Source organism: Fibrella musci (genome assembly GCF_041321105.1).
Classification (GTDB): domain Bacteria; phylum Bacteroidota; class Bacteroidia; order Cytophagales; family Spirosomataceae; genus Fibrella; species Fibrella musci.
Genome location: NZ_JBGGWD010000005.1, coordinates 1 through 57,671, shown reverse-complemented (window position 1 = coordinate 57,671; position 57,671 = coordinate 1). Strand labels below are relative to the sequence as shown.

At 52.5% G+C, this 57,671-nt stretch carries 51 protein-coding genes, 2 tRNA genes and 1 CRISPR repeat array (1 of these 54 running past the window's edge); of the genes, 35 read left to right on the top strand and 18 right to left on the bottom strand.

Annotated elements, in window-relative coordinates; genetic code table 11:
• A protein-coding gene (gene ispG, locus ACAW74_RS16625) for a (E)-4-hydroxy-3-methylbut-2-enyl-diphosphate synthase (RefSeq protein ID WP_370699339.1) crosses the window boundary here: on the top strand, nucleotides 1-290 show its 3' portion. Its footprint begins 1,747 nt before the window's first position; the window shows 290 of its 2,037 coding nt (coding positions 1,748-2,037); the start codon falls outside the window, past its left edge; the stop codon is at nucleotides 288-290.
• Between the two features lie 76 nt (nucleotides 291-366).
• Nucleotides 367-801 carry a response regulator gene (locus ACAW74_RS16620; RefSeq protein WP_370699338.1) on the top strand — a complete coding sequence of 145 codons (435 nt, stop codon included), beginning with the start codon at nucleotides 367-369 and terminating at the stop codon, nucleotides 799-801.
• Between the two features lie 50 nt (nucleotides 802-851).
• Here the strand turns inward: ACAW74_RS16620 and ACAW74_RS16615 are convergent, their stop codons facing one another.
• On the bottom strand, nucleotides 852-1,790 hold the full coding sequence (locus ACAW74_RS16615; protein ID WP_370699337.1) for a hypothetical protein: 939 nt from the start codon (nucleotides 1,788-1,790) through the stop codon (nucleotides 852-854).
• 423 nt (nucleotides 1,791-2,213) lie between these two features.
• Here ACAW74_RS16615 and ACAW74_RS16610 point away from each other — a divergent pair, with 423 nt between their 5' ends.
• From ACAW74_RS16610 to ACAW74_RS16535, 16 genes are all read left to right on the top strand, one after another.
• The gene (locus ACAW74_RS16610) at nucleotides 2,214-2,402 is read left to right on the top strand and encodes a DUF6728 family protein (RefSeq protein ID WP_015332508.1); all 189 of its coding nucleotides are present in this window, start codon (nucleotides 2,214-2,216) and stop codon (nucleotides 2,400-2,402) included.
• Nucleotides 2,399-2,749, top strand: a complete 351-nt coding sequence (locus tag ACAW74_RS16605) for an MmcQ/YjbR family DNA-binding protein (protein WP_370699336.1) — start codon at nucleotides 2,399-2,401, stop codon at nucleotides 2,747-2,749. The genes ACAW74_RS16610 and ACAW74_RS16605 overlap by 4 nt, the downstream gene beginning before the upstream one ends.
• A gap of 98 nt (nucleotides 2,750-2,847) precedes the next feature.
• Nucleotides 2,848-3,411 (top strand): tetratricopeptide repeat protein, encoded by a 564-nt coding sequence (locus ACAW74_RS16600; RefSeq protein WP_370699335.1) that lies wholly within the window; start codon nucleotides 2,848-2,850, stop codon nucleotides 3,409-3,411.
• A gap of 412 nt (nucleotides 3,412-3,823) precedes the next feature.
• Nucleotides 3,824-4,147, top strand: a complete 324-nt coding sequence (locus ACAW74_RS16595) for an ACT domain-containing protein (RefSeq protein WP_370699334.1) — start codon at nucleotides 3,824-3,826, stop codon at nucleotides 4,145-4,147.
• Between the two features lie 3 nt (nucleotides 4,148-4,150).
• On the top strand, nucleotides 4,151-5,083 hold the full coding sequence (locus tag ACAW74_RS16590; RefSeq protein WP_370699333.1) for a DUF1684 domain-containing protein: 933 nt from the start codon (nucleotides 4,151-4,153) through the stop codon (nucleotides 5,081-5,083).
• A 13-nt stretch (nucleotides 5,084-5,096) separates the two neighbouring features.
• On the top strand, nucleotides 5,097-5,555 hold the full coding sequence (locus ACAW74_RS16585; RefSeq protein WP_370699332.1) for a DUF4395 domain-containing protein: 459 nt from the start codon (nucleotides 5,097-5,099) through the stop codon (nucleotides 5,553-5,555).
• 9 nt (nucleotides 5,556-5,564) lie between these two features.
• Nucleotides 5,565-6,380 (top strand): phytanoyl-CoA dioxygenase family protein, encoded by an 816-nt coding sequence (locus tag ACAW74_RS16580; protein WP_370699331.1) that lies wholly within the window; start codon nucleotides 5,565-5,567, stop codon nucleotides 6,378-6,380.
• Nucleotides 6,381-6,474: 94 nt separating this feature from the next.
• Nucleotides 6,475-7,944: a phytoene desaturase family protein gene (locus tag ACAW74_RS16575; RefSeq protein WP_370699330.1), complete on the top strand. Its 1,470-nt coding sequence runs from the start codon at nucleotides 6,475-6,477 to the stop codon at nucleotides 7,942-7,944.
• An 88-nt stretch (nucleotides 7,945-8,032) separates the two neighbouring features.
• Nucleotides 8,033-8,587 (top strand): carboxymuconolactone decarboxylase family protein, encoded by a 555-nt coding sequence (locus ACAW74_RS16570; protein WP_370699329.1) that lies wholly within the window; start codon nucleotides 8,033-8,035, stop codon nucleotides 8,585-8,587.
• Nucleotides 8,580-9,398, top strand: a complete 819-nt coding sequence (locus ACAW74_RS16565) for a mycofactocin-coupled SDR family oxidoreductase (RefSeq protein ID WP_370699328.1) — start codon at nucleotides 8,580-8,582, stop codon at nucleotides 9,396-9,398. Before ACAW74_RS16570 ends, ACAW74_RS16565 begins: the two co-directional genes overlap by 8 nt.
• Nucleotides 9,399-9,419: 21 nt before the next feature.
• Nucleotides 9,420-10,898 carry an amino acid permease gene (locus tag ACAW74_RS16560; RefSeq protein WP_370699327.1) on the top strand — a complete coding sequence of 493 codons (1,479 nt, stop codon included), beginning with the start codon at nucleotides 9,420-9,422 and terminating at the stop codon, nucleotides 10,896-10,898.
• Entirely contained in the window at nucleotides 10,864-11,730 is an 867-nt protein-coding gene (locus ACAW74_RS16555) for a chromate resistance protein ChrB domain-containing protein (protein ID WP_370699326.1), read from the top strand. Before ACAW74_RS16560 ends, ACAW74_RS16555 begins: the two co-directional genes overlap by 35 nt.
• 79 nt (nucleotides 11,731-11,809) lie before the next feature.
• Nucleotides 11,810-12,886 (top strand): Fic family protein, encoded by a 1,077-nt coding sequence (locus tag ACAW74_RS16550; protein WP_370699325.1) that lies wholly within the window; start codon nucleotides 11,810-11,812, stop codon nucleotides 12,884-12,886.
• An 8-nt stretch (nucleotides 12,887-12,894) separates the two neighbouring features.
• A complete protein-coding gene (locus ACAW74_RS16545; protein WP_370699897.1) occupies nucleotides 12,895-13,008 on the top strand; it encodes a helix-turn-helix domain-containing protein in 114 nt (37 codons plus the stop codon).
• Between the two features lie 92 nt (nucleotides 13,009-13,100).
• Nucleotides 13,101-13,670, top strand: a complete 570-nt coding sequence (locus tag ACAW74_RS16540; RefSeq protein WP_370699324.1) for a hypothetical protein — start codon at nucleotides 13,101-13,103, stop codon at nucleotides 13,668-13,670.
• Nucleotides 13,671-13,673: 3 nt separating this feature from the next.
• On the top strand, nucleotides 13,674-14,822 hold the full coding sequence (locus tag ACAW74_RS16535; RefSeq protein ID WP_370699323.1) for a chromate transporter: 1,149 nt from the start codon (nucleotides 13,674-13,676) through the stop codon (nucleotides 14,820-14,822).
• A gap of 76 nt (nucleotides 14,823-14,898) precedes the next feature.
• On the opposite strand, the gene ACAW74_RS16530 is transcribed toward ACAW74_RS16535, so the two are convergent.
• From ACAW74_RS16530 to ACAW74_RS16515, 4 genes are all read right to left on the bottom strand, one after another.
• Complete coding sequence (locus ACAW74_RS16530; RefSeq protein WP_370699322.1) at nucleotides 14,899-16,434, bottom strand: RtcB family protein; 1,536 nt, start codon at nucleotides 16,432-16,434, stop codon at nucleotides 14,899-14,901.
• Between the two features lie 136 nt (nucleotides 16,435-16,570).
• Nucleotides 16,571-17,686, bottom strand: a complete 1,116-nt coding sequence (locus ACAW74_RS16525) for a slipin family protein (protein ID WP_370699321.1) — start codon at nucleotides 17,684-17,686, stop codon at nucleotides 16,571-16,573.
• A 12-nt stretch (nucleotides 17,687-17,698) separates the two neighbouring features.
• Nucleotides 17,699-18,019, bottom strand: coding sequence for a hypothetical protein (locus tag ACAW74_RS16520; RefSeq protein WP_370699320.1), 321 nt, complete (start codon nucleotides 18,017-18,019; stop codon nucleotides 17,699-17,701).
• A 10-nt stretch (nucleotides 18,020-18,029) separates the two neighbouring features.
• Nucleotides 18,030-18,092, bottom strand: a tRNA-Ser gene (locus tag ACAW74_RS16515).
• A 330-nt stretch (nucleotides 18,093-18,422) separates the two neighbouring features.
• Between ACAW74_RS16515 and ACAW74_RS16510 the strand changes: the two genes are divergently transcribed.
• The 5 genes from ACAW74_RS16510 to ACAW74_RS16490 all read left to right on the top strand — a co-directional run bounded on the left by ACAW74_RS16510 (nucleotide 18,423) and on the right by ACAW74_RS16490 (nucleotide 23,742).
• Nucleotides 18,423-19,472 carry a helix-turn-helix transcriptional regulator gene (locus ACAW74_RS16510; protein WP_370699319.1) on the top strand — a complete coding sequence of 350 codons (1,050 nt, stop codon included), beginning with the start codon at nucleotides 18,423-18,425 and terminating at the stop codon, nucleotides 19,470-19,472.
• A gap of 95 nt (nucleotides 19,473-19,567) precedes the next feature.
• Nucleotides 19,568-21,232 carry a M28 family metallopeptidase gene (locus ACAW74_RS16505; protein WP_370699318.1) on the top strand — a complete coding sequence of 555 codons (1,665 nt, stop codon included), beginning with the start codon at nucleotides 19,568-19,570 and terminating at the stop codon, nucleotides 21,230-21,232.
• Nucleotides 21,233-21,306: 74 nt separating this feature from the next.
• Nucleotides 21,307-21,549, top strand: a complete 243-nt coding sequence (locus ACAW74_RS16500; protein ID WP_370699317.1) for a hypothetical protein — start codon at nucleotides 21,307-21,309, stop codon at nucleotides 21,547-21,549.
• Between the two features lie 195 nt (nucleotides 21,550-21,744).
• Nucleotides 21,745-22,749: an aldo/keto reductase gene (locus ACAW74_RS16495; protein ID WP_370699316.1), complete on the top strand. Its 1,005-nt coding sequence runs from the start codon at nucleotides 21,745-21,747 to the stop codon at nucleotides 22,747-22,749.
• A 75-nt stretch (nucleotides 22,750-22,824) separates the two neighbouring features.
• On the top strand, nucleotides 22,825-23,742 hold the full coding sequence (locus ACAW74_RS16490) for a helix-turn-helix domain-containing protein (RefSeq protein WP_370699315.1): 918 nt from the start codon (nucleotides 22,825-22,827) through the stop codon (nucleotides 23,740-23,742).
• Nucleotides 23,743-23,851: 109 nt separating this feature from the next.
• Here the strand turns inward: ACAW74_RS16490 and ACAW74_RS16485 are convergent, their stop codons facing one another.
• Nucleotides 23,852-24,988, bottom strand: a complete 1,137-nt coding sequence (locus tag ACAW74_RS16485; protein WP_370699314.1) for a sensor histidine kinase — start codon at nucleotides 24,986-24,988, stop codon at nucleotides 23,852-23,854.
• 359 nt (nucleotides 24,989-25,347) lie between these two features.
• Between ACAW74_RS16485 and ACAW74_RS16480 the strand changes: the two genes are divergently transcribed.
• Nucleotides 25,348-26,682, top strand: coding sequence for a S41 family peptidase (locus ACAW74_RS16480; RefSeq protein ID WP_370699313.1), 1,335 nt, complete (start codon nucleotides 25,348-25,350; stop codon nucleotides 26,680-26,682).
• A gap of 547 nt (nucleotides 26,683-27,229) precedes the next feature.
• Here ACAW74_RS16480 and ACAW74_RS16475 read toward each other — a convergent pair.
• From ACAW74_RS16475 to ACAW74_RS16460, 4 genes are all read right to left on the bottom strand, one after another.
• Nucleotides 27,230-28,603 (bottom strand): hypothetical protein, encoded by a 1,374-nt coding sequence (locus ACAW74_RS16475; protein ID WP_370699312.1) that lies wholly within the window; start codon nucleotides 28,601-28,603, stop codon nucleotides 27,230-27,232.
• Between the two features lie 43 nt (nucleotides 28,604-28,646).
• Nucleotides 28,647-29,297: an FISUMP domain-containing protein gene (locus ACAW74_RS16470; protein WP_370699311.1), complete on the bottom strand. Its 651-nt coding sequence runs from the start codon at nucleotides 29,295-29,297 to the stop codon at nucleotides 28,647-28,649.
• Between the two features lie 125 nt (nucleotides 29,298-29,422).
• Nucleotides 29,423-29,977, bottom strand: coding sequence for a hypothetical protein (locus ACAW74_RS16465; protein WP_370699310.1), 555 nt, complete (start codon nucleotides 29,975-29,977; stop codon nucleotides 29,423-29,425).
• A 177-nt stretch (nucleotides 29,978-30,154) separates the two neighbouring features.
• Nucleotides 30,155-31,333 (bottom strand): FISUMP domain-containing protein, encoded by a 1,179-nt coding sequence (locus tag ACAW74_RS16460; RefSeq protein ID WP_370699309.1) that lies wholly within the window; start codon nucleotides 31,331-31,333, stop codon nucleotides 30,155-30,157.
• A 549-nt stretch (nucleotides 31,334-31,882) separates the two neighbouring features.
• On the opposite strand from ACAW74_RS16460, the gene ACAW74_RS16455 reads away from it, so the two are divergent.
• The 3 genes from ACAW74_RS16455 (at nucleotide 31,883) to ACAW74_RS16445 (ending at nucleotide 34,671) form a co-directional block, all read left to right on the top strand.
• A tRNA-Arg gene (locus ACAW74_RS16455) sits at nucleotides 31,883-31,943 on the top strand.
• A 260-nt stretch (nucleotides 31,944-32,203) separates the two neighbouring features.
• Complete coding sequence (locus ACAW74_RS16450) at nucleotides 32,204-33,559, top strand: site-specific integrase (protein WP_370699308.1); 1,356 nt, start codon at nucleotides 32,204-32,206, stop codon at nucleotides 33,557-33,559.
• 32 nt (nucleotides 33,560-33,591) lie between these two features.
• Complete coding sequence (locus ACAW74_RS16445) at nucleotides 33,592-34,671, top strand: AlbA family DNA-binding domain-containing protein (RefSeq protein WP_370699307.1); 1,080 nt, start codon at nucleotides 33,592-33,594, stop codon at nucleotides 34,669-34,671.
• 187 nt (nucleotides 34,672-34,858) lie between these two features.
• On the opposite strand, the gene ACAW74_RS16440 is transcribed toward ACAW74_RS16445, so the two are convergent.
• Nucleotides 34,859-36,112 carry a hypothetical protein gene (locus tag ACAW74_RS16440; RefSeq protein WP_370699306.1) on the bottom strand — a complete coding sequence of 418 codons (1,254 nt, stop codon included), beginning with the start codon at nucleotides 36,110-36,112 and terminating at the stop codon, nucleotides 34,859-34,861.
• A 150-nt stretch (nucleotides 36,113-36,262) separates the two neighbouring features.
• On the opposite strand from ACAW74_RS16440, the gene ACAW74_RS16435 reads away from it, so the two are divergent.
• Nucleotides 36,263-41,824 (top strand): tape measure protein, encoded by a 5,562-nt coding sequence (locus tag ACAW74_RS16435; protein ID WP_370699305.1) that lies wholly within the window; start codon nucleotides 36,263-36,265, stop codon nucleotides 41,822-41,824.
• Nucleotides 41,825-41,892: 68 nt separating this feature from the next.
• Here ACAW74_RS16435 and ACAW74_RS16430 read toward each other — a convergent pair whose 3' ends face one another.
• The 3 genes from ACAW74_RS16430 to ACAW74_RS16420 form a co-directional block, all read right to left on the bottom strand.
• Nucleotides 41,893-42,282, bottom strand: a complete 390-nt coding sequence (locus ACAW74_RS16430; protein WP_370699304.1) for a hypothetical protein — start codon at nucleotides 42,280-42,282, stop codon at nucleotides 41,893-41,895.
• A gap of 141 nt (nucleotides 42,283-42,423) precedes the next feature.
• Nucleotides 42,424-43,986 (bottom strand): hypothetical protein, encoded by a 1,563-nt coding sequence (locus tag ACAW74_RS16425; protein WP_370699303.1) that lies wholly within the window; start codon nucleotides 43,984-43,986, stop codon nucleotides 42,424-42,426.
• A 17-nt stretch (nucleotides 43,987-44,003) separates the two neighbouring features.
• A complete protein-coding gene (locus ACAW74_RS16420; RefSeq protein WP_370699302.1) occupies nucleotides 44,004-44,765 on the bottom strand; it encodes a M12 family metallopeptidase in 762 nt (253 codons plus the stop codon).
• 656 nt (nucleotides 44,766-45,421) lie between these two features.
• Here ACAW74_RS16420 and ACAW74_RS16415 point away from each other — a divergent pair.
• The 6 genes from ACAW74_RS16415 to ACAW74_RS16390 all read left to right on the top strand — a co-directional run bounded on the left by ACAW74_RS16415 (nucleotide 45,422) and on the right by ACAW74_RS16390 (nucleotide 51,822).
• Nucleotides 45,422-45,826 (top strand): LvrA C-terminal domain-related protein, encoded by a 405-nt coding sequence (locus ACAW74_RS16415; RefSeq protein WP_370699301.1) that lies wholly within the window; start codon nucleotides 45,422-45,424, stop codon nucleotides 45,824-45,826.
• A gap of 6 nt (nucleotides 45,827-45,832) precedes the next feature.
• Entirely contained in the window at nucleotides 45,833-47,686 is a 1,854-nt protein-coding gene (locus ACAW74_RS16410; RefSeq protein ID WP_370699300.1) for a toprim domain-containing protein, read from the top strand.
• A 192-nt stretch (nucleotides 47,687-47,878) separates the two neighbouring features.
• Nucleotides 47,879-48,451: a hypothetical protein gene (locus ACAW74_RS16405; RefSeq protein ID WP_370699299.1), complete on the top strand. Its 573-nt coding sequence runs from the start codon at nucleotides 47,879-47,881 to the stop codon at nucleotides 48,449-48,451.
• A 36-nt stretch (nucleotides 48,452-48,487) separates the two neighbouring features.
• Nucleotides 48,488-48,754, top strand: a complete 267-nt coding sequence (locus tag ACAW74_RS16400) for a P-loop NTPase family protein (RefSeq protein WP_370699298.1) — start codon at nucleotides 48,488-48,490, stop codon at nucleotides 48,752-48,754.
• Nucleotides 48,755-48,988: 234 nt separating this feature from the next.
• Nucleotides 48,989-49,543 (top strand): hypothetical protein, encoded by a 555-nt coding sequence (locus tag ACAW74_RS16395; RefSeq protein ID WP_370699297.1) that lies wholly within the window; start codon nucleotides 48,989-48,991, stop codon nucleotides 49,541-49,543.
• A gap of 38 nt (nucleotides 49,544-49,581) precedes the next feature.
• Nucleotides 49,582-51,822 (top strand): PKD-like domain-containing protein, encoded by a 2,241-nt coding sequence (locus ACAW74_RS16390; RefSeq protein ID WP_370699296.1) that lies wholly within the window; start codon nucleotides 49,582-49,584, stop codon nucleotides 51,820-51,822.
• Between the two features lie 546 nt (nucleotides 51,823-52,368).
• Here ACAW74_RS16390 and ACAW74_RS16385 read toward each other — a convergent pair.
• The 4 genes from ACAW74_RS16385 to ACAW74_RS16370 all read right to left on the bottom strand — a co-directional run bounded on the left by ACAW74_RS16385 (nucleotide 52,369) and on the right by ACAW74_RS16370 (nucleotide 56,092).
• Nucleotides 52,369-54,165: a tetratricopeptide repeat protein gene (locus ACAW74_RS16385; RefSeq protein ID WP_370699295.1), complete on the bottom strand. Its 1,797-nt coding sequence runs from the start codon at nucleotides 54,163-54,165 to the stop codon at nucleotides 52,369-52,371.
• A gap of 200 nt (nucleotides 54,166-54,365) precedes the next feature.
• A complete protein-coding gene (locus ACAW74_RS16380) occupies nucleotides 54,366-54,815 on the bottom strand; it encodes a Het-E N-terminal domain-containing protein (protein ID WP_370699294.1) in 450 nt (149 codons plus the stop codon).
• Between the two features lie 218 nt (nucleotides 54,816-55,033).
• Nucleotides 55,034-55,594, bottom strand: coding sequence for a hypothetical protein (locus ACAW74_RS16375; RefSeq protein ID WP_370699293.1), 561 nt, complete (start codon nucleotides 55,592-55,594; stop codon nucleotides 55,034-55,036).
• Between the two features lie 231 nt (nucleotides 55,595-55,825).
• On the bottom strand, nucleotides 55,826-56,092 hold the full coding sequence (locus tag ACAW74_RS16370) for a hypothetical protein (protein WP_370699292.1): 267 nt from the start codon (nucleotides 56,090-56,092) through the stop codon (nucleotides 55,826-55,828).
• 82 nt (nucleotides 56,093-56,174) lie between these two features.
• Here ACAW74_RS16370 and ACAW74_RS16365 point away from each other — a divergent pair, with 82 nt between their 5' ends.
• A complete protein-coding gene (locus tag ACAW74_RS16365) occupies nucleotides 56,175-56,495 on the top strand; it encodes a beta barrel domain-containing protein (RefSeq protein WP_370699291.1) in 321 nt (106 codons plus the stop codon).
• 48 nt (nucleotides 56,496-56,543) lie between these two features.
• Nucleotides 56,544-57,552: direct repeats of the CRISPR family, unit length 29 nt; unit sequence ATTTCAATACCCACAGGTGCGATTGAGAG.
• Between the last annotated feature and the right edge of the window lie 119 nt (nucleotides 57,553-57,671).

The window sequence follows — 57,671 nt, the reverse complement described above, 5'->3', positions numbered from 1 at the left end:
CGTGCGGCCGTACGCTGTTCGATTTGCAGGAAACCACGGCCACGATCCGGCAGCGGACCGACCACCTGAAAGGCGTCAAGATCGGGATCATGGGCTGTATCGTGAACGGACCCGGCGAGATGGCTGATGCCGATTATGGGTACGTGGGCATCGGTCGCGACAAGATCGCGCTGTACCGGGGGCAGCAGGTGGTGAAGAAATCAGTATCGGCCGCCCGGGCTGTCGACGAGCTCATTGAATTGATTCGGGAAGACGGCCGCTGGCTCGAACCGACCGCCGTGGCAAGCTAATTCTGACCATAGGCTCAGTTGATGGGCGAAATTGGGGCGAATTGGGTTGTACTTTTTCAACCTGAGTTTCGCCTTAATGAACGCCAGCCAACCCATTCTCTTTATCGACAGTGATCAGGACGATCAGGACCTCCTGAAGCCTATCCTTCAAGAGTTAGCCCCCGACCACCCTGTTTTGCTGTTCAACGATGGCGAGACCGCTTTTGATTACCTGCAGAAAACCGAGCAAAAACCCTTCCTGATTATCTCGGAGGTGGCCATGCCCCGTATGAACGGGCTGGAACTTCGTCGCCAGATCGAGCAGGACCCGCGTCTGAAAAAGAAAGCCATCCCGTTTATCTTCTTCACGTACCCCGCCTACGAGCCGCTGGTCGACGAGGCCTATGAACTCACGATTCAGGGGTTCTTCGAGAAGCAAAGCGATATTCAACAGATTCGCCACCAGTTGAAGGTAATCGTCGACTACTGGCAGGATTGCCTACACCCCAACCGCGTTCGGGTAACCAACTGATGCCGGGTTTGTGGCTACAGGATTAGCAATAACCTGTAGCCACAAGCCAATCAGCCTAAGTCGGCCAGCCACGACTGGGCGAAGGCCCGCGCGGCCATGACCGGCTCCTTGCCCATGCGAAACAGCAATTTCCAGTTGGCCGATTTGGCCCGGTAAGCCGGGTTGGCAAACTCCTGACCCGTTTCGTTGGCGACCAGTTTAGCGTTAAAATCTACGTCGTTGCAAAGAGCCACGAAAGCCGCCAATTGCTTCTTCAATAAAGGCTGAACAGCCCGTTGGGAGGCCGGTAGCGCTTTCGCGTTGCGGGGCCGGGCGGTGTGGGGTGTCGCTTTCGCCAGCCCACCGTCAGCCGGTTTCCGGGCGCTCTGCCGCAGTTGCTGAAGCTGATAAGCCAGGTATTGCTTTTTAAACTCGGCCGGTTGGCCCGCGCAGGCAGCCAGCATCCGGTTGGTTTCGGTGATATGCTGTTGCATCAGTCGCCGGTCGTCGCCCTGAAGCGTGGCAAGCTCGGCTTCCATCTGAGGCAGTTGCGCCGTAATGGCACTGTAGAGCGTAGCGGGGTTCAGGTGCAGATAAGCCTGTTGCATGGCGGTCGCCTGAGCGTTGATAGCCGCCTCGGAGTCGGTTGGTTGGATTGGCTGGTTACCAACATCAGGCGTGCTGTGGATTTCATCGTCGGGTGACTGATCCCGGAGCGCCTGCTGGTAATCGTGCCGGAACGCGTCTGACTCGACATAGCTACGCACCACGTTCCCCAGCATCTGTACGGTAGCCGCGCGGGAGCCTATGGGAATCCGTGCGGCGGCTGCCCGTATCGCCGAATTTGGCGAGAACATAAACACGCCTTCTCGGCGCAGACTCTGTAACGTACCTGTACGCACGTCGGTCATTGTCACGCCAATGTCGTTCAGCACATCCGAGGCGCGCAGGGCAACCAGAAAGGGCAGGGCTATTAGGGCAAAGGCAACAGGTACGTAGCGATTCATCATAAAGGTGTTGTTTACCGTATATCAAGGTGAGGCTAGTCATCGAAACCGCCAACAGGCAGGTGCGTAAAGTCGCAAAGGCTACGTAGGAGGCAACGAAGGCGGCACATGAACCGCTCTGTTGCTGCCGTTACGTACCTGAAAAGCGCCGCAATAGCCTCAGAGGAACGCGCACAGGCCCATCAGACATAACTAACTGGCGGGTGGTTTGGCTGGCTCGATTGATTATCTGGCCCATTTGGGGCGCCGGGTAGGGGGGCGCTCATCAGATCGACCGATGGCCACGAAGGCACAGAGGGCTTGATGCCCTATTTTTGTGGGGCGGGTAAACCTTTTCGCTCGCTAAAACGCTATAGGAATGGGTGAGGCCGCGCTCAACGGAACACGGTTGCTCATCCGGCAGTCGAACTTTAAAACACACTTTCTGTGAGCCGTTTAACTGATTATCTCAAGATTGGGCCGGTGTTTAATTACTTCCTGCGGGTGTTTCGCAAACCCGATCCCAATCAGCCCACGAGCGTAAACCTCCGCATGATGCACGGCATCAACCGGATCTCCATCATCATGTTCCTATTCTGTTTGCTGGTGATGCTGTACCGCGCCTTTTTCCGATGAGCTTCGACGAACTCCGCACCTATTGCCTGAGCAAACCCGCCACCACCGAGTCGCTTCCATTTGACGAAACAACACTTGTGTTCAAGGTAGCGGGGAAAATGTTTGCCCTCAGCGACATGGATAGCCGCCCGATGCGCGTAAGCCTGAAGTGCGATCCGGAGCGGGCCGTGCTGCTGCGCGACGAACATGCGGCTATCGAAGGGGCGTTTCACATGAATAAACGGCACTGGAACACGGTCACCTCGGATGGTTCGTTGCGCGATAGCCTTATCCGCGAGTTGATCGATCATTCATACGAACTGGTGGTGGCGGGGCTGCCCAAAGCCGTCCGGCAAACACTGGCCTGACCCGACCCGACCAGTTGACCAGAAAACTAGTTTTAACGCCCATAATGTGTGGGGATGTGCGTAATTTAGCTATTCGTAAATCGTAGGAACAGCGTGGTATGGAGGTTATACTGCTGGGCTTTTTGTTTGTCGTTTACCTGGTGCTCCGGTACTATCTGATCGACCATGAAACAGCCTCCGAAAAAGACATGAAGCGGTTTCTGCCGGGGATTCAACTGGTGAAAAACCGCGAGATCGAGGCGGCGTTTGATTACTTCAACGATGCCGTGCAGAAACACCCCCAATCGGCGGTGGCGTATGCCTATCGGGGTAAGTGTCAGCTGTTGCTGGAAAATCACTTCTCTGCCATCTACGACCTCACGCAGGCCGTCAACCGCGATAATACGCTGGCCGACTGTTATCTGGACCGGGGTATTGCGCTCTACCGGGTAGAGCAGTACACCGAGGCTTTCCGGGAATTCGACAAAGCCGTCTGGCACATCCGCGACGAACGCCCCGACGCTTATCGCTGGCGTGCGCTGGCCCGCGTGGAACTACGGCAACTGAGTCAGGCCGAGAGCGACCTTCGGCGGGCCGTGTTGCTGGGCGACGAAAACGCCTTCCAACTACTGCGTCAGCCGCCCTTCTCCCGCCCGAAACACGCCAATAGCGACCGTAACTAACCGACTCCCGCCCCCGGCATGGCCGGTACTGGCCACCCCGTATTGAACGTACCTGAACGGTTTGGGCCTGCGTAGCGCGCGGTTGTTCGGTATGACCCGAAATTTTTTGATGGATGCGCTGCCCGAAACACAGGCGACAGGCGTGGGTGTGTCTGGCGAAAAGTGATTAATAATCAGGGTACTATATATTTAGTCCGCAAAGTAGATAGACTAATGTATAAATGGCTGACAATCATTTTTTTAGCTATTTCTTGCATCCTATAAAATCACATACCAACTTTGTCCCATAGCCACTACGGCAGTTGTCGCTGTAGAGGCTTTCCCGTAAGTCAGATCCACACTGGCTTATTTCTTTAAAGAATAAATCTATTAAATAGATAGATTATATAGTCTAAAGCTTGTTTTGAGTCCAATGAACGCAACACAACCAGCAACACAGGCAACGCTGTCGGGCGGGCGGGCCACCCGCTCCGCTCATGTGGCTTTGGCGGGCGCACGAACCAGTTATTACATCACCGGTTTCGACCGCCCGAGTTTCGTCAACGACATCACGCAGGCGGTGCCGCAAGACGACCGCTGCCGCATCCTGGGAATGACCTTTGAGGTGCAGGCGGGCGTGCGGGTAACGGGCTGCCTGACAGTCGACGTACCCGACGAAACCCACCGGACCGTGCTGCAACGGCAGTTGCGCGCTATCCGGGGTGTGGTGAGCATCAACGAACTAAACAACGACTAAGCCATGGACGAGATGATCATCGAAACGGGCCCGATCAACCCCTACGCCCGCACCTTTTTCTGGTTTTGGGGGCTGGCCTGCCTGGCCCTCATCGGCTTCCGGTCCGATGAGCCGACCTATCGGCAGCGGCTCGAGGTCTGGCATCAGCAACGGATTGAATCATTGCGGAGCGAAACCGGCTGGCTGAATCTGGCGGGGCTGTTCTGGCTCAAAGAGGGAGCCAATGAAGCGGGTACCGATCCGGGAAACGATCTGACATTCCCCGCCGACCGGGCGCCGGCTCAGCTGGGTACGTTCCGGCTGGCGAAGGGGTCGGTACAGTTTGAGGCGGCTCCTGGTGCTACCGTCCTGGCCGATGGCGAGCCCGTGCTGACCACGAAAACCATCTTCTCGCCGGAACTGACGAAGCCAATCACGCTGAGCCATGGGTCGCTGCGCTGGTTTGTCATCAAACGCGGCGATCGGTATGCCGTTCGGCTGCGCGATCTATCCAGCCCACTACTGAAGGCGTTTACGGGTATCGAGCGGTTTCCGGCTGATGAAAGCTGGCGCGTGACGGCCCACCTGGAGCGCCCAACCGCGCCGCGCACCATCCCGATTCTGGACGTAACGGGCCAAACGTCGCAGCAGCCGCTGGCCGGTACGCTGGTCTTCGATCATCAGGGAAAAACTTACCGGCTCGATGCCGTCAGGGAAGGCGACCGGAAGCTGTTTATTCTGTTTGGTGACCAAACCAATACTCGCGATACCTATGGATCAGGCCGTTTTTTGTATGCCGACCTCCCCGATGAACAGGGTAATGTCGTGCTGGATTTCAACCAGAGTATCAACCCGCCCTGCGCCTTTACGCCTTTTGCCACCTGCCCGTTGCCCCCCAGCCAAAACCGACTGGCTACTGCCGTTCGGGCGGGCGAGAAACGGTACGGTAACCACTAATTAGCCAACCAATATGAGCAATAACCTCATTTGTCCAACGGATGGCGTTCAGGTCAACGAAACCAAAGTACGGCTGATTGCTGGGCTGGTGCTGACAATCGCCATTGTTTACTTCCTGACGGCGTCGCTATGGGCCGGTAGCCTGATGCTGCCCCTGCTGTTACTGATTGATTTTGGGCTGCGCAGTTCAACGTGGGGGCGCTACAGCCCGCTGGGGTACGTGGCCGACCAACTCATCAGCGCCGCAAAACTGCCCTATAAAGGCACCGATCTGGCGCCCAAACGCTTTGCCGCCCGCATTGGATTGGGCTTCGCCCTGCTCATTGCCGGGTTGCAGCTGGCGGGTATATCAAGCCTTATCCCGACAGCCGTGCTGGCGGTATTTGCCGCCCTGGAAGCTGGGGTTGGCTTCTGCGCCGGTTGTTACGTCTATACGTTTTATGTGCGTCTGTTTCCGAAGGCGCTTAACTAATTCATCCGCATGCTGACCATCACCGACTCTCCGGTTCAACTCCACGAACTCCTATCCACCCAGCAACTTGACTTCTTTCGCCGCAACGGCTATCTCCACATCAAACAGTTCGTTGACCGCTCTACGGTGCAGTCGTTTCTGGCTGATATTGAGCGGATTGAAGCGGAATGGCTGGCCGACTGTCTCGATAAGATCAACGGAACGCCCATCAAATTCGGCTACGACGAAACCGGACGCCGGATTGTGCAGCGGTTTGCGTTTACGTCGCACTACAGCCCGCTGCTGACGGAGTTCCTGTCCGACGAACGTCTGCAGGCGCTTACCCAACTCCTGACGCCCTACGCGGGTCGGATTAGCCCTCAGGAGAAAGACGGGCTGGTGGTCAATCATTACGTGCGGGCATCGGAGTCGAGCTTCTCACGCATGGGCTGGCATACCGATAGCCCTCGCGATCTGTTTCTGGGGGGGCGCATCCGGCCGATGCTCAACGTGGGACTGCACCTCGACGACTGCCCCCAATCGAACGGGGGGTTGCGGGTGCTGCCCGGCACGCACCGCCAGAGCACGCTGCTGACGCTCTTCCGCAAACGGCAGTTTATCGATCACCGGCCCGATCGCCGCGAAGTGGGCTTCGACATCGAGGCGGGTGACCTCACCATCCACGACGGCAACCTGTGGCACCGCGTAGAACAGTCGCCGCACATTGGTGCCGCCAGCCGCCGCCGGGTGATGTACATCCCTATCATTACGGGCGACTACCAGCCCAAGGATGCCAGCAGCCGAACTCCCTTTTACCACCGGTTTGCCAAGCGGATTCAGGATTAAACGCGCCAACGATTTTCGTTGTGTATATTGATGAACACGCCCCACAGTCGCACCTGTCTGGGTAGGCTGGTGGGGCCCGGCGGGTGCGCAAACAATGGCGGAAACTAACTACGATGCGGTGATTGTGGGCGCGGGCCCGAACGGCCTGAGTGCGGCCATTGTGCTGGCGAAAGCGGGGCTGTCGGTGGTAGTGCTGGAAGCCCGCGACACCATCGGGGGCGGCACCCGGTCGGCACAGCTCACGCTGCCCGGCTTTGTGCACGACATGGGGTCGGCGATTCATCCGCTGGCGGCGGGCTCGCCCTTGTTTCAGCAGCTACCCCTCGCCGACTACGGGCTGGAGTGGATCTACCCACCCGTTGCGGCGGCTCATCCGTTCGATGGGGGCGGGGCGGCCGTGCTGGCGGGGTCCGTGGCCGAAACGGCCCAACGGCTGGGCTCCGATGCGGCAACGTACCGGTCGCTTTTTGAGCCGATTGTGGCACACTGGACCACGCTGGCCCCCGACCTGCTGGGGCCCCTGCGCTTCCCGAACCATCCGATCGATCTGGCCTCGTTTGGTCTCGATGCACTGCTACCGGCAACGTACCTGGCCCGTCGGTTCAAGACCACCGAAGCGCGGGGCCTGCTGGCGGGGATGGCGGCACATGCCATTCAGCCCCTTACCAACCTCACCACCTCGGCGATTGCGCTGGTACTGATGGCGGCGGGGCACCAACGCGCCGAATCCGGGTCCGGCTGGCCCATGCCCAAAGGCGGCTCGCAGCAGATTGCCAACGCGCTGGCGGCGTACCTGCAATCGCTGGGTGGCCAGATCGTAGTCGATCGGCCGGTGCGCTCAATGGCCGATCTGCCCAAATCGCGCGTGGTGCTCTTCGACCTGACGCCCAAACAATTGCTGCGTATCGTGGGCGACGGGTTTCCGTACATCTACCGGAAGCAACTGGAACACTACCGCTACGGCCCCGGCATTTTCAAAATCGACTGGGCACTCGACGGCCCTATCCCGTTCACCAATTCCGATTGCGGGCAGGCGGGTACTATCCACCTCGGCGGCACGCTGGAAGAAATTGTACTCGCCGAACAGCAAACCTACGACGGCGGCCACCCCGACCGGCCCTATGTGTTGCTGGCGCAGCAAAGCCGTTTTGACCCGACGCGGGCTCCCGCTGGCCAACACACCGCCTGGGCCTATTGCCACGTACCCAACGGCTCGACCATCGACATGACCGGCGTAATCGAACGGCAGGTCGAGCGATTCGCGCCTGGTTTTCGCGACCGCATCCTGGCCCGACATACGATGAATACGGCACAGGTCGAGGCCTGGAACCCCAATTATGTGGGGGGCGACATTAACGGCGGCATCATCGACTGGCGGCAGCTGTTCACGCGGCCTACGCTGAGCCTGTCGCCCTACCAGACTGGCAAATCGGGCGTGTATATCTGCTCGTCGGCCACCCCGCCGGGGGGAGGCGTACACGGGATGTGTGGCTACCACGCGGCCCGGGTCGCCCTGCGCGACAGCTTTGGGAAGGACGTGCCCATTTCGCTGCTTGGCTCGTAACCGATAGGTTGAGGGAATGAACGTGGTAGGGTAGAGGCTTCGGTCGTAACTTGCCATTACTCGTTATCCTAAAAACGGACAGAACGCTATGACACCCCGCATTGACCCGCTACCCGAATCTGCCGCTTCCGATGCGCTCAAAGCCGCCTGGGCTAGGCACATTGACGATTACCCCGGCTCGCGGATTACCAACATGAAAGCCACGCTGAGCCATTCGCCGCTGGCGTTCGACGTGTATATGCAATGGTATCCGTTGTATCACGCGGTTATCGGCATCATGGGCGAGCGGTCGGCGTATCTGTTTGCGCACGCAATTTCAGAAGCGAGTAACTGCCCGCTTTGCACCACGTTTTTCCGCAAGATCATCATTCAAAACGGTGAGCGGCCCGAAGACCTGCACCTGACCGACGACGAGCAACACCTGCTTGACTTCGGCGCCGCCATTGCCCAAAACCGGGGTGACGTACCTGACGAGGTCTACGATCCCATCCGGCAGCGGTTTTTGGCACCGGAAATCGTTACCCTTGTTGCCTTCGCCGGGCAGATGATCGCCACGAACCTGATGAATAACGTGCTGCATGTCAGCATTGATGAGTACCTCTATCCTTATTTGCCCTTAACCCAATCTTCCCATCATGCCTGACTCGTCTGAAAACCGGACCACCCCTAAAGTCGCCTTCATCACAGGTGCCGCCCACGGACAGGGCCGGGCCGTAGCGCTGGCGTTAGCCAACGAAGGCATCAATATCGTCGCCTTCGACGTCGCCCAAAACCTGACGTACCCAGCCTACACCTTCGGCTCAGCCGACGAACTGACGCAGTTGAAAGTGGATGTGGAAGCCTTAGGGGCGGGTTGTTTGCCCGTGACGGGCGATGTGCGGAACGACGCCGACGTGACCCGCGCGGTGGAGCAGGCGATGGCTGAATTCGGGCGGATCGATATTCTCTTCAACAACGCGGGTATCTGTGCCTACGGACTGGCGCACGAACTCACCGAAGACGCCTGGGATGCCATGCTCGACATCAACCTGAAGGGGGCCTGGCTGGTGGCGCGGCGCGTTATTCCGGTGATGATGGAACAGAAATCGGGGGTTATTCTCAACAATTCGAGCATCGCCGGTCTGCGGGGTATGAATCGCCTGAGCCATTACGCCGCCTCGAAATGGGGGCTCGTTGGCCTCACCAAATCATGGGCTATCGAGCTGGCACCCTACAACATACGCGTCAATTCCATCCACCCCACGGGCGTCAATACGCCCATGAACGACGGACTGGCGGCGCTGGAAGGCACCACCACGCAGGAAATTGCCGAGCGGTCGGCGGGAAATTTATTGCCGGTTCCCTGGGTTGAACCAGAAGACGTGTCGGCGATGGTGCTATACCTGGTCTCCGACGGGGCACGCTACATCACCGGTTCCCAATTCGTGCTCGACGCAGGTTTGCTGACCCGTTAATAGCTATTTCTCAACGTACCTATGCGCATTAAATCGCTTGAACGACTGCGGCAGGAAGCCGCGGCTAGTGACTCATCGACCCTTAAACGATCGCTGGGCGCGTTCAACTTAGTAGCCATTGGCATTGGCGTCATCATTGGCGCGGGCCTATTTTCCCTCACGGGTATCGCCGCCGCCAACCATGCCGGGCCAGCTGTAACGCTTTCCTTCGTGGTGGCCGCTGTGGGTTGTGCGTTCAGTGCCCTATGCTACGCTGAGTTTGCCGCAATGGTACCCATTTCAGGGAGTGCCTACACGTATGCGTATGCCACGCTGGGCGAACTCTTCGCCTGGATCATCGGCTGGGACCTGGTGCTCGAATACTCCGTCGGGGCGGCTACGGTGGCCATCAGCTGGTCGCAATACCTCAACCGATTTCTGGGGAACTACGGCCTGCACATTCCGCCTCAAATTATGCTGTCGCCGTTTGAAACCGCCACTGGTGCCGACGGGTCGGTCGTAACGGGTTTTATGAACGTACCTGCGGTGTTGATCGTAGTACTCATCACCAGTATCATCATTCGTGGCACGTCGGGTTCGGCTATCTTCAACGCCATTGTGGTCACGCTGAAAGTGCTGGTCGTACTCGTATTCATCGCCCTCGGCTGGCAGTATATCGACCCGGCCAATTATCAGCCCTACATTCCGACCAACACGGGTACGTTCGGCGAATACGGCTGGAGCGGGGTTTTGCGGGGCGCGGGCGTCGTGTTCTTCGTCTTTATCGGCTTCGACATTGTGGCCACGATGGCACAGGAAGCCAAAAATCCGCAGCGCGACATGCCTATTGGCATTATTGGCTCGCTGGTAGTCTGCACCATTCTGTTCGTGCTGTTCGGCTACGTCATGACCGGTATGGCCAACTATACCGAGTTTAAAAACAGCGCGGCACCGGTGGCCATTGCCATCGAAAAAACGCCCTACCGCTGGCTGGGACAACTCATCATCGGCGCCATTCTGATCGGCTATACGTCTGTCATCCTGGTCGATCTGCTGGGGCAGTCGCGGGTGTTTTTCTCGATGAGCCGCGATGGACTGTTGCCTAAGGCGTTTTCGGAGGTGCACCCCCGTTTCCGTACGCCTTGGAAAGCCAACGTGCTGCTGTGCGTATTCATTGGCCTGTTTGCCGGTTTTGTACCCATTCGCGTAGTGGGCGAAATGACGAGCATCGGCACGTTGCTAGCCTTCGTGATGGTCTGCATCGGCATTCTGATTCTGCGCAAAAAACAGCCCGACGCTCCCCGCGCTTTTCGTACCCCGTGGGTACCCGTGGTGCCGATTCTGGGTATTCTGACCTGCCTCGTGATGATGGTCTCCCTACCCGGCGACACCTGGTTGCGGCTCGTCATCTGGCTGGCCATTGGGCTGGCGATCTATTTTGCGTACGGCAAAAAACGCAGTAAACTGCATCTTTCCTCCGTAAGTGATGATCTGGATCACCCGCGAACGCCCGAAGATTGACCGCATCGCCTGCCCCTGGCTCATACGCCGCTTTATCGACCCCGACGCCCAGATCGTGTTTGTACCTGCCGACGATGTGCTGACCCAAGCTGAGGCCCTGGGCGCAACGCCCTTCGACGTACCTGGCGTTGAGTTTTCGCATTACGGCACCGACTGTACCTTCGATTGTTTCCTGAAAAAATACGACATGCGTGATCCGGCTCTGCACACGATAGCACCCATTGTGCGCGGAGCCGACACCGATAATCACGCCCTGGCCGAGCAGGCCGCCGGGCTGTGGGCCATCTCGGCCGGGCTGGCCTATAACCTGCAAAATGACGAGGAATTGCTGGCGCAGGGCATGGTCCTCTACGATGCGCTCTACAGCTGGGCAACGTACCTGCAACACGAGAAGCACACGCAGAACCCCACCGAAAATCGCCTGATTCAGGTGATGGCAACGTACCTGGCGTCGCAGAAGAAAGCCCGGAAACGAACGCCCGGCTGGATTCGCGAACTCGAAACCCTGATTCAGGACCATATCGACACTAACCGGATCGGCGGTCCGGCGGGCATCAGCCTTAAAGCCCTTTCCGAAGCGGTGCAACTAAACCCGACCTACCTGTCGCGGGAATTTGCCACCCACTTCGACAACCTGACCTTTGGCGAATACATCCGGAAACTGCGCATCGACAAAGCCATCCAACTGCTCAGCGAGCCCGATCATTCGCTCCTCGACATTGCGTACCTGACGGGTTTTTTCGATCAGAGTCATTTCACGCGGGTGTTCAAAAAAGTGGTCGGCATAAGCCCGTCGGCTTATCGAAAACAGGTTCAAAAAGGTAAAGAATAGGCCAACGGGTAATCAACAGGCTTATCTTCTAGCAAGGTATATCATACATTTGCGGATACAATACGGATACAATACGGATATGATATTTGAGCACAAGCTCCAGTTCGATTTTGCGGCAACACAGGAAATAATACGTCGTATTGGCCTGATTGACGCGTTTCGGGGGAAATGGGAAGCTATCGAGCAAAAAAATAACCGTTATCTGCGCGAGTTAAGGCGAGTCGCTACTATCGAAAGTATTGGGTCATCCACCCGCATTGAAGGGGCTATCTTAACCAATGAGGAGGTTGAAAAACTGGTACGGAGTGTAAAGGTCACCGAGTTTAAAACCCGCGATGAACAAGAGGTATTTGGCTATTATGAAGCCTTGGATCTGATTCTGGACCATGCCAAAGCAATCGAATTAACCGAGTCTTACGTAAAGCAGCTGCACGGTGTCCTGCTTCGCTATAGCGATAAAGACCAACGGCACCGGGGCAGTTACAAAGCCCTTTCGAACCAGGTTGTGGCTAACTACCCGGACGGTACACAACGGGTCATATTTAACACGACGGCGCCGCACCTGATCGAAGCGGAGATGTTTGACATGCTCCGGTGGGTGGCTGCGGCCTTAAGCAACAAGCAAATTCACCCGCTTCTGGTTATCGGGCTTTTTGTCTATGAGTTTCTCTCTATTCACCCGTTTCAGGACGGTAACGGCCGGTTGTCGCGATTATTGACAACCTTGCTGTTGTTGAAAATGGGCTACGACTTCGCCCAGTATGTGTCGTTTGAAAATATTATCGAGCAGCGGAAAGCCGATTATTACCGGGCATTGATGGCGGGTCAGCAACATCGGGGAACAGATCGTGAGCTCATTGGCGATTGGATCATCTTCTTTCTCGACTGTTTGAAAACGTTAACTGATCGGTTAAACAATAAGTATGCGCTGTATAAAGATAAAGGTGGTTATCTCAATGCCCGACAGCAGCGAGTCGTTGCGTCGTTCCAGGCGAATCGACCTGTCAAGGTTAGCGATCTGTCTGCGCTGCTGCCTGATTTGTCGGTGAACACGCTCAAAAAGGACCTGCAATACATGGTGCAGCAGGGCATGCTGGAACGGATGGGTGAAGGAAGGGCAACGGTGTACGTACTCAAAGACAAAACAGCGACCTAACTTCCGACATTGCGTACCTGACGGGCTTTTCCGATCAGAGTCATTTCACGCGCGTGTTCAAAAAAATGGTCGGCATAAGTCCGTCGGCTTATCGAAAACAGGTCCAAAAAGGTAAAGAATAGGCCAAAGGGCAATTCTGTGCTATGCCAGCCAACGAAGCGTTCATAGCCTTGTAACCGGGTTCGGTTCTGGTATGCCGAGCCCAGTCAACGCTATGTTTACGCGCATGCTTTACGGCTACTCAACTTATTGTCAGGCTTTGTTTTTTCGGCCTGTCGGGCTGCTAACTATCAGCCTGTTGTTAACCCTGATCCCGTTGGCGATGCACGCCCAGCAGGTACCTCCCGTCCATGACTATCCCCGCACGGTGCTGTATCAGGGTATTCTTCACCCGATCGTGACGTTCAGTCAGGATGCGCCGGTGGTCAATTTTAAAAGCTTTTACCAGGTTGGTTTTCCCGTCGGAGTCAACATCTGGAAAACGGCCAACATCGGTTATTCGCTGGAAATCGTGCCGTTTATCCGATCCGAAGCGGGGATTAGCCGGGTCAACAATGTGCTGTTTCATCCGGGTGTGCTGGTAGGCCTGGGTAAAGGGTTTACGCTCGCTAATCGGTTGGCGTTTGAAACCGGTGGGCGCTACGGGGTTACGCCGGTATTGAACAAAACCTTCCGTCGGCCCGGCCCGATGAATTATTTTCTGGCCATACCACTACCCGTTCGCTTTGGCAACGACCGCCCCACCAGCGCCACGCTCGGTTTTCAGTTCGGCGTTTCTTTCTGAGCCATGCATACAACCGCTACCTATTCGCTCCGTGACCTGGTGGTTTACTTCCTGAAACTAGGAACCGTTGGTTTTGGTGGACCACCCGCCCTGATCGGCTACATGCACCGCGATCTGGTGGTAGCCCGCCAGTGGATCAGCGAAGCCGACTACCGTGAAGGTGTAGCGCTGGCGCAGTTGGCACCCGGCCCGCTGGCGGCTCAACTGGCCATTTATCTGGGCTACGTACACTACGGCATACTTGGCGCAACGGCCGTTGGCGTGGCCTTCGTGATTCCCTCTTTTCTGATGGTGCTGGCGATTGGCTGGGCCTACGTGCGCTTTGGCGGATTAGCCTGGATTCAGGCCATTTTTTACGGCATCGGGGCGGCTGTTATCGCCATTATTGCGATGGGTACGTATAAGCTTACCCTCAAAACCGTTCGCCCGGCCGATTGGCTAGGCTGGGTGATTTTCGGGGTTTCGGCGGTAACGACGGCAGTTCTGGAAACGGAACTGATCGGACTTATCGTGGGCGCGGGCGTGCTCTACTGGCTGGTTAAATCGCCCCCCGATTTTCGACAGTTGAGCCGTCTGGGTACGTTGTCGCCCACTATAGAGTTGTGGGGGCTGGCGACACCGGGGTCGATTTACTGGAAACTGGCCCTGTTTTTCGGGAAAGCGGGCGCGTTTGTTTTTGGTAGCGGTCTGGCCATTGTTCCGTTTCTGTACGGGGGCGTCGTGAAGGAATACGGCTGGCTCAACGAGCAGCAGTTTCTGGATGCGGTGGCCGTTGCCATGATCACGCCGGGGCCGGTGGTCATCACGGTAGCTTTCATTGGGTATCTGGTGGCGGGCTGGGCTGGTGCCTGCGTAGCGGCCCTAGCCACGTTTTTGCCCTGCTACCTGCTCACGATTCTGCCCGCCCCTTACTTCAAACGCTACGGTCAACGACCCGGCATCCGGGCCTTCGTCGATGGCATCACCATTGGTGCGGTCGGTGCCATTGCCGGGGCAGTTGTTGTACTGGGTCGACGGCAGCTGACCGACTGGCCTGCACTATGCCTGGCCCTGCTGGCGGGCGTGCTTTTGTGGCGGTTCAACAAGTTACCCGAGCCTTATTTAATTGCCGGTGCTGCTTTATTGGGTGTTTTACTAAAAACCATTTCGTAGGCTGATCTGGCCGTTAAAAAATCAGCCCCCACTGACGATCAATGGGGGCTGATTGACAAGTAGCGGGTTCCTGACCTCAATCTTCGCGCCCTTCTTTCCGGTTGGCGTCGGCCATCCGAACGATTTTGGGCGTAAACTTCGCCAGTACCGATACCAGATCACGTTGAGCGTTAATGACAGTATCGATGTCTTTGTACACCATCGGCGCTTCGTCGAGGTCGCCACCCACCAACTGCACGTCGGCGTCGGCGAGCGCTTTGTTCCACTGCGACCGGGTGATGCTGTTGAACGCCTGGGTACGTGACATCAGCCGTCCGGCCCCGTGCGACGCCGAATTGATCGATTCGGCGTTGCCGCGTCCGCGCACGACAAAGCCCGGTTGGGTCATTGAGCCGGGAATGATCCCCAACACATCGGGACCAGCGGGCGTTGCACCCTTGCGATGGACGATCACCTCACGGCCATCGGCCAGTTGCTCTTTCCAGGCAAAATTGTGGTGGTTCTCGACCATCACCAGTGGTTTCTGACGCAGGGCTTTGGCCAGTTTCCGGTGGATTTCGTGGTGATTGGCCGAAGCGTATTCACCCGCCAGGTTCATCGCAATCCAGTATTCCTGCCCTTCCTCGGTGTTCAGGTCGAGCCAGGCCAGGTGCGCCGCTTCTTTGGGCAGCTTCGTCTTCTGCATGGCCAGTTTCGAGTAGTAATTAGCCACATTGCCGCCAAAACCCCGCGACCCCGAGTGCGACAGCAGGGCCAGGTACTCGCCCGGTGTCAGGTTCAGTCTGGTCTCCGCGCCTTCGTCGGCATACACCTCCACAATGCCCCACTCCACAAAATGGTTGCCCGTTCCCGAGCTACCCAACTGCCGGTAGGCTTTGTCTTTCAGGTCCCGGATCACCTTCGTGGCGCGCCATTCAGGCAAATCCATCACGCTTTCATCGAGCTTTTCGCGGGTTTCGCCCCCGATGCCAAACTTGGTTTGCTCCACCAGCGATTTTTTCAGCAAATGCGGTTCTCGCTTCAGAAAATCGGGCGTCAGGTCGAAGATCGACAGGCACATCCGGCAGGCAATGTCGACTCCCACCGCAAACGGAATCACGGTATTCGCCTCGGTCGCCAATACGCCGCCGATGGGCAGTCCGTAACCCTGATGGGCGTCGGGCATGAGCGCGCCCGCCACCGACACCGGCAGGCTCGCAGCCGTGTGCATCTGTTTCAGCGCGCCTTCTTCGATGAAATCGCGCCCGAAGACCGCGTAGGGGAGTGGTCCCTCACGCAGATCGAAGGCGGTTTCGGTCTGTTTCTGATCGGTGTTTAGTACGTATGGCGCGGGCTCGGCGGGCAGGTACGTTGCCCCGGTTTCGCTCAGCGGAATGCTAACACCCTGCTGACTCAGTTCATACACCGACCGGGCCAGGTTCGTGACTTTGTTTTTCGAATAGGCAAACTTCTTCGGATTCTGGAGCAACTGCGCCAGCAAACCCAGTACGTACGCTTTAGGGTATTCGGCCCGTTGCGTCAGCCCGTTGGCTACGCGCAGAAACGCCGGTTGCAGCGCCTCGGGAATCGGCCCCAGCGCCAGTAATTCGTCAAGAGAAAAGGAGGTTTCCATGGGATGGTTTTGTTTTTTGGTGCGGTTACCCCCCGCCGGAATGCCGGACCACCTAAAGGGTGCCTGCTGGCGCTTTAGTAGCTCCGCCGTAGGCGTATTCGTGCGCCAGCGGGCTCCCTTTAGGGCGGGGGGTAACTTACTTCACAAACAATTGCTTCAACTGATCGACGATCGGGCCGCCGTTGGACACGGAAATAGAATTGATCTTGTCGGCGATTTTTTCTACGTACTCCATCTCTTTCAGCTTCCACAGCATCTCGTTGTCTTCCATCAGCTTGGCGGTGTTCAGCAAGCTACGGGTCGAAGCGGTTTCTTCGCGGCGCATGATGCTGTTGGCCTGCGCTTTTTTCTCGGCCATCAGCACCTGATTCATGATGTCGCGCATGTCGCCCGGCAAAATGATGTCGCGCACCCCACCGCCCCGCAACTCGATACCCAGCGCGGCAGCTTTAGCGGCGGTGGCGGCCAGCACAAACGGCGCCAGGTCGTTTTTGCGGTCCAGCAACTCGTCGAGCGTCAGGCCACCGATGTATTCACGCAGGGCCAGCTGCACGGCAACATATAACTGCTTGTCGTAGTCTTTGTTGTCGACCAACGCCTTCAGCACGTCACGTACCTGATAGGGCACGAAGAAGCTCAACCGCAGCGAGGCTTTGTCTTTGGTCAGCATCTCCTGACCCGACACCTCCAGTTGCTGCTGCCGCATGTCGACTTTCAGGACGTGGATGGGCGTGGTGTTTTTCCACCAGTGATACGTACCTGGCGTCAACACCCGATCAAATTGCCAGTCGACAAACAGCACGCCCTGCTCGTGGGCTTCCACGGAATACGTCCGCACGTAGGCCGACAGCGGCTGCGGCATCAGCGAGGCCAGGTCAACCTCGGCCGGAATGGTCAACTGGCTCAGATCGGCCCGGATGTAGGTGTATTGTTTCACGCCCTTCCAGTAAGCCCAGCGGCCTTTGCGCAGAATGGTCTGAAACAGACCCGTCGACGACCCGGCGATCCGCTCGTATTGCAGCGCGATTTCGTTGTCGTTGACGTCTATTACATCAAGGGCCGCGGCGACCTCCGGGTGAGCCAGCAACAGGGCCAGCTCGCAGGGTGGGTTCTGGAACGGCTCTCCCTGATTGTAGACATAGACGGTTTCGTTGGACCAAACCCAGTGGTTGCCCGCCGACAGCTTTTTTTTGTAGCCGCCATGTTTAAATACAAGCCCAATCTGATGAGCCAGGATGCGTACCGTTTTCATTGCAAATGGTGTTTAAGGTAATTCATTAAAAAACCGATCAGCCAGCGACCCGCCTAGCCCACGCGGAAGCCGACGCGGCGACTGCTTTGGTGCGAGGCATTGGGAACCTGTGTTGGCGAGGAGGCCGGCCCCATCAGACGCAACGCTGTCTGACGAACCAACGTACCCAGCCAACAACCCGGTTACCGCCGCCAAGCCCGCCCCAGCCGCGTTACCGGCCCGCTGGCGCTGACTAAGCTGTGGTGGTCGGGCGAACCCAACCGCCACCGGATCGTGGCTGACCGATCCAATTATCGAGTGACCATTTTTAGAAGCGGTCGACTTCCCATCCATGGATCAACTTTACAGGTTGATAGCAGGATTCGAACCTGCATTTTGCTGTTGCTCTACCATTGAGCTACCCTGCCGAAACAGAGGGAGGACTTGAACCCCCAACCCACAGATCTAATAGTGCAGCCACCTGCTACCAGCAGCATATCGGGATCAGCCAGCGGCTGCGATACTACGGGGCCCTGCAGAAACCCTCGTCCGGGCTGGCCATCGGCGCTTTCACTACGACAAAGGTTTAGGCCATCTGCGCAGTCTTTTTGCGCAGATGAAAAATTTTTACAAAAATTGAATGATGGATGGGACCGCAGCTTACGACTTAAGAGTGCGCGTCTGGATGAAAAGGATTGGCTATCATAAGCATAAAATCCGCGATCATCCTTAAAATCCATGTCATCCGCGTGCCATTATGCCTACCAACCGAAACGCCCTTATTCGCTATAAAACGCTGGACGTCTGCCTGCGCAACCGGCAACGCAAATGGACGCTCGACGACCTGATCGAGCGTGTCTCCGAAGCCCTGTACGAGTATGAAGGCATCGACAAAGGCATCAGCCGCCGCACTGTGCAGGCCGATCTGCAACTGATGCGCAGCGACAAACTGGGTTATTTTGCGCCCATCGTGGTGATCGACAAAAAGTACTACACCTACGACGATCCCACCTACAGCATCACTAACATTCCACTGTCGGATGGCGATCTGTCGCGGATGAATGAAGCCGTAGAGGTGCTGAAACAATTTCGGGGCTTCTCGCATTTTTCGGCACTCAACGAGGTGGTGCAGAAGCTGGAAGATCACGTCTATGCCACTGCTCAGAAGTCGGCGCGGGTGATCGACTTCGAGAAGAACGATAACCTGCGGGGCCTTCACCTGCTCGACGAACTCTACCAGGCGGTAATTCAGAAACGGGCGCTCCGAATCGAGTATCAGTCGTTTTCGGCCCGCGCTCCGCAGACGTTTACCTTTCACGTCTGGTGGCTCAAGGAGTTTAAAAACCGCTGGTTTGCCGTTGGTCTGCGCAACGGCAAAGGGATGCTCAACAACCTGGCCCTCGACCGGATGCTGTCGCTCAGCGTAGATACTTCCGCCGACTACGTACCCAACGAGCACATCGACCCCGACCATTATTACCGGCACGTCATCGGCGTCACGGTGAGCGAAAATCTGCGGCCCGTTCGCGTGAAGCTCTTCGTGATCGCCCGCCACGCGCCCTACGTCGAAACCAAACCCCTGCACCATTCGCAACGGGTGCTGGAGCGAACCGAAGCCGGTATCCTGATCGAACTGCTAGTGCAGCACAACTTCGAACTGGAAAAAGAAATCCTGGGCTTTGGCGATGGCATGCAGGTGCTCGAGCCCGCCCGGCTGCGCCATAGCATCCAGAAACGGCTGCAAGCCGGGTTAGCCGCCTATGGGCCTAATCCTGAGCCAGTGGTCTCGCCAGCTACCGACAACTGACCGAATAGGGCGTTTTCCTCAGCCGGATGCCGTATCTTGTCGATAGTTAAGCTGGCCCCTCAATCCGGCACATCCAGTCAATTAATACGCCCCGAATGATACTCAACTCGCGCGTTTTTTTCTTCCTCTGCGCCGGACTAATTCAGTCCGTTTCTGCGCAGGTCACCACTAGTACCATCCCCGCTGAGGCCCAACAGGCGGCCAAACGGGTCAAACCCGAAGCCGTGGAAGCCCACATGCGCTACCTCGCCGACGACAAACTGGCAGGCCGCAAACCCGGTACGCCCGGCTTTGAATTGGCGGCACAATACGTCGAAAAGCAGTTTCAGACGCTGGGCTTCAAGCCCGCCGGTCAGCGGGGTACGTACCGGCAGGCCGTGCCGTTGCGGAAAGCGCAGGTGCGGGAGGAGGGAAGCTCGATGGTGCTGACCCAAAACGGACTAACGTACCCACTGACCTACGGCCGTAACTTTGTGTTGAGCCCCAACTTTGGCGAAGCCACGAGCGAAGTGTCGGCCGAGGTCGTATTTGTTGGCTTTGGCGTGTCGGCGCCCGAACTGGGCTACGACGACTACGCCAACATCGACGTAAAAGGAAAGATCGTGGCCTGCTTCAACGGCGCGCCGGCTTCGTTCCCGTCTAATCAGCGGGCCTACTCTGGGTCGGCCAAGCAGGAAGTCGCCGCGGCGCGCGGGGCCGTGGGCATCATCACCTTCAGCCTGCCTACCGATATGCGCGCCCGAATCGAGTCCAACGCGCCCCGCAACCGGCAGGCCATTTACCGCTGGACCGACGCGCAGGGCCGCGCGCAACGTACCTACCCGCAGCTTCGGGTGGTGGCTTCTCTGGGCGACTCGACCTGCCGGGCGCTGTTTGCCAACGCACCCCGCTCGTTTGCCGACGCCCGCACCGCCGCCAACCAAAGCAAGCCGCAGGCGTTTCCGCTCAACGTATCGGTGCAGGCACGTACCCAGACCGACCTGAACGACGGCCTGGTGGGCGAAAACATCGTGGGATTGCTGCCCGGCATCGACCCGAAACTGAGTGGTGAATACGTCGTCTACGTCTCTCACCTCGACCACCTCGGCGTTACTCGTCCGATTAAGGGCGACTCCATTAACAACGGAGCGCACGATAACGCCTCGGGCGTGGCCATCAACCTCGAAGCCGCTCGTCTCTTCTCGACACTACCCCAGAAACCCCGCCGATCGATTCTGTTCGTGGCCTTAACGGGCGAGGAAATGGGCCTGCTGGGGTCCGATTATTTCGCCAGCAACCCCACCGTACCGAAAGAGCAAATCGTGGCGAACCTGTGCCTCGACATGCCGTTCTTCTTCCATCCGCTGCTCGACATCGTACCCTATGGCTCCGAGCATTCGAGCATGAAAGGGGCCGTGGAAGCCGCCGCCAGCTTTGTGGGCGTGCAGATCGCCAAAGACCCTATTCCCGAGCAGTCGGTCTTTATGCGGTCTGACCACTTCAGCTTCGTACGCCAGGGCATTCCGGCCATTTATGTCAAGAGTGGCTCCACTACCGGTGATTCACGCGACGGTACCAAACTCAATCTCGACTGGCGGGCCACCACCTACCACACCCCGCAGGACGACATGAACCAGCCGTTTGACTGGAGCGCCGCCGCCCGGCACGTGCAGTTACAATTCCTGATTGGCTACCTGACGGCCCAGGCTACTGAACGCCCGGTCTGGAACGCGGGCGATTTCTTTGGTACAAAATTTGGTGGAAAAAATACAATTCGATGAGAAGGCAGTAAGCTTTAGGGAAATGGTGCTTATAAGGTAGCAGCGTGCCCTCAAACCACTAAATAGGCTCGATTATGGCTTCGATGAACGACGAACTCCTCCCCTTAGATGGCATTGACGACGAAGCATACCTTCAGGACTTGTTTGACTCAATTGCCCAGTATCCACGCCAGAAAGGCAACGTACCCAATGATCTGCCCCTGAACGGGCTGGCCCGGTTTAGCGGCACCATCGATCAGGTACGTACCGGCGTCGCCATGTCCGATTCGGCGGCCCGCAGCAGCTACGGCTACTACACACAGTGGGCATCGTGGTAGGTCCAGGCACTACGATCGCGGGTAAATAACGATTGGCTACCTGTTAAGGGCCCAATCCAGCATACACCAAAACGAGGCAGTCTGTAATGGGCTGCCTCGTTTTGTGTTGTAGAACCTCCGGTTTGTATAGGCCGCCGCGGCCCGTGGGGCTGGACCTTTGTTGCGGAAATAACCAATCGGTTGCCGCAACAACGTATGAACACTATCAAACGAGTAGCCCTGGGGAGCCAGGGATTGACTGTACCCATCGAAGGGTTGGGCTGCATGGGCATGACCGCCGGGATCAACGGCATGTCGGTATATGGTACCGCCGACGAAACTGAAAGCGTCGCCACGATTCACCGGGCGCTGGAACTGGGCGTAAACCTGCTTGATACCGCCGATCTGTATGGCCCTATGCTGAACGAGCGTCTGGTCGGGAGGGCCATTGCTGGTAAACGCGACGGCGTGATTCTGGCCACCAAATTTGGCTTCGAGGTCGATGACAACGAAACCTACACCAATCGACTGAACGGCCACCCGGACTACATCCGCAAGTCGATCGAGCGGTCGCTGACCAACCTCAACACCGATTACATCGACCTATATTACCTGCACCGGCTCGACCCGAACGTACCCATCGAAGACAGCGTAGGGGCCATGAGCCGGTTGGTCGAGGAAGGAAAAGTGCGGTTTCTGGGGCTGTCGGAAGTATCGCCCGAGATCCTGCGGCGGGGGCATGCCGTACACCCTATTACGGCTCTGCAAACTGAGTATTCATTGTTCGACCGGGGTGTTGAAGAGGATGGTGTGCTGGCCGCCACGCGTGAACTGGGCATCGGCTTCGTGGGTTATTCTCCACTGGGGCGCGGCTTCTTGTCGGGCGAGCTCAAAACGCCTGATGATTTCGAGCCCAACGATTCCCGCCGGTTCTTTCCGCGTTATCAGGGCGAGAATTTTTACAAAAACCTGGCGCTGGTGGATAAGCTAAATGAGTTGGCTACCGCGAAAGGGGTAACGGCGGCGCAACTGGCCCTGGCCTGGGTGCTGGCGCAGGGCGTGGTCGCCATTCCCGGCACCAAACGCCGAACGTACCTGGAAGCCAATGTGGCTGCCGCCGACCTGGTTCTGACTCCGGATGAGCTGAGCCAGCTGGAGGCCATCATGCCTGTAGGTAGTGCGGCTGGGGCAGCTTATCCCGAGCTTTTTAAAAACGATTAATAGAGTGGTTAGCCTGTTCAGCACCGGGTTTGTTACTCAACAAGCCCGGTGCTGAACAGGGCCAAAACAACTGGTATGAAACACACCGCCAACGAGTTCCAGCTGCTGAACACGGTTACGGAATACACCCGTTTCTACGACCTGCCCGCGCCAGCCCACCCGCTATTGGCGCTGATCGATATGGAAGTGGTGCGCAACAAGCCCTGCCCGCCCACGCCGGTGGTGCAGCAGATCTACACGATGTCATTGAAGCGCAACCTGAAAGGCGGGACGATTCTCTATGGCCATCGGTCTTACGACTTCAACGAGGGGGTGATGACGTTTCTGGCCCCCGGTCAGGGTTGCTGGGCCGCCAGTACGCTGGATCTGTCGGAGGTGAGTGGCTGGATGCTGATTTTCCACCCGGATCTGATTCGTAAATACCCGCTGGGCAAGAAAATAGCGGGCTACAGCTTCTTTTCGTATCAGGTCAACGAGGCCCTGCACCTGTCGGCGCAGGAAGAACACTTACTGGAGAATCTGTTGGCGGGCATCCGGGCCGAATACAGCCAGCCGATCGACGCCTTTAGCCAGGATATGCTGGTGGCGCAACTCGACGTGCTGCTGACGTACGCCAACCGGTTTTACCACCGGCAATTCCTGACGCGTCGCGTCGCCGAGCATGACCTGCTAACCCGCTTCGAAACCCTGCTGACGGGCTACTTTGCCCTGGATAGTGAGCGCCCGCTGCCCACGGTACAGTATTTCGCCGAACAGTTGAACGTATCCCCGGCGTACCTGAGCGATATGCTCCGGTCGCAGACGGGACAAAATACGCAGCAACACATTCATCAGGCGCTGATCGACAAGGCCAAGCAATTGATCCTGGGTACGTCCCTGACCATCAATGAAGTAGCCTTTCAACTGGGCTTCGAGTACCCGCAGTATTTCAGCCGGTTATTCAAACGCAAAGCCGGGATGACACCCGTAGAATACAGGCTGTCGGTGCAATAAGGCGTTTCGTATCCCGCGTAAACAGGCTCGCTGCCCGTATGTCGTATTCAGGTAGTAATGCCTTTGAGGAGCGTATGGTGTTTCTGATACGTCCCGCCGGGTTAGCGCACTAATCGCTGATCAGCCCGGCCGGTCCCGTAGCTGGTGACGCGGCGTCGGCCAACAACGAAAGCCGGATCGTAAACTGACCTGCCGTCTCTTCGATAGCTGGCTGGGGTAAATTAAGTATCTGATACTTAGCCATTATGTTATTTAGCCCAACGCCGTTGGAGAGGACGCGGGTGGCCTTGCGTTGCAGGTTGTTTTGCACAACCAGCTGGCCCGACTCATCCGTGTATATCAGGATGGTAAGCGGTCGCTTAGGCGACACCACGTTGTGTTTAACGGCGTTCTCCACCAGCAGTTGCAGCGTTAGAGGCGGGAGCTTATAGCCGCGCCTACGCTCGTCGACCTGCATCGTCAGGCTCAAGCCGGTGCCGTACCGGGTTTGCAACAGGTGAAAATACGAGTCGATAAAGTCCAGCTCGGCCGCCAGCGTAGTCAGGGGCTCGTTGTTGGCCCGCAGCACGTAGCGATACACGCCGCTGAGTTTATCCACGAACACCTCGGCCTGTTGAGGGTCTTCGCTGATCAGGGCCGACAGCGAATTGAGGGCGTTGAACAGAAAGTGGGGGTTTACCTGCTGCTTCAGCACGTTAAACTGGCTTTCCAGATTTGCCGTGTGCAGCTTCTCCCGCTCTTTTTCCGAACGAGCCAGTTCGAGCCGATACCGCGAGGAGTCCTGCCGGAAAAAGAACAGTTCGTAGATCGTTAGATAGAAGGTGGAGTAGAAAAAAGCATGAAACAACTCGACGGTGAAGGTGTTCATGGCAATCCTGACACTGCCAAAGTTTAGGTAGATATGCTTGCTGTCCAGAATCGAACCTGTTGATTCATGCTCTATCCCTACGAACCAGATTAGGTCAAATACCCACAGAAGCAGCGTGGTTGCTCCGAAGCAGGCCAGGAAAGTCATCGCCAGCCGCTTGCTGACCCTGTTCCCCCAGCTAACCCCATACCGAAACCTGGTGATAATGGCCCGGTTTACCTGCCAGAGCGCGGTTGTTCGTGCCAGAACGTACACAACCAGAACGAGGTGTTGATAAGACGGGGGTTGCCAGAAAGCCTCACTCGTGATGATCGACAGACCACTCTGCAAGCCAATGCCAATAAATCGTAGCCAGAAATCGGCGGGGCGCAGGGTCATGGGGTAGGGCGGTATGGAGCGAGGCTTTCGGCTTCCTTACGTTGGTCAAACATAGTTTATTCCGCGCAGGCTGTCGTGCCAGGACCGTATCAATTGGCAGGTTTTACGAGTGAATTGTCTAAATACGTGTATGCATTGTATGGCGCGGCCCAGTTGCCGTCGGGGGGCAGTTGCGTGCGGCACTTATCATACGAGTCGTCGCTGTCGACTGGCGCGAACTGTCAATGTCGCTCGGGCAACAGTTCGCTCGGTCTTCAACGCAATTGGGGCAGGCAGATCGACAGCCCATGCATCAGACGATTGGGGGGGCGGCTAGCTCAAGCCAACTTTGGTTTATTCACCAATCAATACGACTCCCCATGCGACCATCCCTATTTCCCTTGTGGGCCCTCTTAGCCGTGAGTGCCCCGTCGGTAGCCCAGTCGACCCGACAGACCGCCCTCGCACCCGCCGAAGCTCGGCAAACTGCCCAGGCCGCCACCCGGCTCCTTAACGAACAGTATGTTTTTCCGGAAGTCGCCGCGCAGATGGAACGCCACATCCATGATCGGCTGCGTAGTTATGAGGCCCTGACTGACGGCTATCAGCTGGCCCGCCAACTAACCGCTGACCTGCAAAGCATCTGTCACGATCAACACGTGCACATGACGTATTTCCCGGAGGGCGTTCCCCAGGAGCAACTGTGGCAAAAAGACTTATCCCCCGCCGAGATGCAGCAGCAGAAAAGCTATATGCAGGAAGGGCTACGCCGCGAAAACTTCGGAATTCTGGGGGTGTCGGTGCTGAAAGGGAACCTGGGGTACATTAATTTCAAATACCTTGCTCCGCCGGAGTTTGCCGGTGAATCGTACAGTGCCGCCTTGAACTACCTGGCCCGGACCGATGCCCTGATCATCGATCTGCGGCAGTGCCACGGGGCCATGTCGGAGCACGCCATTCCGATGCTGTGCAGCTATTTCTTCGACGAGCCGACGCACCTCAACGATTTTTACTGGCGCACGGGTAATCGCACTGTTCAGTCGTGGACCTACGCCCAGGTCTCGGGTCGTCACTACGGCAAAAAGCCCATCTATATCCTCACCAGCCGACAAACGTTCTCGGGAGCAGAGGAGCTGGCCTACGACCTCAAAAACCTGAAGCGGGCCACCCTTGTGGGCGACACTACCAAGGGCGGCGCCAATCCGGGCGAGACAATGCGCGTCAATGACCATTTTGCCCTGTTTGTGCCCCACGGCCGGGCCATCAACCCCATAACCCACACCAACTGGGAGGGCGTAGGCGTGGCCCCCGATACGCTTGTTTCGGCCAATCGCGCCTTGTATGCCGCTCAGCTTATGGCGCTTGGGGCGTTGGCTAAGCAAACCACACTGGCCCCCGATTGGCGGCAGGCGCTTCAGGGAATTGCTGCAGAACTGAGGAGTCAGCCGCCGCGCTACGTTGTCCATACGTTTGCGCTAAAAGGCTTTGCCGACGCTAAAGCGGTCTATGTTGCCGGGTCATTCAACAACTGGAGCTCGCAGACTAACCGCCTCGTTCGGAAGGGCAACGCCTGGGTTAGCGACATCGAGGTGGAACCCGGCAAGGTCGCTTACAAATTTATTGTGGATGGCCAGTGGTTCACCGATCCGCAGAATTCCCGTACTGAAAGCGAAGGGCAGCATATTAATTCGGTGATCGAAATAGCCCTGAAGTAACAGCTGGTTCAACCTGGTTTCGGCCCGATTACCGAAAACGCTCGTTCCTGCAAAGCTGACCGTAACCAGCGGATTGAGCGTATTATCCAACAGCCCGTGCTCAATGATGTCTGTCGTTGAGCACGGGCTGTTTCTGTTATGGTCGATGGGTAGTAAGGTTGCCTAGTCCGCACGTTTTTTCACGGCTTACGCAGCCGGGTGGTTTTTCGTCTGGCCTTCGCGCTCACCTGAGTAACAGGCGTGCCGACAACCCTCGATGAACTACCGCTGCCAGCAGACGTACCTGACGGTCTGACTCATGACTTTTCGATAGAGCGGGTAAGAGTGCGTTAAGAATTGGCCTTGGGTGGCGTTAACCATGAACAACGTACCTGATCCAAAACGAACAGTTGATAGTGAGGTTGTTATCAGCTTGGTAGACACGGATATAGCCGAGGAGGCAGCTAGCCAGGGCGCTTCACACCCCGCTAGCTGCCTCCTCGGCTATATCCTTCTGAAAGGACACACAAACAATTGGCTGCCCGGTGGGGAAACCCGCCTGAAGTACTCAGCCTCCGGTTCGGAACCGCCCCTTGACCTGCATTGACTTGTATCTTTTGTTTTCCAGATCCTGATAATGAAGCGTAGCCGTGAATGAACCAGCGATGAGCTCTTTGGCGGAGTTGAATTCGGTAATCGTCACGCTGCCGGGTCCGTATACGATACCTCCGTTTGGTCGGGGCGCATAACTCCCTGAATAGTTTAGCCCATCCGGTCCTATGGCGGTCATTGAAAACCTGCCTTCAATTTCCTTGCTAAGCGTGAATGTTCCGGTACCACCAATTCCTGAAAAAGATATGGCAACACCAGTCTGTTTCTGGTTACCGTTTTTGTAGGGCTCCGGACCTACAAAAATAAAGGCGCCTAGTTCGGCGACATTGGCGTTAGCGTACGCGTTGGGTTGTTTGGCTCCGTTGATGTACAGCTCATTGGGCGATTCGATGGTCAGGTTGCTAACCAGCATCAGTTTCCCTTTTCCCGGTGTGATAATCTCGACACTAACGGCCACGGGATTGGCCTCCGGCGCTCTGACGGGTGCCTTATAAATGACTGACTGACCTTGGTGATAGCTTAGAAAGCCAATTGGCGATTCAATGGTACCCGTTACGTCCTGCCCGTTTACCCGCCAGTTCTTTACCTGATCCGCTTTCAAGAGTTCCACCGGAGAAGTCAGCGGCGTCAATAAATCGGCACCTAAACACTGGGTTACTTCTGTTTCTGACGTCGGTTTACAAGGTGTTGGCTCCTGAACCACCTCTGAACCCTTTGATTCGTACAGGCCGTGATTCTCCTGGTAGAAGACTTTAAGCGTTACCGTTTCGTTAGGCGCCAGGGTTTGCTGCATGGGCTCCATCCAAAAATTCTCGTAGAACGAATACCGGCTGAAATGATAAATTGGCGCAACAACCCGCCGCTGATCGGCCTCGACAAATAGGCTGGTATGTCCCCGCCAGATGTGGTTATCGTCCTGGACGGCAATGCCCAGTGCCTCGGGCGAGGAGCCGTGCAGGTCACTGTCTTTGTAGGTCCAGCTTAGCGTTACGGGCTTGGCAAACTGCGTACCGTGGGGGCCAAATTCGTAGCCCACGCCAGCCCCGCCAAACGCCGTGTTTTCGACGGGCTGAGCGGTGATCAGCGTTTCTTTGGTTAGCGCTCCGGCAGGAAAACGCAGGGTCATGGTACCGTCGGCGCTGCTGAGCGTGCCACCCGCGGGGCCGATGGTTTTGCTGATGACCGCACCTATTGGTTTGCCTACAGCGGTGGGTACGCCGGGTTTCGGCGGCTGAGGGGGTGCGATCGGGTCGGGGCCCGGTTTGCAGGCGAGTGCCAGCCCGAGCAGGCCAAGGGCATAACCCGTTTTACGGAGGAGGGAGAAAAACATAATGTAAGGAAGATTCGAGTAGAGAGATAGCATTGTATTGACCTTACCGATCGGAGACAAAACGGAGCGTGTAGCGGACCGACGGGTCGTTGTCGTTGCTGTAGAAGCGCAGCAGGTGATTAGCCTGGCTATTTTCCTGAATGCTCATCGACACGCCACCCGCAGCCCAGAACTCGGCGATATCGCCATCTTCGGGCGGAAGGTTGTTGGTGCTGTAGCCGGCAGGGTGCGCGTTGAATCCTGAGGCATTGGTGCCCGGCAGACTACGCCAATTGGTTACCGACAGCAGCTTTTTGACCGCTTCCTGCTTCCTGGCCGTGTTCTGTTCCAGAATAATGCCCTGACTTTGCACCAGCGTTACCCAGTCGGCCTCTGTAGGCAAGCGCCAGCCTGCGGGCAGGGCAATCGCCTTGGCTTCAGCATAGGTGTAATAGCGGCCGTAGATCGGCTTTTCGGTGCCAGTGCCATACGGAATACCGCCCGGTCCCCGGTAATTGATGGTGGTCCAGCGCTGAGCGCCAATAAGCCGGGTCGGGTAGGTATGACCATCGATGCGAACCGAGTCAGGCGATGGGGTCGGTGGCTCGATTATGCCGGGTGTTGACTGGCAGGCGGCCGTCAGGAGTGCGCAGATCAAACACCAGTAAATCCCCTTTAGCGAGGTCATCTGACTTGTTATGAGTGAAGTATTCATTGTTGTGTGGCTGGCCAGATACCCACCTCCAGGATGATGCCCTGGATGATCACCCTCGCCGGTTATCGGTTCGTGGTGAGCCAGAAATGGGTTCGTGGTTGAATAGATTGGTTATGAATCGGGCGTTATTGACGGATAGAAAATTCGCCGCTGAAGGGCGTGCCCTGCTTGTTGCAGTTGTCGGCGTCCTGATCGCTCATCAACGCCCCGCTGAAGGTGCCGGTAACGGCTTTGCCATTGGTATACTGGGTGACTCCGACGCGGCCCTGTGGGGCATAATAACCCGCGTTGTCGGGGCAAACCAGGGCGGCATAACTGGCCAGCATTCCGTTTTTGGTTCGGTATTCGATCTGACTAACCTGCTTGAAGGCATCGACCGTTGGCTTATAAGGGTAAGTGCCCGTGCCGGTTCCCCAGAACGACATGGACAAAAAGTCGTCGTCGCTGGTTCTGCCTTCTACGGTCCAGACGCGGAGCGAACCAGCCACGGCCTCTTCGTCGAGTTTGACGTTTGTGTAGGTTTTGGTCTGGCCGTTGAGCGTCACCTTGAGGTAGTTGTTGCCCGTTGCCGGGGCCGTTTCCGGGGAAGAGCACGCCAAGAGGCCAATCGACAGGAGTCCGGCAGCACAACGGCGCACAGGAGGCTGAAAAAGGCTGTTCAACAGTCGAGTAGTTGTCATTTGGGTATGAAAAAAGAGGATGGATGAATCTTATTGGGGTGTGGATGAGGCAGTAGAACCGACCCGACTCAAGGCCTGGGGCAGGTCGGTTCTTTAGGTACTGAGCCGGGCGGCAGGTACGTTACCCGCCGGATACGGAGTCGCCAGATGCCGATCTGGCCGGGGGAAGCCGCAGCTCTATTTATTCCGGACGAGGCGAAGTGGGATAAGCACGGGGGCATAACCCAGAACCTGCTCGCCAAATGTGGCGTAGGTGTCGCCGGGCAGCTGAATAATGTTGAACGACATAGGGTTATCTGAACTATTTCGATCGGATATCCACAGGGTGCAGTTCGTGCCTTCGCCGTGGTTGACACCCTTGGGCCGGCGCACGTCGGCGGGCATGGCGTTGAAACCCGATTTGTTGTTGGCGTACCCGTCTTTCTTGGTCCAGGCGTCGGTGGCCATGAGCTGGCCCAACATGCGTTTCGAGGGAACATCTTCGCCGTTGGTGCCCCAGTCATACACGGTCAACCCCTGGGATTCGAGCAACTGGGTGTAGTCTTGCCGACTGGGAATTCGCCAACCCGCGGGCAGTTGAATTTTTGCCAGATCGGCGTATTCCAGGAAGGTGCCGTACTGCGGTTTGTTGCGCTCAGTCAGGCTACCCGGACCGGCATAGTTAGTGGCCAGCCACTCCTGATTGCCAATCGTAACGGTGGGGTAATACAGGTTTCCGATTTTTACCGACGTACCGGTGGTGATGGGCGTAGTCGAGGGTAGGCCCGTGGTCGGCGTCTGGTTGCCTGCGCCTAGTTTCTGGTATTTACTCGCATACCGTCCGGACTGGTCGATAATTGTGGTCGTCAGGTAGTTGGTCATCGACGACATGTTGGTGGCCTGCGGATTCTCCCAGACAATCTGGTAGTCCTTTAGGTCCTTGGCAATTATCGAGGCGTCTTTGTAGCCCGAATACTTGTTACTAAACGTCCGCCGGATCCCCGTCTGGGCGTGGAACGTGATCGAAGCGGGACTGGCTTTGTACACCAACGTACCTGTGACCTTGTAGATGATCTGCAACGTCTCATCGCCGTAGTTGTAGACCTGAGAGGTGTACTCTACGGCGTTACGGCCGTCGCCGGTGAAGACCATAGTACGGAACTCGCGAAAACCCTGTTCGCCCTGGAAAGTACCGTTGGTCCAGTTGTCGGTTAGTGGGCCTTGATTGTGATAGGCGTACCACGTACCCACAAATTCGTCGGGAATGGCCGTGAAGGGTTTTTCGAGGGGTGGCTCGCCGCCGGGGGGCTGTGTTGGGTCGACGGGCTCGGTGGCGGCGTTTTTGCAACCACCCAATGCAGAGGCGAGCAGCGTCAATAAGAGAAATAGACAGGAGGGGACACTCGGACAACGAAACATGACATTGATGCGGTTTAAAAAGAGGAAGACAGACAGGGTTACGAGCCGGTTTGTATGAACCGTGTTTTACCCGGCGGCCACAAAGTTGAGAGGCCCCTCAGCCCTGCCGAAGAACAGGAAGGTTCAATTGGCATGGGTACTGTCTGAACTGGCACAAACGAGAACTCAGTTGAAACGATTGGGCGCCGCCTGCCCCTAACGAAAAGAGCCACCCTCAGGGCGGCTCTTTTCGTCTGAAAACCGGAATGCGAAACTCAGCTGATTCCGCGTCTGGAGAAGACGAGCGGGCTGAGAACAAAGTCGTAGTCACCGCCCCGATGCCAACGGCGGTGCGGGACTTAAGGGCTCAACTGGTTAACGCTGAAGCCAGAGTCGACGTACCCAGCCCAATTCTTTGCGTATTCCTCGCTTGATGAGCGACTCAGGTACGTTCCCCGGCAGAACACAGCCGTATCGATTTTATCTGTCTGGTTGCGAGGGTGATGCAGTTCGCCCAGCTTGGATGAATGCTTAATAGGGGAGCACCTTCCTTCTAAGAAGGCGGTCATAGGTTCGAATCCTATCGGGATCACACTAAAAATCAGCCAGTTAACCAATCAGGTGACTGGCTTTTTTGTTTTTTATGCGATCCCGATAGGATTCGAACTTATGACCGCCTTCTTAGAAGGATGGGCCTATATACTTTCTATTATATCCAGAATTTTATATAGATTGTTGATTTGCAGTAGTTTAAACACTTCGGTTGCTCTGGTTGTAGCTGGCTGTATCTCGTTGTTTTACTATATTTGTTTTACCTAGCGTTTTACCTGAGCCGCTTTGGTAAATCAAATGCCACGTACCACCAGCCATAAAGAGGGCCGCGCCACCGTGCGGATCGTGTACCGACTGGATAAAGCGGATAAGGAAGGACTGTGTCCTTTCTGGCTTCGTGTGACGAAGGACCGGAAGACCAAATATGTTGCTACTGGGTTGACTATGCACCCCAAATACTGGAACGCCCAGCACTCAAACTATCGGGAGGCTATACGAAAAAACTATCCATCCCCATTCAGGACTCAACTGATCGAGAAACTGGCCGAATGGGAAAACAAATATAGCCAGGCAGCGGCTATGCTGACTGAGTCGGATGAGCGACACGATGTAACAGCGGTTATTAGTAAAGCCATTGAAGGCAGGCAGCAGGCGCGTCGCACTACACTGCTAGCTTTCTTTACAGAGACGGTCGAATCACTCAGAGCTACCCATCGCAATGGAACGGCAGATACCTACCTCGATGTACAAAAACAACTGGCTTCGTTTCTGACCGAGCAAAAGCAAGTCACAGACGTCTCTTTTGAACAGGTGAACCTTTCCTTTTGCAACCAGTTCGAGGCCTACCTGCGGCAGCGAAGTAATACAGAGAACACCATGTCCCAGCGGTTTCGAGTTTTGCGCACGGTGCTCAACCGGGCCATTGCTGACGGGGCCATGAAGCCTGACAAATACCCCTTTGCCCGCAATGTAGCGGAGCGAAGCAAATTTAGTGTCGGCAAATTCGATACCTCGACTAGGAAACGGGCCGTCAGTCGGGAGGATATCCGCAAAGTCGAAGAATACGAAGTGCCGGCTAGACCAACGGGCAAGTACGCCAGCCTAAGCCGGGAATCTGAGCGAATGCAACTGGCCAAGGACGTATTTTTGTTCTCTTACTTCGTGGCCGGCATCAACTTTGTCGATCTGGCGCAACTGCGTTGGCAAGACGTACAACGAGCCGGAGAGGATAATTACCGGATCAGCTACGTTCGGCAAAAGACAGGCGGTAATTTCTCGCTGAAGCTGATAGCTCCTGCTGTGTCCATAATTGAACGATATCGAAGGGAGACGTACACCGGACCGGATGCGTTTATTTTTCCGATTCTGAACAAAGCCAGCCACTCAACAGCCGATAAGGTAAAGAACCGGCTGCACAAGGTGCTGGGACAAGTAAACACGGATCTAAAGACAATCAGTGACTCGATTGGCCTAGCAACACCATTGACTACTTATGTAGCCAGGCACTCATTTGCCACTAATCTAAAGCGAGCTGGTCATGCCAGCGCCGTAATTGGTCAGGCGCTGGGCCATAAAGACGAGACAACGACAAATATTTATCTAGATTCATTTGGGTCAGGTGCCGTCGATGCTGCGTTTGACTCGTTGCTCTAACAAATTATCAAAAAACATTAAATTATATAACCATGTCATTTGCAGAAATCCATATTGGCAAATCATTGAATGAAGAAATTACCAGTCAGGATCTGATTGATTACTTCTCACAGGCACGTGAAGAGTCGCTCACTTTGGAATTTAAGAGCTTTGTTGCCGATAAAAATGGCGGTTTTAACTTTGATGGTGTTCTACGCACGATCACTGCCTTCTTGAACTCAGAAGGGGGATTATTGATATTTGGTGCCCCATCTGAAGTAGCAGTACATGATAAATACAGAGTCGTAAAGGGTGAACTCACACCTATTCCAACTACACTTAAAACAAAAGATGCATTAGTCAATCTTATTCATGGAGCTATATCATACATGCCTGTTGGTATAAGAGTAGCGGCTGTTAATTTCACCGATGGATATTTTGTATATTTAATTGAGGTACAAGAAAGTAAGAGCAAACCTCATCAGTTTAAAAAGGAATATCCAATACGGCTGGATGGGCAGAGCATCGGTGCACCACATTATGTGGTAGAGGCATTATTCAGACAAACTAGACGACCCGAATTATTAGGCTATTTACGCGTAGTCCAATACCAGATGCATGATCAGCATGAAAGTCTATTGATAGAGATTCTTTTAGAAGCATCTATATTCAACAGTAGTATCAGAGAAAATGACAGCGATATATACATTAACTTGACTACATCGTTGGGTGAATTTGAGAATATTGCAAAAGATACTGGCCTCAATTTTACAAATGATAACAAAGGCGTTAATTTTCAGAAACAAGGTAGTATAATCACTAATGGCTTTCCGCTTAAGAAGCAATTTCGCCTTTTTGTGAATAACTCAGATTTAATCGAATTGTCAGATAAAACAATAAAATTAATGCTAGCATTTGGTGGCAAAGCCTCAATAACAAAATTTAGTAAATATGCTTTACGATTTAATTTTTATAGCTTGCGTTTTTCCCCAAACGACAAATATAAACAATATACTCGTGCAAAAGACTTGGAAAACCTATTATCAATTTCACGAGATGAAAATAGCTCATCACATGATATTTGGGATGGCCAACAAGAAGAGAAAATAAATAATTCTCTCAATGGTATATAGAGTATTATGTCAATTGATATAAATAAAGTGGAAATAAAAAAATGGTGTTGACTCGTGAATAAGTTCGTAAAGTCAATCTTGGCTATTCATGTGTTTGTGAATGATTTGCCTATGCCCACCAGTAGATTACTTTACAGAATTATTCACGGATCAATAAATAAGTAAAGGTAATTGGGCATAGACTGTTTTATTTCTTCGGCAAACTAGGCTTTAATTGATTGTCAACAAATTGATTGGGTTTCCAGCCGTTTTTTATCTTATCAACGAAGAAGGAATCTAGCCCACCTAATGCAATACCTTGAATCGGTGTCAAAAAGAATCCTGCAGCCGCAAAAAAAATGAACTTCATATGTTTTAATGGAAAGCTGCTAAACATACTGTTGTCTGTACTAAGGGCTTTGTAATATTCTGCCACTAACCCAATATCATCATTACTTTCAGTTAACCATCCTTTAAATCTGTCCGATGTATCTAAAATTTTCATGAATTTTGAGAAACTTAACTTATAGCTATTAATGGCTTGAGCTACAGAATGACAATTTTTAATCACATATTCATTAAAAGCATCTAGCTCTTGTGTGCTTTTTTTATTCTTCATATATAAAGATTCAACTTTGAACCGAATCATATTTGAATAAATTTCTCTAGTTGCTATTTCACTCGAATATTGGGCTGCAGTATCTATATCTCCGGCAGTTTCTAATAGGGACAGAAAATAACCGCTGTAAAAATCTGTTCCTGCATACCCTCGACGGCGATCTAACTCGAGGAATTTGTCTATTGGTAAATTAGATTCAACACTAATACTTTCTTTAGAAAATCCCGCCATTTTTTTGACATCTTCACCTGGGTGTACAGTAAAATTTATATTGATGTCAAAAGGTGATATACTTACTTCCGGATAATTGCTACTGATGTAGCTATGCATAGTGTTAATTATATATTCTCTGTTATCAAGATCTTCATTGAGAGACTCAATCAATGAGGACGAGTAGTTAAAAGGATTAACAATTTCGCAGAATTCATTAGTCAATTTGATACTTTTTCTGATATCTTTTGTGGTAAGTTCAAAAGCCTTATACAACTCTGTTATGTAATTATCATTTACACCTTGAATACTTTCAAACGCATATCTTTTATCGCTTTTGTTTTCGCCAAAAGTCATTGCACCTAAATGCTTTTCTGCGATAAAAACCTCGATTCTGCCTTGTTTTATAAGTCTCTCAAGCCCTCTGATACTCATTCTGTCGAATAAGTATCTTAATCGCCTATAGTCTACAATTACTCTTACTTTTCCGTAGAATAGAATTGACTCACATAAAAATCCAAAGTCAATTCTATTATCATTTGGTCCACTTTTGATACAGATACTCTCTAGCATGTTATAACCTCTTGTAGTTGTACAAATGTAAAATTTGATTGCTAATATATTTTTTTTCATTGACTATAACTGCAAATGCGTTTCGCCTATTCAACCTTATTGTCGACATATATATTAATAGGTATTTGTTAATATTATTATTAGTTAGAAAGTTAATATTGTTATTAACAAATAGGTTAAATTCGGTCTCACCATCTCACGACCTCATTTATGTCAAACCGCGACCAGACGATTCGCTTTCGATTCGCAGTTGCCTCCGAATTACCCTCAGCCATTGAGCAGCTTCAGGCCATTAAACAATTGGTAGCTGAGCAGGGACCCGTGGCCCAGAAAGCTGCCAGTGCCCTCCAGCAAACCTATCAGCAGGGGATCACGCTGGCTAAGGCGGCGGCGGCCGAACAACTGGCCGTCACCAAAGAAGTTGCCAGGCAGGAAACCATCGAGAAGCAGGCCGCCCTGGATCGACAACTGATTCAACTCAAAGAATCAGAAGATCGCTTGACAACTGCTTACAAAACCGCGGAAAAAGAACGGCTGGTGCTAGCGGCTGAACTCGCCAAGGAGCTAACGGCCGAACGCGAGGCCGAGCTTCGTAAACAGGAAGCCGATTTGAAGGCTCATCACGCCGCCGAACTGACCGAGTTGAAGGCTGCGCTAAACCGGCAGGCTGCTGAGTATGATGCCGCCCTGAAGGAGCAGGCCCGGCAGGCCGAGGCGCTACGGGCGCAGGAGCTGGCCGACCAGAAGCATAACCTCAACCAGCAGACGGCCGCGCTGCTCGCCGAACTGCAACAGCAGACCATCGGTCGCAAGGCGGAAGCGGATCAGCAGACGGCCATCGTTCGACAGGAGCAGCTACGCCAAACCGCGCTGTTACGACAGGAGATCGGTCAGCAAAACCAATTGATCCGCAGTCAGCCCAGCGCCTACCGGGAGGTGTATGGTGAACTCCGTACGCTGATTATGGCCGCTTTCGGGGTGCAGGAGATCCTTGACTTTGGGAAAGGGGTAATCGAGGCCAAAGGGAAGGTCGATATTTTCGCCGGGGGGCTGACCCAGATGTTGGGCAGTAAACAACAGGCGGATCAACTGATGATCGAGTTGACCAAGCTGGCCGTTTCGACCCCGTTTCAGGTGGAGGATCTAATGACGGTGACCGGACGCCTCAAAGCCATGGGGGTAGCGACGGCCGAGTTGATTCCGACGGTCAAGATGCTGGGCGATATCGCCGCTGTAGCGGGTACTGAAAAGCTGCCATTGGTCGCCAAAGCCTACACCGACATCATGAGCAAGGGTCGCCTTTTCAAGGCTGAGACTAACCAAATGGTCGAAAATAACGTACCCCTTTACGATTTGCTCGCCGTTTCGATGGGTAAAACCCGCGATCAGGTCGTGAAGATGGCTGAAGCCCATGAGATCAGTTTTGCCCACGTCAAGAAGGCCCTGCAAGACGCCACATCGGAAGGGGGCCGCTACTACCGCATGATGGAGATGCAGGCCGAAACGATGGCCGGGCAGGTGTCTAACCTGGCTGACAAGTTCTTTTTCGCCAAAGCGAGGCTGGGGGATTATGTTCAGCATGGTTTACAAAAGGTCATTGGCGGGACGAGTGACTTGATCGACGTGCTGGCCGGATCCGACTCGGCCATTGACCGAACGGCCAAGTGGGTACGTACCGCCGTTGTCGCCTGGACAGGGTATGAGGTTATCGTTAACCGGGCCAGGATTGCCGAGGTGGCGGCCAACGTAACCCGGGCGGCATCGGTGGCCATTGGTGGCACCTACAACCTGACGCTGATTTCGATGGCCGGTACGACCGAAGGCTTTACCGCCGCTCAGGTGCGTTCGGCGGTGGCGGGGCGTTCTTTGTGGGCCGTTGTGGTCGCCAATCCAATCGGGGCCTTACTGACGGCCGTTACGGCGATTACGGTAGCGATGTCCGCCTGGGATGCGGTCACCACCGAGGTAACCGATGCGGTGGGCGAACAGGAGACCAAACTCCGCACGGAACTCGGGTTGATTACCCAGAGTGTCGAGCTGGCCAAACAAGCCAAGCAAGGCACCGTCGAGCGGGCCATGGCGATTCAGTATCTGGTGAATAAATACCCTGAATACTTCGCCGGCATCAACTCGGAGAAGACGTCCAACGGTGATCTTGACAGGATGCTCAAGCAGGTGAACCGATCGTATCAGGATCGCATCGCGCTGGCGCGGGAAACCTACCGGGTCGAAGTCAATGGGGACCGGCTACGGGAGTTGCACAAAACCGAACAGGAAATCATGCAACTGGCGGCGCAGCGACTGCCCAAAGAGTTGCTGATTCAGATCAACGGGGATCCGGCCAAACTACTGAAAGCGCTGGATGAGTCGAGCCAGTACACCAAGCAATTCAATGGCGGGATGCGCGCTCAGTGGGACGACCTGTGGCATGGTATGGGCAGCGGGGCCACTGTGGCGCTGCGCACCGTGGTGAAAAACATCAGCGAGGTGGAAAAGCAAAACCTTGAATCCACCCAACGGCGCGACCTGATGCGTCAGGGGGAAACCAAGTCGATGCTGGATGCGGAGATGACGCGCCACCAGAACGCCATGGAAGCCGCTAAAGGCTCGAGCGCTGAACTGCTGGCCGAGAAAAAACGCCACGAAGAAAACCTCAGTCGGTTGCAGGATACGGGTAGTACGACCCGCATCGCGACGGCCACAGCAGAAGCGGATAAAGTCAAAGAGATTGAGGTGTTTGCCGCCCATGACCGGGAAGCGTTCATGAAAGGTCATTTTGCCCGGTCGTATGAGCAGCAACTGGCCGCGATGGCCGCGCAGGAGCGGGCTGAGATGGATGCGGCCAATAAACGCATTGTATCCAAGAAGGCCGCGTTCGGTGTTGAAAAGCAATTTGAGGAGGCGGTGAAGGCCCAGTTGATTGCCATCCATGAGAAGTACGAACAGAAGCGGGCCCAACTACGGGCGGATCAGCTCGACGTGCTGATGGATGTGGTGGAACAGGAACAGGGCATCGAAAAAGAAGCGGCGGAAGCCATTGCGGCCCTGCAGGTGTGGACCACCAAAGACCGCAAGCAGCAGGAACAGGCCCGACTCAAAGCCGAAAAGGAGGCCAACGCCGAGCGGAAAAAGGACATCCGGGAGTTGCAGCAGGAGATCGAGCAGGCCGAGCGTGAAACGGCCCAGATCAAGAAAAAGAACATGGCCGATGAGATCGAAGGCCGTAAACAGGTGTTCGGCCTGGTGGTGGATCTGGTGGCCCAGCAGTCAGGGCTTATGGGGTCGATTGCCGGGCTAGCTAAGAAGACGTTCGCGGATTGGGATGCCCTGTCGGGTAAGTCCCTAGAGGTCGCCAAAGCCAACTTACAGGGCGCTACATCGGTTTACGAGGGGGCGATGACCAAGCTGTTCGAGGTCTACAAAACAGGCGATGCCCAGCAGATCAAGGCGCAGGAAGGGGTCGTGGCCGCGGCCAAGAAGAACGTGGCTGACAATCAGGCAACGGTGAGTCAAGTCGCCACCGCCTCGACCCAGGCCACGTTGGGCCTGATTTCGATGGGTTATCAACTGGTAACCCAACTGGTCGAGATGTTCAATGCGGCCGAACGAGCCAAGTGGCAGGCCACCGCCGAAGCCGCCGGGCGTACCCGCGACATTCTGGATGAGTTCTACAAGGCTTCCCGTCAGCAAAACCGGGATTATCTGGATGAGCAGCTTGCCCTGACCGAACGGACCTATGATGAGCAGATTGAGCTGGTGCGCAACTTCTATCGGCAGGAGAAGGAAGTAGCGGCCTACCAACGGCGTACGGATGATTATTTAGCCTTCATCCAGAAGATCGCCGAGATCAGGGCTTCAGACATGGATGATGAGGCTAAGGTCATGCAAACGCTGGATGAGGTGCGTCGCTTCAACCAAACCAAGGGCCTGCGGGAGCGCATCGAACAGTTGGAGTTGGAAAAGGCGGAGCTTAAGGAAGTGCATGAATTGCGGTTGAAGCAGATCGAAGAAGCCTACGAAGCCGAGAAAGACCGAACCGAGAAAGCCATTGATTTAGCCAAAGAGGCCTTTGAGCAGCAGAAAGAGCTACTCGAAGGGGAGCGGGACAAACAGAAGGAAGCCATCGAGGCCCAATTAGCGGTCTTGAAGGATGCCTACGATCAGAAGCGTGATCTAGCCCAGGAGGAGTACGACCGGGCCCTACAACAGATCAATGACCGGTATGAGGCCGAGAAACAGGCGGTGCGTGATGCGTATGAGTATCGAAAATCGTTGGTCGAACAGTCAAAGGCCGATGAGTTGGAGGCCACGGGTATTATCGACCGGCTGCGTGACGAGGCGCTCGAACGCTACCGCACCACAGAGACTGATAAACTGATTGCGCAGCGTGATCGGATACTCGCCACCCTCACCGATGAGGCCGAAAAGGCGCGCGTCGTTAATGAGTACGAGAAGCGGATTCAGCAGGTCCACAAAGACGTGGAGGATGCAAAGCTTGACAAGTCGAAGGCGAATACACTGGTCAGTAAGCAGCTTAAAGAGGAGGAGAAAGACCTCACCGAAAAACTTAAGGAAGAGGAGACTCAGAAGGTACTGGAACTGGAAAAACGCCAGAAGGAGGAAACTGAGGCGCTGAAGACCCAACTTAAAACAACCCTCGACACCTACCGCACGGACTACGAAACCAAAGAGACGGAGCTGAAAAGCCGGATCAAGACGCTGGAAACGGAGACCAAGACCAAGATTGAAGCGCTTCAGGCCGAACTGACCGCAACGATTCTGAAGTACCAGAACCAGTTGAAGGATAATGAGGTGAACACCGCCTACCAACGTCGATTAGCCAACACCGAGTACGCCAACGCAACCTACGAGGCGGAGCGTAATCTGTTCAATGCCCGTAAAAATATGGCCATTACTGAGCTGCAAATCGAGGTCGCCAAATTGAAAGCGCGGGGCGGGAACGGCGGTCTGATTAACGAACTGAACGCCTACATCGGGGAGTTAGGTGGCAAGTCGTTTGATCGCAACAGTACCTACACGGCCAACGGCGCCGTGCGGGGTTCAGGCTTTGATAGTGGGGGGAACTGGGTGGAGATGAACACGGTGCTCGATAGCCTGCGGACGGGTGACGGGAGCTATCGGGGTGAGATTTACGTCAAACGTCCTGACGGGAGCGTACGGAAGGTCTACCTGCTCTACAACGCCAACCGGCCCGAAGCCATCGACGGCTACGCGACTGATACGGGGGGCAGAACAGTCAATGGCTTTTTTAACTACGCCGACGCTTATGATCTGGAAACGGGTCAGAAATACGCCAAGGGGACGGATTACGTCGATGACCCGCGCTATCCGGATGGGATCGATACCGTGCCAGTGTGGCTCACCAAAGGCGAACGGGTGTTCAGCATCGAGGAGTCCGCGGCCATCCGTCGGCTCTACGGCGACGTCACTAACCGCGAGCTGGTACAACGCCTGCTGCTGCCGGCACCGTCGATGCCTCAACTGACCATGCCGATCCTCAGGCCCTGGACGGACATCTACCTGCCCCCCATGCAGGTGCCGAGTGCACTGTCGTCCGGTGTTGCCCCCGAAACGGTCAGCATGCAGCAGGAACTGAATCAGCAGCTTTTAGAACGGTTGGACCAGATGAGTCAGCAACTGCGTCAGTTGAAGCAGGTCAACATTAACATCGACCGCAACGGCTTTGCCGAGTCAGAGGCTGGGCCCAATGGCATCACTCGTTACTATCAGAACCTGTCCCGTCGGAGTTAATCGGCGGCCGGAGTAGACTCTACTTAATGAAACAGCCCCTGTCAAGCGAATTGACAGGGGCTGTTTCATTACAGGCTGTGACATCGCCCAAAGCGAGCGAGGAGAATCGCCTGCTTTTCCCATAGATCGGTCGCCAGGCGGATGATCGTGCGGGCAGACTCCCGGAGATCAAAGCCCAGCAGGATCTGATCACTCATCCTAACCGAGTCCAGTACCTGCAACATCCGATGCTGCGTCTGAATGATGTCCATGCCGTTACGATACGACCGTTGCAGCGAGTCGAGGGTGGCTGTGTTGAGGCTTCGGCCCAGTTCATCGAGGGGCAGGGTCAGCAACTGATCGTACAACGAATCGGTCTGTTGCAGATCGAGCAGCAGGGCTTGGTTGGCGATAAAGTTGCGCTGGCATTCATCCATCAGGGCAATGGCATCGGTCATTGAGTAGGGCGAAGCAGACATGAAGAAAGTGAATGGTGGTAGTGAATAACACTATTAACAAATGTAGTATATAAATACCATTGTTAAGAAGACTCACCATTTCGTATGCTTGCCCGTTCTGAGCGGTTCTGTCTGGCTACCCGCAACATCATACAATCCTACTTATTTGACCAGGTTCAGGTTCCAGCTAAGACTGACGAAGGCGCCAACCCGGGTGGCATCCTCCCTTGGTATTTGGGTCGGTGCCAAGGATCGTTTAATGACTTGCCCTTCTGAATACTGGCCGTCCAACGTCTTGGCGTTCGCAATCGAAACCCCACCACCAATGACCAGGCGATCCGACTTGCCGAGCAGTAAACAGCCGCCAACATGAATGTAGGCTCGCTGATCAGCGCCTAAACTGGCCCCGACCATACCGCCAATATTGACTTGTGAGTTGAGGCGCGAGTATACATGTAGAAAGGCCCCGATCGATGGTACTAAGATGTTGTTGTTTCGATTACGGGTAATCCGAACACTATCCGCCATCTTACCGTCCCCCCGTCTCACAGAGTCGTAGTAATAGTTTTGGTTGAAAAAGTACTGACGTCCCATGTTGAAGACGACGCCTGTACTGAAATCGATTTTTACCCCACCCTTAACAAGGGCGATGACCGGGAAGCTATTAATCTCCGGGTTGCAAAAGACCTCCTTCTTCTTCTTTACCTGGATGAAGACATTGACCTCATCGGTACTGTAATTGGTGGGGCGTAGGATAGTTCTATTGGTGCGGGACGTAGCGATCTTCTTATAGTTCTCTTCGATTGTAGCGCCGACATTCGCTTCATCAAATGCTTTTATCTTGTCTTGGATCTTCTTTATGTTCTCAAGAATTTTATCGATCAAGGCTATTTTTTCCTTGACATCTTTTTCAATACTCTTATATTGAGTGAGCGTCATATCCCCGTCGGCTCGCTCTAAGATAGCAAGGTACCGCTTCTTAAGATCCGTACCGGTCGCCACATACCGTTCTAAGTCATTCCGTAAAGCCGTCGACTTGTTGGTAATCTCGGTCTGCACGCCAATCGGTAAAGACGCCACGTCGAGTTCCGGGATCTTACTGACGATGTATGATCTGGCCGTAGTTTTCAGTTCATCCAGGGTTGAATAACAATCGGTGAGCAATTTGCCGATATCATCCGCAATCGTGGACAGAATAAGCAGGTCTTTAGCGTTGTTCTCTTTTCCTGAATAGCCAGCCAGGAACGTCTTCAAAGCCTGTTCCAGCGCACCTTCATCCTCTTTTGCCCGTTTGGCTGAAGAATTAGGATCTGGGGCTTTTCCAGCTACTTTATCGTTGGCGGGTGGGGTCTCGGTAGGGGTTGCTTCTAACTCCGGTAACTTGAAGATTTGGCCAAATAGAGCCGGCTGCTCGGTTTGAAACACCAGCAAGGAGTCTTTTACTGAAACTTCATATAGATATGGATTGAGGTTTTTTAGCTCGATCTCAAGCGTCTGCTTGGGTCTTATTGCGATAACAGGCGGGTACTTAGGTGAAGCAAAGTCAACGGTTATCAGCGCATTTTCAATTAGGGACTTCGTTTGTACCTGTGATGGGTCGTTTGCCGCTGCTTCCTCTTGGATTGTACCCGATTGATCATTATTGCTAGTTTTACTTTTACCAACCTGTGATGATTTGCAGCTGTATAAAGCTGTAAGCAGGGCCAAGAAGAGTAGACGTTTCATGGTTAAGTCGATTTAGGTTAATTACAGGTGCCACCTGCATAGATGATGCGGATGTATTTTTTGTCTAATACGGATAAATCCAGAGGCTCCGGTGCGACAATGGCGTTTTTTGTTAGACCAGGGGGGATCTTATAAAGCATGATGGACTTTAGATCCGGTTCGCAATAAATGCCGGTCAAACTCTCGTATTTGTGGATTACATTTTCCTTCACCCAAGTCGTATCGACACCATATTCATCCTCGTAGTATTTATACAGAGCAGGCAGATCCCAGTCGATCTCAAGAAACGGATGCTGATGTTCGTGCAGTAATCCTAGGCTGTGACCAAACTCGTGTAAGACGATGCTTCTAAATTTATCAGGGGGGTATAAGTACAGGCTATCTAGGGATAGGGTCGCTGAGTCTTTGCCTACTTCAGTTGACATCGTTCCGATGTAGGACCACCATCCGTCAGTTCGAAAGGATACCCGAATATCGGATGTGCTCTGATCGAACGAACGAACAAATTGAACGCCGGAGAATGGCTTCCAGGCATTGGCGATAGCCAAGACCCGATCTCGAACCTGCCCATCATCATCCATAAAGTAGACCTCGATCCGCTTTTTGGGCCATAGCAGTGTGGATTCACCAGTAAGTGTCTGATCGGGCTCGATTTGGCCCATCATCGTACAGAGATGCTGGCTGGGGGCAGGCGTAGACGGCTCTTGCTTCTTTCTATCACAGGCCAGGCTGATGAGGGCGAGATTCACAAGTAGCAACAGTAAGCGACTTGGTACCATAAGGTGTGGAGGTTGAAGTTCAATCGTCAAAAGGACGATGCAAGCCGGTAATAACCTAGGATAGTTATCCCGTATTTGGGACGGAATTAAACGGCTTTTACAACATTCGAGGGCTTCGGGCCAACCAATAGTTATTAGAAGGTGGGGCTGCGGTGTGAGTAACCGTCTTGGCTAACGCATCAAGAGCAGGGCATCCTGTGCCTAGTTTCTGACGCAGAAGCTGGGAGGAAACGAGGGTTTCTGTCACAGAAAATCCACAGGATGCCATAGCCAGAAGCAGGTTGCAGAGGCAACTGCGTTCACTGCTTGGGTATTCCGGGCGTTTTCCATCGGAAAACCTTCGGATAAGCAGAGGAAAACTAAGCTGTTGAACTGCTGATGCAATCAAGCGATGACCTTTACCGGGATGCGAGGTATTCCAAGTATTTTCCATCGGAAAACTGCTCGCTAACTTATGGATATGCGGGACGAATCACTGGAACACGAAACTATCAAATGCTTTTACGCAGCTTTTTAGAGTGAACGCGCCGTTGAAAGACTGAAAAAGATAGTCTGTGACAAGACTCACAAGCGGTAAGATAAACCTCATCGAACTAGCCTCAGGGGCTGAATTCCCACTGTCAAGACTTATAACTAAGTTATCCCAATGTTTTCCAGTGGAATACTACTGGAAAAGTACACAAAAGGAAAAGGAAAGAGATACTAACGTATCTCCTAAAGGGAAAGACACTGGAGTGTCATCTCTTGCCGGTTCTGTCGAACTGGCGAATACGCCTGATTCGAAACAACAGGGCGGATACAATGATGAGTTTGAGGCCTTCTGGCAGCAATACGACAAACGGTCGGCCAATAAGAAGAAGGCGTTCCAGCAATGGACCAAATTGTGCCAGAAGGACCGCCACAAAGCCACTGTTGTGCTGCCGGATTACCTTGCTCATCAGCCCGACGCGCAGTACCGCAAAGATCCCGAACGCTGGTTGAGGGATCGTGCGTTTGAAAATGAATACTCCTCGGCTACGACAGGCTTAAAGCCAATCGGTCAACGAACGTTTGTCGTCTAACGTCCTATGCCTACTTACAATGATCTGGGTATCGCCGTTCGCCTGCATGGCCCTACCAACCAGAAAGTGAAATGCCCCGCCTGTAGTCAGCAACGCCACAATAAGGCGGATAAGTCGCTATCGGTCAACTTACCTAAAGGCATATACAACTGCCACCACTGTGGCTGGAAAGGGCACGTCACCAGCCCCGAGGAAGATCAGCGACAGTTACATCGTCAACAGCAGTACCAGAAACCGACGGTGCCCGAATTACCCATGGGCGAGCGGATGATCGAGTGGTTTGGTCAGCGGGGCATCACTCCCGAGACGTTACAGTATTTTCGCGTCTCGGAGTCGCAGGACTGGATGCCAGCTAAGGGAGATACGCCTGCCGGCACACGAACCTGCATTAACTTCAATTATTTCCGCAACCGCGAAAAGATCAACATCAAATACCGCGATGCGCTGAAGTGCTTTCGGATGACTAAGGATGCCGAACTGATCTTCTACAACCTGGACGCACTCAGGGACCGCACCGACGCCCTGATCTGTGAAGGTGAGATCGACTGTATGACCTTCTACCAATCGGGCTACTACGGGGCCGTATCGGTGCCAAACGGTGCCTCGAAGGGCAGTGCTAAGCTAGAATACCTCGACAACTGTGCCGATGCCTTCGTGCATTTGGAGAAGATCACCATCGCCGTCGATGGTGACGAAGCGGGACAGTTTCTCAAGCAGGAACTGATCCGGCGCTTAGGTAAGCATCGGTGTTGGCTGGTTGAATATCCAGAAGGTTGCAAAGATGCCAATGAGGTGTGGCTTAAGTATGGGCCCGAGGCCGTGCGGGCACTTTACAAGAATGCGGTGGCTCCCAAGCTGGAGAACGTAATGACCCTTGAAGATACATTCGAGGAGCTGGAGGCCATCTACGAACATGGCTGGCCAGCCCCTCAACCGGTGGGCTATGACGAGTTCGACCGACTGCTGAACATTGCCCCCGGTGAGGTGACGATGGTGACGGGCATCCCTGGCCATGGTAAAGACGAGTTCATTGGTCAATTGCTGGTACGTAAGATGGCTCGCTACGGCGCCAGGGCGGCGGTATTCAACTTCGAGGAAGAAGCGCCGACGATTCAGATCAAATACGCGCAGAAATACGTAGGGCTACCCTTCACTCACAAAGACCCGGCTCAGAAGATGAATTTAGCTCAGAAGGATGCGGCTTATAAGTTTTTGAGTAAGCACCTGTTCGTCATTGACAATCAGACGGCGGATCTGACCATTGACGGCCTGATCGGTAAAGCTACCGAGTTGGTACTGCGTAAGGGCATCGAGTACTTCGCCATCGGCCCTTATAACTGCATCGAGCATCGACGCGGCGAACACCAAACCGAAGGGGAGTACGTCAGTGAGGTAATGCAGAAGCTAACGCGCTTCGCCAAGACCCACGGTGTGCATGTATTTTTTGTAGCTCACCCCACTAAGCTAACCAAGGAAAAAGGCAAGTATCCGGTTCCTAACCTCTACACTATCGCCGGTTCGGCTAATTTCTTCAGCAAAACGGATAATGGTCTTTGCATTTACCGTAACTACGAAGACAATACTACTGACGTACACGTGCAAAAAGTGAAGTTATTTTACAATGGCAAGCTGGGGCTAGCCACGTTTCGCTTTGACGTGTCAACGGGCCGCTACCAGGAGCCGGGATTGGCTTATGAATCCGAGTTAGGCCGTCAAGGTAATCAGATAACAATGCCTATGGACGTCAATCAGGTGCTGCCGCCCTCGGTCTGGAGTAATCGACCACTGGTTCAGGATTCAGCGGACCGCTTTAGCAATGCCCACCGGTTACTACCGGACACAAAACCTGTCCCTTTCTAGCCAGTGCTATTTTACAGACGGATCGAGCTGCTGAAAGGTAAACAACGGATAACCCTGTTTCCTAATCTGGCTGCACGTTGCTAGGTTTCTGCTGTTTACGAAATCTAATCCTTCTGCGGGGTGTATGGTGATTTTTTGTTTGGTGCGAATCGGTTAGTTTGCCAAGAAGAGCAACTCATCTTCTCCTCACAAATGAAAACGACGTTATTACTGCTTGCCTTCCTATTCAGCCTGAATTTGGGGTCAGTTGCCCAGCAAACACTGCCAACCGATACCGTTAGCTTAGATCAGTTTAGTGCGCAACAAGGCCGGATGGTAACCCTCACCGACTACCAGTTACCATCCATTGCAATGGGGATGAACCGGCTTTATAATCGCATTCGGAAAGTAACCGTGGATGGGGCGACTCGGTATTTCCATCTGTTCGATAAGTATCAATCGGTTGATCCACAAGGTCCCTTGTTTTCGCTGAGTTATAACGAAAACGTAGAAATGCAACAGGCCATCAAACTATTAAAGAACAATGTCGAGCTGTCGATGCGTGAGAAAGCAAGCTATACCGAGAGTCGATATGCCACGTATCATGCCGTTCGAGTTGGTTACTTTGTGGAGGAGGGAAAGGTAAAATGGTATTTGGACGCCAATCCGTATTACACGGATCGCTTCCACCGTTCATTCGGAGCCATTAATCTAGTTGATATCACGCCAATCGAGAAAGCACTGCTTGAAGCCAGACAGAAGATAGATGAATTGAAGTCCAAATAATAGCTTTATCCTAGCTGTAATGCTTAGCGAAACCGCATGTCGCTTTTGCGCTCGACGGGACAGTTTGAGCAAGATGCCTGGGTGACCATCATGCTCTACCGGAAAAAGGCAGAGAAAGAAGCCGCTAAAGTCGAAAGCCGGCCTTTTCGCGAACCTTACATGACTTATCAATTAGAGTATGGCATCGTGGAAAACCGGTATGGCTATACCGGCACGGTGACACTGTATTGTGACGTGGCGACTAACGTACTCCTTAATACAACCCCGACTTCACTAGATTCTAATCGCTTCGTTACTTTATAACCATCAGATCGACGAGGTAAATGATTGATAATGAAAATGATAATCTCTTAATCTGTCTGTGTTGACCTTCTATGAAACTTTACTACATAGGATGATATTTACCGCTTAATAAATTCAGTCAATGTATTATTCATTTTGGTGACACCATATGCGTGGAAATATTGATAATTGTAACTAACTGGCAAATTAGTACTAATTAATGTGCTTAATGTTCAAATTTCAATGTTATACGCTATGAAGAAGATATCCTTAGTCACAGGCCTATGTACAACAGTTTTGCTGATGGCATTTAGTTGTGGTGATTCGACCGATAACCCTGCCGCCACCTCTCTGAAGTACACATACAAAATACTCGATGCGCAGGGAAAACCTTCAACTCTTTTCAAGCAAGGTGACGCTGTTTACTTTCAGTTATCGATAGAGAATACCACAGGCACTGATATTGGCTTGCGCAATTTTTACGGGGAGTTCGCTTCTTCAGAAAGCGATGCGTTCTCAGTCGATCGGAAGTCGATGACTGATGCTGGTACTGAAAAATGGACTCGTCTTGGTAAGGCTTGTTTTCCCGTTGTCGCGCTGAGTTATGGATCTATAACGATCCCTGCCAAAGGAACCTACGATCTAAAATATGAGTGGCTGGACCCAAGTCCGATCTGTCAGGCCGCTAATACTCCCTTGAATAAAGGGGTGTACCGGAGTCAATTCACGCACACCTTTGGCGGGTCAGGTGGTAACAATTCCCCTGCTAATTCGACACAAACGTTTTCAACCGAATTCACGGTAGAGTGAGTTTGCTTCCACACCACGATGTTTTAATTAGCTCGATTATGCGTGTTATTTCTATTGTAACTACCGCGGCAATCACATTATTGATGAGCCAGGTTTCCATTGCTCAAATCGCTACACGTAGGGTTGAGGCAGGTCTAATACAATCGCGTATCCCGGCTTCAATGGCCAAAATGGCTTTGGCTACGGTGAGCGCTGAACCGACTCAATTAGCTATTGTAGAGGCTATTCGGACCGACTCGATTGAGCGGAAGCTGGGTGGATTTCCTGTTCGCTTTGGGATCGCGTTGAGCGTAGATTACGGATTGGCAGCTGGTAAATGGGTGGACGTCTCTGGTGGCAGGGTGTGGACGTTGCGAATTAATTCGCCGGGAGCTCATTCGCTCAACTTTTTATTCGACAAGTTTCGGTTGGCCAAAGGGACCATATTGACGTTGTATAATGCGGATCGGACCATGCAAATGGGTCCGATTACCGATGCCGCCAACAATCCGGCAAATCTGTTTGCCACAGATTTACTAGCGGGTAGCTCGATCATTATCGAGTTATTTGAACCTACTGTGCTGGCAGGCTCGAAAGAAGTAAGCGCTTTGCATATTAGTCGATTGACGCATGCTTACCGTAACTTATTCCCGACGGTCAACAACTATGGTGATGCACTGTCTTGCGAAATTAACACCAGTTGTACCGAAGGTTCGCCTTATCAGGCGCAGACTAACTCAGTAGCCATGGTCTTGTTAGCTGGTGGGGATCGTATTTGCAGCAGTACGTTGTTGAATACCACTTGTCAGAATTTTCGGCCATACATGCTGACTGCGTTCCATTGTCTGGATCGGGGCAATGGCAACTGTAATGATGCCGATACACAAAATGCAACACTGTCACAAAACGAGATAAATGCCAGTCAGGCCTTTGTATTCAGGTTTCAATACAAGAGCCCCAACTGCACCCCGACATCTGAACCATCAGTAACATACTCATTCCAAGGGGCAACGTTTAGGGCTGCTAATCAAGCAAGCGATTTTGCGCTGTTAGAACTCAATCAAGTCCCCAGCCCAATCACAGGTATACGATATGCTGGTTGGAACCGCAGCACCGTCATAAGTTCTACGGGTGCGATTTTGCATCATCCTAATGGGGACGTTATGAAAGTTTCTACGTTCAATCAAGCCCCAACTATTCGAACCACAGATCTTCTGGCTTCCACAGGGTGTAGCGGTAAGTTTCTGTCTTATCCCATGGGGAATATATTTACTGTCACACTAAATACAGGTGCCACTGAAGGCGGATCGTCTGGTGGCGGAGTTTTTGACGCAAACGGCCGAGTCTTCGCTCAAGTAAATAGTGGAGTTAGTGCCTGCAATAACAACATTAAGCAAACGGGAGCGCTGGCTGCGTCATGGACAGGTGGAGGGACAAATTCGACCCAATTAAGCAACTGGCTAGATCCATCCAACACTGGCGCTACGACAACGAATGAGCTAAGTAGCATTCCCTACACATCTGGACCTGCGTTTTTTTGCACCACTGGTCAGTTTGTGTTAAATAATGTTCCCGCTGGGGCATCGGTTAGTTGGAGTGTGAATCCATCTTCAGCAGTCTCACCCTCTTCAGGAACAGGCTCTATTGCCAATCTAACACGCGTAGGGAGTGCTGATGCAACCATCACCTTCCAGATCGGATGTGATAACGGAGCGCCATTTAGCGCGAACTTTCATGTGGGAGATTATAGCAGTTCGAACTATCCCGTCAGTGGGCCAACGTTTGCCGGCTGTAATCAAAAGGTTTATTACTCCACGAATCAGTTGCCTGGTGCAACTTCATACACGTGGTCGTGGCCTAGTGGATGGACATACCTCTCTGGTCAAAACACATATAGCTTAGCCGTCCGAACCAGTAACATCGGCGGGTTAGTTAGTGTGCGGGCAGGCGCCTGCGGTGGCCAGGGCGGTAGTCCGGCCAGTGTATATACTTCAGTGAGTGGATGTTTCGCCCGAATTAATGTTTTCCCAAACCCAACCAGTGAAGTTGTGCAGGTTGAATTCGACCAGGTAGATACAGCGAGCTTTTTACCTGAGCAGTTGACTATTTATAGCGAGAAGACAATGCGGCCAGTTCGTAGCATCAGTATACGGGATGCCTATTCACGTAAAGCGTTTCGTGATGGCAACAAAATTGATGTTAATGTGAGTGATCTTCCCCGGGGAATTTACTATATACATTTCACGAACACAGGTAATAGGGCTGGTGAAGTGGAACGCGTTCGACTATTATTGAACTGACTAAATGAGCCTTACGACGCAGCTGCCCACCCTATGAAAAGGTGGGCAGCTTTTTTAATTACAGATAAGCAACTGAGTAAAACACAAGACTTAACAAATTAAACCTTTCCAAGAAGTACATCAAGTTGTTGGATTTGCTATTGAGGTTGAATTATGGGTATAGGATCGAACGCGAACTCATCAGCATGGCGAATTTACTAGCATCAGTCCGGCTAGTAGAAAGAGGAACATCGTCAATGAATCAAACCAGCAGGGTTTTTACGCCGATGTATCGGAATACTTTGAGCAGCATGCCAACGACGAACAAAAGAAACGGGGGCTTGATCTAGCGGATTTCCTATTGGATTATGCTGATGAAAATATATTGGAGTATGGCGAGACGCCCTGTAACCAGATAGCACTTGACGCTCAACCGGTGGTCGTTAAGACGTTCAACGACTGGAAAACTAATGCGGGTAGTATACTCAGGCCGGATGTGGCGCAGTTGGAGTACCTGTAAGCAACTTCTAATCAAACTTGTTCAATTGTTAACCCATAGTTATAATTTCATATTTGCTTGTTTTTCCGTTCACGGAGCACTTGCAGATTACGTATTACCGTTTTCGTTGACTGGCTTTCAGCCCCAACCGTATTCAGTAACAAATCGAGAGATTTGTTAAGGTACTGCTCTGCTTTTTCTAATTCTTTCTTGTCAAGCCAGACTAAAGCAATATTATTGTACCTATTTGCAAAATGAGGATTCTCTACGTCGAAAATTATTGTATCAATTTCCAAAGCTTTCTCGAAATAGGCTAATGCTGCATCTTTTTTGCCTACAGCTCGGTAAGCTAAACCTAAGTTAGAATATAAATTTGATGTGAAGGGATGTAACTCCCCTGATATTTTCAAGTTGATCTTTAGAGCCTTATCAAAGAATTCTATCGCTTTATTTGAATTATTTTTATCGAGCCAGACAGTTCCAAGGTTATTATACCTAGTAACGATATTTTGATTTTCTTCTCCAGCTACAGCCAAATCAATCTTTAGAGCTTCTTCTAGGTGTATAATTCCTTTCTCAAAGTCTTCCAAATCAATCCACGTTAAGCCTAGGTCATTGTATATAACCGCTGTATTTGAATGTTGTCTACCGTACACTTCTAATACAATAATTAACGCTTTTTCTAAAAAATATAATGCTTTATTCGGATGGCCTTTTTCACGCCATACAGAAGCTATATTCTTATATCTAATTGCAATCTTTGAATTTTTTTCACCGAAAAATTTTAGGTCTATATTTAAGGATCTTTCATAGAAAGAAATGGCCTTATCTAGATCTCCCTTTTCTTGCCAAATTAAACCCAAGTTGCTATAACAAGTAGCGATACTTGGATTCTCTTCACTCGAATTTATAAGATCAATTTCTAGAGATTTTTCTAAATAACCTATCGCTTTATTTAATGCTCCCATTTCTCTGTATACCATACCTAAATTATTGTAATATGTATTTGTCTTATAACTATCTTCTCCGTAGTAATTTCGGGTAATGAGTAGAGCTTTCTCATAATAATAGATAGCCTTATTTAAATCGCCTTTCTCTTGCCATGCCAAACCAAGATTATTATAATGAATAATATTGTTTTTACTATCTTCGCCATTATAACTAATTCCAATTGAAAGTGCTTTATTCAAAAATTCTATTGCTTTATCTGTATTTCCATTTTCTTGCCATGCTAAGCCTAAGTTGTTAAATAGAGTAACTTCTCCTTCCATCCTTTTTTCATCTGACAATAAATCATAAGCCTTTTCATATAGAGGTATAGAGCGATTAGAATGGTTGATATTCTGAAGAAATCTGCCAAATTGAAATAAGTTATCGTATGTTTCACAAGCTTCAAGTGACTTTTCAAATGACTCTATAATTTGGTTGATTAACTGTGGCGTGTACGGTTTAGTGGATTGGTACAATGCTCTACTTAGAAAGTCTTCAGCTATAAATTTGGCTTTCATGTTTGCCTCTTCTAGCGATTTGTGAATTTGAAATTGTACTTGCTTTATATGCTTAAGTTCTTCATCCAGTTCGAAAGTAGAAAGCAAAGATATAGCGTTATCCAAGTCTCCGTTCTCGAACAAAGACTTAGCTCTTTTTGAGCGCTGTGTATCGATAGGTAATTGTTCAATCGTCCTATAAGTCGCTAGCACCTTTTTAGTAAAAACGACGAGCTTGTCGTGTGCGTCTTTAAGCTCTTTTTGCCTGTGGGCGAATAAAGACTCTTGCTTTGAAGACAAGGGTAATAGTTGTGCCTCGCACTCTCTGATTTCTTCTAAAATAGAATCATAATCCGAGAAAGTAACAGCAAGCTTCAATTGTTCTGGTGACTGTAAAAGTTCTAGATGCTGTGGATTAGAACGCAGAATTCTGGTAAGGTCTGCAAATTTTTGATCAATAAATTCTTCATTGATACCAAAATTAATGTTGCCAATAACTTCCGTTTCTTGGAAAATTATTCCCGCTCTAATATTTTCTTTAGAAGCGACATCAGTGAGCGGGGTATGATCTGATGCCGCTATTTGGGGTCTGTATCAATACCCCCGCTTATGTTATGAATATCAATGCCACCTTTAAATTTACTTTTCTTGACATTAACCCCCGTATTTATTGACTTAACTGAATCAATTTTTAAGAATTCAGCTTCCACCTCCTCTATATCTACGCCTACTACTCTCGTATCAGGCGCATATTGTTTTATGTGCATAATTAAGTTTTTAGATAGCTGAATTAATTCTTCGTCAGTATGAGCATGCAAAGCCTCAAGATCCTCTTTAATTGATTCACGCTTATTTACTGAGTTTGGGTTCTTTTCTAAATCTTCGATCGAGATTTGAGTGCCAAATTTCTTTTTGACAAGTGCTTTGATTCCTTCGTAAGAATCTTTTACAGCACTTTGAACAGTTGACTTAGCGGCAGCTACAGCTCCTGCAGATAGAGCAGAAACAATAAGAGTTAGTGAATCCATTATATGTTGCTTTATTAGAAGACTATTCTGATAAATTCCGTTTACCAGAGTATTTTACTATTAGCCTCAGAAGGCAACTCAACCTTTAATCATGTCAAGCTGATCATAAGGATGAGTGAAGTAGACGTTCAATGGTGCAAGAGATTATCACATTGCTAGATAAGGTTCTTTGTTGTAGAGCTACTGCTTTTATGGCGCTCGCGTTTAGCAGTAATGAATTAGACGGAGCTTCTTTGATAAAACTGCTGTCTCGCTGTTTCTAATGCCTCGACTGCTTGGTGCGCTTTGAAATAGCGAGGTGTCGAGGGGTGATACCAACGGCACTGAATGACGTTTGATAAGAAAGGTGCGAAGTCTTCTTCGAAATAGTCAAGATGCCAACCCAAACGACGACCTAGTACAATGAGAATATCAGGCTTTAGCTGATCGATGACTTGGCGGAAAGCGTCATTGGATTGGTTGAACATCTGATCGGTTGGCCGTGTACGAGGGCCATCCCCCACCAGTACCTGCACGTAATTGTAAAAGGCCACCTTATCCCACAGTTCTAGAGCCGTCTGGTTGTCCAGCTTACGATCAACCGTCTTAGCAATGAGCGTGAAGAACCGTCTAGTTTCACCCGTTTCCCGTTTAGCGTACTTGCGGACTACGAAATTGGTGAAGTTTTTCCCAAGCGTGTCACTTTCCAAGCCGTAATGTGACTCGCCCAGGATCAGCAGCTTAGGCGATTGAGTATGGTAGTCTTTGCCTACGAAAGGCTCAAAATTGACTGGATACATTGGTGCAGATGTTTCGCAGACAAGACAGCCGATGATTCTAGCTACTCAGTACCAGCTAGTTGATGTCTGCGGTAACCACGAATGGATATAAGTTGAAGAAAGGCCATAATTCAGTACTTAACCTCTGATTGTCAATATGTTTGCTGAGTAGGGGGGGGTAATCCTAACCGCCTATTCTTTACGTAAACGCCAATGATAAGGAATACATCCCACTGCTAGTCAAACTGCTTTTTATTTCCCAATATTTTCGCTGATGAATCTATACCCATCATCTATTTGCTCTCGCACGGTAAGGGCCTCATCTTCCGGGGTTAATCCCCTCATCCCGAAGTAATTTGTAGCGAGACGTACCTTGTACCCCTTAGTATCATTCACATAGCCTAATGGGTGTTTGCCTGACTCCTGGCATATTTCCTCAAATAATGCGTCTGCCTCGTTTAGGCTTTTGACTTTTACAAGTTTAGGCGTACCGTTGTCAGAGTATACAGCGTAAAGCATGACGTCTCGGTTTTGAAGTTATTTACACACAAGCACTCAAACCCAAAATTGGTATAAGTTGCTGTATCATTACCACTAATTAATGAAAATAGGTGATCTGATCTACGTCCGCTACGTGGGTAATATCCGGCACTGGAGCCGTGAGCTCTTCCAAGCACCTGTTACTTGGATCGGCTCCCAGCACTTCACCGTAGTTATCAACGGGCAGCCGTCTCGTTTTGAGCGCTCAAGCCTGCGTCATGACAACCGGGGCCACAATCCGTCTTATCAGCTGTTTCTGACATTGGAAGCTTATAAGCAGGGGACGGAGTTAGCTGAACTGAGAAGCTGGATAGATCGTACGGATTTTGGTAGTCTACCGGTGGAGAAGCAAAGCGCAATAAAGGGGCTGCTGGCGGCTTGATTTTGCTACCCTAAACTTGATCTATCACTGCTTTTGCCTGACAGCTTACTTTCAATACCCACAGGTGCGATTGAGAGTCGCCTCGTCAGCTGAGGGTTTCTGCCCTTTTTTATCTTTTCAATACCCATAGGTGCGATTGAGAGATCACTAGTCAGCGGCGTTCCAAATACGTCGACACGAATTTCAATACCCGCAGGTGCAATTGAGAGAGACGGATGCTCGTCTACAATATCCTGTCGATGACGGGATTTCAATACCCACAGGTGCGATTGAGAGCCCGTTGTGGTTTCTACCCATCCCGAGGGAACGAAAATTTCAATACCCACAGGTGCCATTGAGAGAACGTGTGCCGGATTGCCATAGGGTTAATGGGGCGTATTTCAATACCCACAGGTGCGATTGAGAGCCAGGACCAACGAACATACGCAGGCCTCGACGGATCATTTCAATACCCACAGGTGCGATTGAGAGGCTGAAGATGAGGTTAGCCATTAGGCGGGCGTTTTGAATTTCAATACCCACAGGTGCGATTGAGAGATTTACCTTACGAAGCATGCCCTTCGCAGTCAACGTGATTTCAATACCCACAGGTGCGATTGAGAGGAGGTGCTTCACTGCACCTGGAAGTCGATGACCAAGATATTTCAATACCCACAGGTGCGATTGAGAGAAGTCCAGGTGCGACGTATGCCCATAGCTGCCCGCGCATTTCAATACCCACAGGTGCGATTGAGAGTACGATGGCAACGACGTGCCGGGCAATATGCCCTAATTTCAATACCCACAGGTGCGATTGAGAGGAGTTTCTTTTTCTTCTCAGCAGCGTCGTTAAAATATTTCAATACCCACAGGTGCGATTGAGAGCGTCTCCGGTGAGCAGACTGAGCGAAGCAGGCACCCAATTTCAATACCCACAGGTGCGATTGAGAGTCGCGCATCTACGACAACGCGAAGCTGAAGTTCTATTTCAATACCCACAGGTGCGATTGAGAGTCCACAGCCCCTGGTCGTAGCTCTCGTAGCAGATGATTTCAATACCCACAGGTGCGATTGAGAGATTTCTATGGTCTAAGCAAGCGAATAGGTATATGTTTTGTCATATTCCTGATTCTTACTCACTACCGCATAAGCTCGCCCTATTAGCTTATTCCGAACGGCGTTCAAAACAGCCATCTT

Excerpts from the sequence above, each read along its gene's own strand:
- ACAW74_RS16620 (WP_370699338.1), top strand. The coding sequence starts at position 367 with ATGAACGCCAGCCAACCCATTCTCTTTATCGACAGTGATCAGGACGAT.
- ACAW74_RS16615 (WP_370699337.1), bottom strand. The coding sequence starts at position 1,790 with ATGATGAATCGCTACGTACCTGTTGCCTTTGCCCTAATAGCCCTGCCC.
- ACAW74_RS16605 (WP_370699336.1), top strand. The coding sequence starts at position 2,399 with ATGAGCTTCGACGAACTCCGCACCTATTGCCTGAGCAAACCCGCCACC.
- ACAW74_RS16600 (WP_370699335.1), top strand. The coding sequence starts at position 2,848 with ATGGAGGTTATACTGCTGGGCTTTTTGTTTGTCGTTTACCTGGTGCTC.
- ACAW74_RS16595 (WP_370699334.1), top strand. The coding sequence starts at position 3,824 with ATGAACGCAACACAACCAGCAACACAGGCAACGCTGTCGGGCGGGCGG.
- ACAW74_RS16590 (WP_370699333.1), top strand. The coding sequence starts at position 4,151 with ATGGACGAGATGATCATCGAAACGGGCCCGATCAACCCCTACGCCCGC.
- ACAW74_RS16585 (WP_370699332.1), top strand. The coding sequence starts at position 5,097 with ATGAGCAATAACCTCATTTGTCCAACGGATGGCGTTCAGGTCAACGAA.
- ACAW74_RS16580 (WP_370699331.1), top strand. The coding sequence starts at position 5,565 with ATGCTGACCATCACCGACTCTCCGGTTCAACTCCACGAACTCCTATCC.
- ACAW74_RS16575 (WP_370699330.1), top strand. The coding sequence starts at position 6,475 with ATGGCGGAAACTAACTACGATGCGGTGATTGTGGGCGCGGGCCCGAAC.
- ACAW74_RS16570 (WP_370699329.1), top strand. The coding sequence starts at position 8,033 with ATGACACCCCGCATTGACCCGCTACCCGAATCTGCCGCTTCCGATGCG.
- ACAW74_RS16565 (WP_370699328.1), top strand. The coding sequence starts at position 8,580 with ATGCCTGACTCGTCTGAAAACCGGACCACCCCTAAAGTCGCCTTCATC.
- ACAW74_RS16560 (WP_370699327.1), top strand. The coding sequence starts at position 9,420 with ATGCGCATTAAATCGCTTGAACGACTGCGGCAGGAAGCCGCGGCTAGT.
- ACAW74_RS16555 (WP_370699326.1), top strand. The coding sequence starts at position 10,864 with ATGATCTGGATCACCCGCGAACGCCCGAAGATTGACCGCATCGCCTGC.
- ACAW74_RS16550 (WP_370699325.1), top strand. The coding sequence starts at position 11,810 with ATGATATTTGAGCACAAGCTCCAGTTCGATTTTGCGGCAACACAGGAA.
- ACAW74_RS16540 (WP_370699324.1), top strand. The coding sequence starts at position 13,101 with ATGTTTACGCGCATGCTTTACGGCTACTCAACTTATTGTCAGGCTTTG.
- ACAW74_RS16535 (WP_370699323.1), top strand. The coding sequence starts at position 13,674 with ATGCATACAACCGCTACCTATTCGCTCCGTGACCTGGTGGTTTACTTC.
- ACAW74_RS16530 (WP_370699322.1), bottom strand. The coding sequence starts at position 16,434 with ATGGAAACCTCCTTTTCTCTTGACGAATTACTGGCGCTGGGGCCGATT.
- ACAW74_RS16525 (WP_370699321.1), bottom strand. The coding sequence starts at position 17,686 with ATGAAAACGGTACGCATCCTGGCTCATCAGATTGGGCTTGTATTTAAA.
- ACAW74_RS16520 (WP_370699320.1), bottom strand. The coding sequence starts at position 18,019 with ATGGATGGGAAGTCGACCGCTTCTAAAAATGGTCACTCGATAATTGGA.
- ACAW74_RS16510 (WP_370699319.1), top strand. The coding sequence starts at position 18,423 with ATGCCTACCAACCGAAACGCCCTTATTCGCTATAAAACGCTGGACGTC.
- ACAW74_RS16505 (WP_370699318.1), top strand. The coding sequence starts at position 19,568 with ATGATACTCAACTCGCGCGTTTTTTTCTTCCTCTGCGCCGGACTAATT.
- ACAW74_RS16500 (WP_370699317.1), top strand. The coding sequence starts at position 21,307 with ATGGCTTCGATGAACGACGAACTCCTCCCCTTAGATGGCATTGACGAC.
- ACAW74_RS16495 (WP_370699316.1), top strand. The coding sequence starts at position 21,745 with ATGAACACTATCAAACGAGTAGCCCTGGGGAGCCAGGGATTGACTGTA.
- ACAW74_RS16490 (WP_370699315.1), top strand. The coding sequence starts at position 22,825 with ATGAAACACACCGCCAACGAGTTCCAGCTGCTGAACACGGTTACGGAA.
- ACAW74_RS16485 (WP_370699314.1), bottom strand. The coding sequence starts at position 24,988 with ATGACCCTGCGCCCCGCCGATTTCTGGCTACGATTTATTGGCATTGGC.
- ACAW74_RS16480 (WP_370699313.1), top strand. The coding sequence starts at position 25,348 with ATGCGACCATCCCTATTTCCCTTGTGGGCCCTCTTAGCCGTGAGTGCC.
- ACAW74_RS16475 (WP_370699312.1), bottom strand. The coding sequence starts at position 28,603 with ATGTTTTTCTCCCTCCTCCGTAAAACGGGTTATGCCCTTGGCCTGCTC.
- ACAW74_RS16470 (WP_370699311.1), bottom strand. The coding sequence starts at position 29,297 with ATGAATACTTCACTCATAACAAGTCAGATGACCTCGCTAAAGGGGATT.
- ACAW74_RS16465 (WP_370699310.1), bottom strand. The coding sequence starts at position 29,977 with ATGACAACTACTCGACTGTTGAACAGCCTTTTTCAGCCTCCTGTGCGC.
- ACAW74_RS16450 (WP_370699308.1), top strand. The coding sequence starts at position 32,204 with ATGCCACGTACCACCAGCCATAAAGAGGGCCGCGCCACCGTGCGGATC.
- ACAW74_RS16445 (WP_370699307.1), top strand. The coding sequence starts at position 33,592 with ATGTCATTTGCAGAAATCCATATTGGCAAATCATTGAATGAAGAAATT.
- ACAW74_RS16440 (WP_370699306.1), bottom strand. The coding sequence starts at position 36,112 with ATGAAAAAAAATATATTAGCAATCAAATTTTACATTTGTACAACTACA.
- ACAW74_RS16435 (WP_370699305.1), top strand. The coding sequence starts at position 36,263 with ATGTCAAACCGCGACCAGACGATTCGCTTTCGATTCGCAGTTGCCTCC.
- ACAW74_RS16430 (WP_370699304.1), bottom strand. The coding sequence starts at position 42,282 with ATGTCTGCTTCGCCCTACTCAATGACCGATGCCATTGCCCTGATGGAT.
- ACAW74_RS16425 (WP_370699303.1), bottom strand. The coding sequence starts at position 43,986 with ATGAAACGTCTACTCTTCTTGGCCCTGCTTACAGCTTTATACAGCTGC.
- ACAW74_RS16420 (WP_370699302.1), bottom strand. The coding sequence starts at position 44,765 with ATGGTACCAAGTCGCTTACTGTTGCTACTTGTGAATCTCGCCCTCATC.
- ACAW74_RS16410 (WP_370699300.1), top strand. The coding sequence starts at position 45,833 with ATGCCTACTTACAATGATCTGGGTATCGCCGTTCGCCTGCATGGCCCT.
- ACAW74_RS16405 (WP_370699299.1), top strand. The coding sequence starts at position 47,879 with ATGAAAACGACGTTATTACTGCTTGCCTTCCTATTCAGCCTGAATTTG.
- ACAW74_RS16400 (WP_370699298.1), top strand. The coding sequence starts at position 48,488 with ATGTCGCTTTTGCGCTCGACGGGACAGTTTGAGCAAGATGCCTGGGTG.
- ACAW74_RS16395 (WP_370699297.1), top strand. The coding sequence starts at position 48,989 with ATGAAGAAGATATCCTTAGTCACAGGCCTATGTACAACAGTTTTGCTG.
- ACAW74_RS16390 (WP_370699296.1), top strand. The coding sequence starts at position 49,582 with ATGCGTGTTATTTCTATTGTAACTACCGCGGCAATCACATTATTGATG.
- ACAW74_RS16380 (WP_370699294.1), bottom strand. The coding sequence starts at position 54,815 with ATGGATTCACTAACTCTTATTGTTTCTGCTCTATCTGCAGGAGCTGTA.
- ACAW74_RS16375 (WP_370699293.1), bottom strand. The coding sequence starts at position 55,594 with ATGTATCCAGTCAATTTTGAGCCTTTCGTAGGCAAAGACTACCATACT.
- ACAW74_RS16370 (WP_370699292.1), bottom strand. The coding sequence starts at position 56,092 with ATGCTTTACGCTGTATACTCTGACAACGGTACGCCTAAACTTGTAAAA.
- ACAW74_RS16365 (WP_370699291.1), top strand. The coding sequence starts at position 56,175 with ATGAAAATAGGTGATCTGATCTACGTCCGCTACGTGGGTAATATCCGG.